Here is a 57,671-nt window from a genome sequence, read left to right as displayed (position 1 = left end):
TGATCACGATCCCCGCCTGCTGTTGCATGCCCAAACTGAGGTAGTAACGGCTCGTTTCGGTTCCTCCCGAAAAGCCCAACGTATGGCGGGTTAAAGGCGCTACCCGCGTGATGGCTTTGTACCAATCGGTGCCTGATTTGTTGGCAGGAATCACCAGATAGATATCGCCATTGGTTGGATTGGTGTTGTATTTGAGCTGCTCATCAGCTAAATCAACAGCCGCAGCTGACACGCCTGCTTTACTGCCGACCAGCAGATAGTCAGGTAGAACCGGCGTTTGGCCTGATCCGTACTGTCCGTTGGCGATGCCCGCAAAACTGTTCGGGCCATTCACTCCGCCCGTTTGGAAAAGGTCATTCCGGCGCGCCTGCCATGTCCAGTCGGCCTGCTCTTGTGGATTGAGAATAGCGGGGCCTTTACCCGGATCGGTCACGCCATACAAGCCATCATAACTAATACTCAGTTTCTGGGCTTTGCGCTGGCCTTTCTTTGTTGTAAGAACAATAACTCCTGCCGCTGCTCGCGCTCCATAGATCGAAGCCGAAGCCGCATCTTTGAGGACGGTCGTGGTCTCGATGTCATTTGGGTTGATGAACTGGATATTCTGTGTAGGCATGCCATCCACGACATACAGAGGCTGGTTGCCGCCAAACGACCCAAACCCCCGAATTCGAATCTGGTTGGACGTACCGGGCTGCCCGTTCGAAATGACGGTAAGTCCGGCAACGCGCCCCTGGAGCTGTTGCTCGACGTTCGCCGATGGAACAATCTGAAGTTGAGCGGGTTTGACGGTGGAAACTGCTCCTGTAACTTCACTTCGGTTTTCGGTTGAATACCCGGTTACGACGACTTCATTGAGCAGTTTTGTGTCTTCTTCCAGATTGACAGCGATAACGGTCTCTTTATCAAAGGAAAACTCCTGCGATACGTAGCCAATGGATGAGATGATCAGACTTCCGGCTTGTGGTGGAATCAATAGACTAAACTCGCCATTGGGAGCGGTTGTGGTGCCCGTAGTCGTATTTTTGAGTAGGACTGTAACGCCGGGCAGTATTTCGCCGGTTGTGGATACTATTTTACCCCGCAGGTGCCATTCAGTTTTTTCTTGTGGAGACGAATTCGGTTTATTAGGCGTCAGCGAAGCCTGCCGATTGCCTGCATTTGTCTGCGGAATTACTGGAGTGTTTTCCTGATAGAGAATATAGATGAATTTACTCCGCTTAAATTTTATGTGATAAGGTGCCAGTAGTTTCTTTAAAATTCGATCCAGATTTTGACCGGGGTTCAGATTTATACCAAGCGTAGTAGCTTTATTGAGTAGTAAATCTGTATCATAATTGAAAATGACATGGTAAGTTTTAGCTAATTCGTTGAGGACGTCTGGTAAATATAGCTTGTCTGAAATGCCTGATTTTGTTGATTGAGAAACGGGTAATTGGCTATCCGTTCGCTGTTGGCATCGCACATTAATTGATGGACTTAGTAGCAGTCCGAGACATAAAAAAGCAGCCAATAAATGCGATCTGTACATGATTTATTCAGGTTGTTTGTACACAACCTTTATGTTGGCCACTCGAATAGGTAAGCCGCTATTCAACCAAATAACCACCTTTTATAGGCTTCACACGTATACTATAAATAGTTTGAAGCTGGTTATAAAAGGTATTGATGGAGTCGGTTGTAACAGAGCCTGTGAAGCGCTTTTTGAGTAAATCAGGTCTCGTTACGGTTGTGCGAATTCCATAACCATCTTCTAATTGCTGAAAAATAGTACTCAATGTTTCTCCGTTAAAAATAAGCATATTTCGTAACCAGGCTGTCTGTATTTCTGGATCAGATTTTTCTTTCACAAGACGATCTGAATTCGCTAAAAGAGTCGCTTTTTCGCCCGGAATTAATAACATATTTTGTGGGTTTTTTGTCGAAATAGCTAATTGAACTTTGCCTTCTTTTAACATAATTTCCGTTTTTCCGCGCCGATCATTTACATTAAAAATAGTGCCTACTACATTGACTGTTACACGACCCGTTTTAACACTGAATTTTACCGGTTCATTTAGTCGATTCTGCTTTTTAACCTGGAAAAATGCCTCGCCTTTTAGCGAAACTTCTCGCGTTGTCCAGCCTCGGGAATAAGCTAATTGGGAATTTCCATTAAGTGTGACAAATGAACTGTCGGGCAAGACGATTGTGCGCTTTTCTCCATAGGTTGTAGCATACAAAATCGGCTGCTGGTACCACCAGATTCCAGCACCGAAAAGAACCAGAACAGTAACGGCAGCAGCAACAGCATACCACCTACGCCAAAGTGGAACGACGATTTCATCTGACTCTTGGCGAGTAAATGGCGAAATTTTCTGGTTAATTCGGGCCCAGTTTTCCTGAATCTCATCCTCAGAAAATACGTTAGGCTGAGATGATAACTCCTTGATAATCTTTATAGCTTCATCTATTTCGGCCTTCTTGTAAGGGTGTTGGTTTACCCACTGATGCCAAAATGAATTAGAGGCTTCGGTAGGTCGAATCACCCAGGCAATGAAGGCATCGTCGGCGACAAAGTCGTGGCTGGAAAAAAGCTCATACGAGCGCATAGACTATCATGCGTAAGTTCTACATATAGAGTGCAGTATTTGGCGGAAATCATCCCTTCGTGTACTGCAAATTCTAGAAAAAAGCAGCGATTCAGTATCGCTTTGCTTAATATCAAAAGCAACTAGTTCATGAATTCTATCCTAAATATAAGCTAAATATTCTGCCAAGTTTCAGAAAATATTGACTCCAATAAGTGCAATTTGACTCGTGAGGCTAGCTTTATTTACCTGAGCGATAAATCGTCTAAAATGAATGATAAAGAATTGTTGTAGAATTAAAATTATTGTGCAATAAATCCGTACTTTAGTGCAACAATAATCGGGGAGATTTTAGTGGGCTTATCAGTATTGATTTTTGCCTATAATCTCTTGCATAACGATCCACCAGATACATAAAGAAAGTAAGCCGGAAGAAGTAGTTGCTTCGATGAAATAATTAGGTTTGGTGACTATGGAACATTTTGATTATCTGCCTAAATCGCCCCAGGAAGCAGTCAGTTTTTCTGAAGACGAACCAAAGGCTGTTCCTGCCTATACAAAAACTCCCGATGATGCGAGAGGAGAACAAGAGCAATGGGGTCTATTGCAAAAAAAGAACGCATCCGCACTCGCCTGGTTTTATCAGCAATACGGTCGTATGCTGCATAATTATGGATACCGGCTTGTGCCTGATAAAGAATTGGTAAAAGATACGATTCAGGATTTATTTGTTCAGCTCTGGAATAACTCCACAAAACTACCCGCCGTTACATCTGTCAAAGCCTACCTTATTGTCGCCTTACGACGGGAACTTCTCCGGCGAATTACTAGGCAGCGTCAATTCACAGATGTCGTCATCGATGCAGCTGAACTATCGGCAGAAGAACAGCTGATTTTGTCGCAAACGGATGACCAGATTTCAGAAGGCTTAGCCCATTTCGTTAGTCAATTGCCCAGCCGCCAGCGGGAAATTATTTTCCTGAAATACTACAGTGCGTTATCAACTGAGGAAATAGCCTCGGTCATGGAGTTGACATCCCCATCCGTTTACAAACTCATCTACAAGGCGCTCAATAATCTCAAGCAACTTTGCGCCGGTTGGGAAGCCATCTGGGTGGTTATTTGCCTTACTTTTTATAGAACATTTTTTTGACAGGATTAACCGGATAAAACAGGATTAGAGATTAAAAGAAATCCTGTCTTATCCGGTTAATCCTGTCAAAAAAACTCACTCATCAAACTGAATCGTAGTCAGCTTCAGAATCTCATCATTGGGCTTCGTTCGTTTGATGGCGAAAAAATAGACGTCGTGACGACCGTTGATTGGCTTGATCAGTTGCCCATTTACTTTTTTCAATGTATCCCAGGAACCGGTTGGATTGTAAGGAGTTGTGCTAACGACAGGGCCCGCCTGTGAATCAATTCGCACCTCAATTTCGCCCGTCTGGTTCGCTGATCCATATTCGTAAACGAACCGCTTGATGCCTGTCAGATCTATGTTTTTCAGGAGAATGTATGATTTGTGCGCTCCCGGCGACAGGTTATCCCGGAACCGGGCGAAACCGACGTGGGCGTCTGCATAAGCGGTTTTTACGTTGGCGTTGCGCAGTGTCACTACATCGGTGTTTGTCAATGGGCCAACCTTGTTGCCGCCTTTGTCGGTGTAGGAAGCCAGAATGGTGTATTGCCCTTTCAGGTCGTCTTTGGGATTATCCTTTAGCGGAAGCGTTCCTTGCAGTGGCACAGCTGTCCGACTTTTTTTTGGATCGGTCAGCGAGTAAATGTAACGGACCATTTCCTGCGCGTCCTGATTTGAAAGCTGTGGGTGGGCGCTCATCACATGATCAGTACCCCAGTTCCCTCCGCCACCATTTATGATTTTTGTCGCCAGTTGTTCCAGTGCGCCAGATTGCCCTTTGTACTTATGGGCAATCGCCAGCAACGACGGCCCAACGGATACTTTATCGATGGTATGGCAGGCTTTACAATCACTACTGGCCATCAGTGTTTTACCCAATGGCGTCGGTTCCTCAATCGCTACTGTTGGTGATTTTGGGCCTACATTTTCCTGATTCGTACTCGGTTGCGGATTGTAGCTATAGAAGACTTTTATTCGGTTGGGATCGATTTTTACGTCCTCTTTGTCCTTCACGTTCACCGCATACGCAAACGGTTTGCCTTCCCAGAAAAAGGATTTATTGGCTGGACTCGTGATCGTTACCACCGGCTTTGTATTGCCAACATTGACAACTAACGTGTCTCGCCCAATCAGGCCTGCCCGATCTTTTACCTGCAAAATGGCTTTGTACGTTCCCGGTTTTCGATAGGTGTAGGTTGCAGTTGGCGTAGTAGCGCCTACAGTTTTCCCATCGAATAGCCACTGGTACGTAACCTGGTCATCATCGTCCAGATCGCGGCTACCCCGGCTGTTGAACGCTACCCGTAGTGGTGGCTGGCCGTCGGCTTCGCGTAAAATGGGGAAGTTTCGACGCTCTGACGTTAGAAAAACGGTTTTGTCGACATGCGCTTCGGTGACCGAATCGGTTATGCTGGCTTGTGCAATGGGTGCCCGATTGCCCGTATTATACTCGATTTTTACCAGTCGGGCATCTTCATTATCAGCGCCATACACTGAGCCGTATTCCAACATATACATCACGCCGTCGGGGCCAAAGGTTAGGTCGATGGGCCGCCGGAAGTCGCCATTGGCCGCCATGAACGGTTCGCTTCGAACATAGTTTTCTTTGTCGTCAAATCGTAATGCCATTACCCAGTTGCGCATCCAGTCGAAGACGAAGAGGGCTCCATCGTAGTAATCCGGGAATTTGTTTTTCGATGTCGCCTTCGGGTTGAACGTATAGAAATCCCCGGCCATCGCACTACGTCCGCCGACGCCCAATTCGGGAAATTTCTCCGACGCTGCGTAAGGGTACCAGATAAAGGCGGGCATGGCAGGAGGCAACTGATTCAGACCGGTATTATTAGGCGATTTGTTGACAGGCGCAGCTGGATCGAATTTGGGCCCGGCGGTTTGGGTTGTAAAATCCCACTTGGCATAGGCTGCGTTGTTGCCCATGAAATACGGCCAGCCAAAATTGCCCGCTTTACGTGCCTGGTTGAACTCATCGTAACCGCGTGGCCCCTGAACGCCATCTTTACCCGCATCCGGGCCAATTTCGCCCCAGTAAAGCACGGATGATTTCGGATTGAGGGCAATCCGATAGGGGTTTCGGCAACCCATAACGTAAATTTCAGGAAGGGTTTTTGGGGTGCCTTTGGGAAATAAATTGCCATCAGGAATGGTATAGGCGCCATCAGCTTCCGGGTGAATTCGCAGAATTTTTCCTTTGAAATCGTTGGTATTCCCCGCCGAACGTTGCGAGTCGAGACTGTAAAATTCCTTTCCGGGTCGTTCGTCTATGGGAGAATAACCGTTTGATGGGAATGGGCTGGAGCTGTCGCCAGTGGACAAGTATAGGTTGCCGTCCTTGTCCCACGCCAGCGATCCACCGTGGTGAGAACCACTGTTTTTCTGCACCGGTACTTTCAATAAGATCTTTTCGGATGTCAGATCCAGCGTATTGTTCGCATTGAGCGTAAAGCGGGAAAGTTGAAACGCCAGGTTGTCTTCGGTTAATCCGGCGGGGGCGTAATAGATGTACAGATTGTGGTTTTGGGCAAACTTTGGGTCTAGCGCCAGACCAATCACACCTGTTCCACCCATGTTTGTGATCGGCAGTTTGTGAATCAACACCGATTTGCCGGTTCTCGGATCGTACATGGACAGATTACCAAAAAGCTCCGTAAAAAACACCCGTCCATCGGGCGCTACGGCCAACTCCATTGGCGAATTCAGGTCATTGACCAGCACGGTTTTCACAAAGCGATTTTGCTCGGGCGTGACTTTGGCGTAAGCTTTTCGATAGTCGAGCGGCTTTGCATCGCCCATTGCGTACTTGATGCCGCCCAGTAAATGACTGAGAAACAAGGGTTCACTGAAGCTTTCGTCGGTATGCCCATTGCCCGTATAAAACGCCCGTCCACCATCGAATTCATGATACCAACTGATGTGGTGATTAGCTCCATTGGTGCCGCCTTCGTAGGTGTTTTCGTCCAGATCGGCCAGCACTTTTATGCCTGAATAAAACGAGCGATAGTTGTACCATTCGTCAGTACGTTCCCACCGATCAGGCAACATGCTGGTTGCGGGATGCGACTTGTCGGTGACCTCAACCGTGGCTTTGCGAACGTTGGGGTTATGTGGATGGCTGGAAAAAAACGCGCCCATCAGTTTGCCATACCAGGGCCAGTCATATTCCGTGTCGGCAGCAGCATGGATACCCACGTAGCCACCACCGGCCTGAATGTAGCGCTCAAAAGCGGCCTGGTGTTCACCATTCAGGACATTGCCGGTCGTGCTCAACCAGACGACGGTTGCGTATTTTTTCAGATTATCGTCGGTGAACAGAGCTGCATTGGTTGTCGTATCGACCATAAATCCGTTTTCACGACCTAGTTTTTGAATAGCGGCAATCCCAAACGGAATGGACGTATGATGCCAGCCTTTCGTTTTCGAAAAAACCAGCACATTCGGTGGCGTAGCCGAATTCCGAACGGTCATGCCTGAGTAAAGGAGAAACGTAATTCCGAGCAGGCTAAGGCAAAAAAGCTTCAGTTTAAAAGACATTCTTCAGGCTGTGAAATAGGGTGTTTAGTGAGATCAGGCAACTGCTCATGGCACTTTCGCGGTCTTTGCTTTGGCATAATCCAGCTTCTCATTTTTGCCGATGGCGTATTGAATACCACCCAGAATATGCTGTTGGAAGAGCGGGTTGTTGTAGGCAGATTCCAGATGCCCGAGGGCGGTGTAAAACGCTCGCCCACCATCGAACGAGTGCTTCCAGGCCAACGGATGATAAGCGCCTTCTGTGCCGCCCTGATACGTACTTTCGTCAGCGGTCATCAGGACATGTACATCGGTCATGCGCTTTTTGAAATTGTACCACTCATCTTTCCATGGCCACCGCTTGGGCAATTGTCTGGTTGATGGGTCTTTATTATCAACCACTTGCACAACACCATCGACAGGATCGGGTGGGTGATTGACAAAAACGGCTCCGGTTAGCTGACCAAACCAATCCCAGTCTTTTTCTGATGCCGACGCCGAGTGGATGCCCACATAGCCACCACCGGCCTGGATGTACCGCTTAAATTCGGCTTCTTGTGTGGGGTTCAGTACATCACCTGTAGTACTGAGCCAGATGACGGCTGCGTATTTTTTGAGGGTATTCTCGGTAAAGAAATCCGCGTTTTTGGTCGTGTCGACATCAAACCCATTGGCCTGCCCCAACTTCATAATGGTAGCGATACCGTTGGGAATCGATTCGTGATAGTACCGAAGGGTTTTGCTGAAAATGAGTACTCTGGGCTTGCTCGTTTGCGCGCTGCAAACTGTTGGTATCCAGAGCGAAACGGCTAGTAAAATTGCCACTGCTTTTCTCATGCACAAGTCAGATTTAAAAATGGTTTTCTGACAGGATTTACAGGATGAACAGGATTGTTAGTGTTCCAGAATCCTGTTCATCCTGTAAATCCTGTCAGAAAAGATTAAACATCGCGTTTGTAAAAAATACGTTCCAGCAATTGCCGGGCTTCGCCGTCGGGGTCATTGCGGACTTCGCTGTTTGTATTGAAGACCATCGTCTCACCTTTGCTGGGTGTGAACGCGGGCCAGTTGGGTAGCCCTTTGTGGTTTGGATTGCCGGTACGCGCAAAACTGAGCCATGCCTGACTGATCTTCGACGCCAGAACGCGGGCTTCTTCGCCACCGCCCGTCATGGTTTCGCAACGGTCGGTGTTGGCGAAGACGAAAGGGATTTCACTGCAATGGAACGACCGGGGCCGACCATCCAGAACGGGTGTTTGCCAGGCAAATAGATACAGGTAAACTGGTGCCGCCTGCTGAGCCGCTTTGCGTTCGGCTTGCAGATAAGCCATCGGATTGTAAGGGGCTACGTAGGAGAGGAGTTCGACGGATTTTGCCTTCGGATGGGCTTTTCGTAACACCTCGTGAAGTTGTCGGCCTTTCTCCCCAAATCGTTCGACAAGGCGTTTCGTCAAACTGGCTTCATCGAGCGATTCCATCTGTGCATTATTGATACTGGCAGAAGCTTCGTTCCGATTCGTACCAATAATCATGGGAATATTTGCCGAATAAGCCGGAACGGTCGGGTCGAAGGGGTGCGCTGGAATGACTTTTCCATCTACGACTGGTTGCCAACCGGCCCGCCCCACATTCGCCGGAAAAGTGGTTCCCATTTTCTTCTCGGCGGCTACACCCGCTTCGGTTAACCGGGCGAATGGCACTTTGTGAATATCGGCAATGGTCGCCTTTGTCAAGCCTAGCTCAGCAACCACGAGGTCGGCAAGTTTGGCTGCGTAGTCGTGTGTAGCCACCTGAATGGTTGAGCTACTTTCTGAAATGCCCTTGTGAAACAGGCCTTTGGCTGAAGGCATAGCCATGAGCGTAGTCACTTTAGCGCCACCACCCGATTGTCCGAAGATGGTTACATTTCCGGCATCGCCCCCAAACTGTGCGATGTTATCGCGAACCCATTCCAACGAAGCAACCAGATCCAGCATACCCACATTACCCGATTGTGCATACTGACTACCATAATCCGACAAGTCCAGATAACCGTACACATTCAGGCGGTGATTGACCGAAACGACCACTACGTCGCCCAGCCGACTCAGGTTTTCACCGTCGTAGGAAGGGTGCTCCTGACTGGAACCAGAGAAAAATGCACCTCCGTGTATCCAGAAGAGAACAGGTCGTTTTTTGCCGTCGTTCACTCCCGGCGACCAGACATTCAACCGCAGACAGTCTTCGCCCTGATACCCATCATTCCACTGGTAGAGAAACGCGTATTCTTCGGCGTTCCAGCCATTGTTGGGTTTCTGCGGACAAACCGGGCCATACACGAGCGAGTTTCGAACGCCCGTCCAGGGTGCGGGTTTTGACGGAGGCATAAATCGAGCTTCTCCGGCTGTGGTGGCTGCGTAAGGGATGCCCTTGAAATTCACAATGCCGTTGTGCGTGTATCCGCGCACTTTGCCCGACGATGTATCGACAACCGCGTTTGACTCGGCAGCCGTAACGCTGTTTTTAGTGCCGGGAGCCGTCGGTTTGGCCATCGCTTCGTGCGAAGGCGACCCTACGCCAAGAACCGTTGCAGCCAGTCCCAGTTTCTGAAGAAACTCTCTACGGTTATTGCTCATTGTCGTATTCGTTTGGTGTGGTGTCAGTTTCTCAAAACTGACACCACCGTGTCAAAATCAATAGCCCGGATTCTGGGTTAGAACGCTTTTGCCTTGATAATCAATCTGTGTTTGCGGGATGGGTACGTATTCATCCCGCCCGGCTGTGAACTTGCCACCACTGTAGGCCACGGGTAATTTGGTGGTTTCGTACGCTAAAAATGCGTTCAGTGCAGCAGGTGCTATGCCCCAACGAACCAGATCAAAAAAGCGATGACCCTCGCCCGATAGCTCCAGTTTGCGCTCAAACTGAACTGCCGTGCGAGCCGCTACTTTATCGCTCCAGGCTGTGGTATACGTATTGATCACATAGTTCGCGGCATTCTTGCCATCGGTCGTTTTTACCCAGGCATCTTTGTTGGCTGCCCGCGTTCGAACCATGTTGACATAAGTACGGGCCGTTTCTAAACTACCGACTTCAATTTCGCACTCGGCCGCCATTAACAGGACATCAGCAAACCGGATAATGTTGTAATTGATCGCCGAATACGTATCTGTGCTGGCCGTAGCATCCGACAGGGTTTTGGCCTGCGATTTATAGTGAATGAATTTCTTGGGCGAATACGGCCCACCGAAACTCTGATCGCGAATCCAGGAGTAGCCTGGGTGTGGGCCCCAGTCCAGATAAGGAATTCCCCGACGCCCTACCGACCAGTCCAGACGGGGATCAACCGGATTGGCATCGGGTGTGAAAGCCTGATCCGAAAAAAGCCCCTGATCCGTTTTCAGTTGATTGGCCGACGAATTGTACGAACCATCGACGAGCGGTAAACCATTCGCATCAACCCGGAACGAGTTGGCCAGTTCGAAACTGGGTTGTAAGTAGCCACAGCAGCCGCCCGGTGCGCTTGAGCCATACGGATAATTCAGACCCAGATCGGTGTTGGCATTGTCGGTGCTGCCGGTATTGGCTGCGGCCTGAATTGCAAAAATTGATTCCGAGTTAGTTTCTTTAGCCGCGTTGAAAATATCGGCGTAGTTCGCAACCAGGCCATATTTTATCCCACCCGGCGTTTTGCCATTGGCAATGACCTGATCGAAGAGCGTTTTTGCATCCGTGTACTTCTTCTGATACAGATAGGTTTTGGCTAAATAAGCTGCCGCAGCCCATTTGTTCGCGCGACCCACCAGCGTTTGCAGCTCGGGCAAGTTGTCTTGTGCGTACTTAAAATCGGCTTCGATCTTCGGCCAGATATCGACGTTGTTTGGCACTTTTTCAATGCCCGTTCCATAGGTTAGCGTTTCATCGACGAAGGGTACCATGTTGAAAAGCCGCTTCAGTTCGAAATAATAGTGCCCACGCAGAAAACGAGCTTCGGCCGAAATGCGCTGTTTATCGGCAGTTGTTACGTCGGCAGTGGCGGCAGGAATCATACGAAGTACAGCATTGGATCGGCTGATGCCTTCGTACATCGCGCTCCATTTTTGCCCGATATCGAACAGGCTTGGGTAAAGCTGATAGGTCATCCAGGGAATAAGGTCGCCATAATCGCCGGAGTTGGAGCCTTTGTTGGCATCCCCCCCGGATATGCTGCCCCGCATCCAGTTGTCGGAGCTGGTTACCCGTCTGAAACCCCGACCATTCATCTCAGCGTAGGCTGCTACCAACAGGCCTTCAAGACCCGCTTTCGAGGTTAACTGATTCGCCGATAGCTGGCCGGTAGCGGGTATTTCGAGGAATTTCTCCTTGCAGGAAAAGGTCGATAGCGAGAGTAGTATTGTGGCTACCAACAATGTAATTGTATGTGTTCTCATTATTTTTCTTTCTGGTTAGAAGCCAAAACTTAAGCCAACATTGTACCCCCGCGTTACGGGATAGTTGCCCACATCGATCCCAAACGTAGCATCGGCCGAACCGCCAACGGCTGGATCTAACCCGCTGTATTTCGTGATCGTAAACAGGTTTGTGGCTGACAGCGATACGCGCAACCGACTTAAGTTCAACTGCTTGAGCATGACCGCCGGAAAGGTATAACCCAGGTTCAGGTACTGCATACGCCCATAAGAACCGTTTTCAACGTAGTACGAATTTGCCTGCGTATTGGTACTGAAATTCGCTGTGCTTTCGAAAATAGGAACGGTCGTATTCGTGTGTGTGGGTAGCCAGGAATCTTTCACCCGCGCACTCACCGCTGCTCCTGTAAAAGACGGATAGAAGTCGGTGAACCAGCGCTGGTTATTAAAGATTTTGTTGCCCAGCGAAGCATACAAATTCGTATTCAGATCGAAACCTTTGTACTTCAATGTCAGCGTAATACTTCCTGTGAATTTAGGAATTGGGCTGCCCAGATACGTGCGGTCGTTGTCATCAATTTTGCCATCGCCATTGATGTCGGCAAAGCGGAAACGACCCGGAGCTGCGCCTGTTTGCGTTGGTGCAGCCGCTACTTCTTCTTTGCTGTTGAACAGACTAACCACTCTATACCCAAAGAACGACGAGAGATCGTGGCCCGCTTCGTTACGCACAACGGGCGTTCCCAAACGCGTACCACCGCCGGTGAAATAAGGAGCCAGTGGCGCAATGGCCGTAATTTTGTTGTCCAGAAAACTACCAATTCCCGTAATCTCGTAATTCAGATCGCCGGTCAGTTTACCACGGGTGGTCAGTAACAGATCGATTCCCTGATTGCGCATGCTTGCCACGTTGACAAAAGGCGCACTGGCCCGCACACCTACTACGCTGGGTAGCGCTAACTGGTAAAGCAGGTCTTTGGTATCCTTGCGCCAGAAGTCCACGACGACCTCCAGTTTGTTATTGAAGAAAGAACCGTCAAGACCAATATTGGACGTAATGCTGGTTTCCCATTTGGCATCGGCGTTACCAATCTGGCTGGTGTAAAAACCCGACGCAATCGAATTGTTACTAGCTCCTAAATCATAGCCATTTGCCGCATTAGAGGTGAACAGGTTGTACTGGTTGGTCGAGCTGAGGTAATTGGAGTTCCCCATCTGACCATACCCACCGCGAATTTTCAGGTCAGATACCCAGGATAGATTCTTCATGAATTCTTCGGACGATAATCGCCAGGCCGCTGAGAAAGCCGGGAAAACTCCGTAGCGATTGCTGAGGCCAAATTGCGACGAGCCATCCCGACGAACCACTGCCGTTACAATGTACTTGTCGTTGTAAGTGTAGCGGGCTTGTCCAAACAAGGAGTAGAAGCTGTTTCCCCGATTATAATTACTGCCTACCTGCCGGGTGGCACCGGCTGTAGTCGTACTCAGTGTAACGTAGTCAGGGTCGGTTGAAAAGGGATTCAGGCCCGAACCGCTGATGTTACGACCAACGCCGGTATTCAGGGCTTCGATGCCTACCAAGGCACTAATGTCGTGTTTACCAAAGGCTTGTTTGTATTGAGCCGTGTTCGTAAACGTCCAGGCCAGACCATACCCCGAACCTTCGCTGTAGGTGTAGTTGGCAATGTTTTCGGAGTTTTCGTAGGTAGACCGCGAATAGCTGTTATTGTAGTTATTGAAATACGTACCGCCGAGGCTACTGCGTAGGGTAAGAGCGGGAATAACGTCATATTCCAGATAGGCATTTCCCGATCCGAAGATCGTGTAGTTAATATTATTCGCAGCCGCCTGCCGATTGGCTACTGGATTTCGGGGATTATTGAAACCCGGTGCCGCTGTGCCTGCATACCCTCCAAATGAATTATAAACCGGGATAATGGGCGCCATCCGAAAAGCGGTCAAAATATCATTTTCATCCGACGCTACACTTGAGTTGTTGTTGGTGCTGTTGCCCAATGAACTGCCCGTACTTCCCTGCAAACCGGTGGCTGATACGTAGGCAAGCTGAATATTCTCGCCAAACCGCAGTTTTTTCGTGATGTCAAACTCGGTATTTGCCCGGAAAGTGTAGCGGGAAAAGTTGTTGTTGAGGACAATGCCCGCCTGTTGCTGCATCCCCAAACTCAGGTAGTAGCGACTCGTTTCCGTTCCACCCGAAAAGCCTAAGGTATGGCGCGTCAGGGGCGCTGTTCGTGTGATGGCCTTGTACCAGTCGGTGCCCGATTTGTTGGCCTGAATAACGTTGTAGATAGCCCCGTTGGCTGGGTTGACGTTGTATTTGAGCTGTTCGGCGGTTAAATCAACGGCAGAAGCGGAGACGCCCGCTTTGCTGCCAACCAACAGATAATCGGGTAAGACCGGTGTTGTGCCTGAGCCGTACTGGCCATTGGCGATACCCGCAAAGCTAGATGCATCGACCGTTTTCCCTGTCTGGAAAAGATCGTTCTTGCGCGCCTGCCAAGTCCAGTCGGCCTGCTCTTGTGGATTGAGAATAGCGGGACCTTTGCCCGGATCAGTCACGCCGTACAAGCCATCGTAGCTGATACTCAGCTTTTGAGCCTTACGTTGCCCTTTCTTGGTGGTCAGAACAATAACCCCCGCTGCTGCCCGTGCTCCATAAATTGACGCCGAAGCCGCATCTTTAAGGACGGTTGTGGTCTCTATATCGTTGGGATTAATGAATTGAATACTCTGAGTCGGCACGCCATCCACGACATACAGAGGCTGGTTTCCGCCAAATGACCCAAATCCCCGAATCCGAATCTGGCTGGACGTACCGGGTTGTCCATTGGAAATAACAGTGAGTCCAGCCACGCGCCCCTGAAGTTGTTGCTCGACGTTCGCCGATGGGACAATCTGAAGTTGAGCAGGTTTGACGGTCGAAACGGCACCGGTTACATCTCGCCGGTTCTCGGTCGAGTAGCCGGTCACGACGACCTCGCTTAATGCAGTGGCTTCATCCTCAAGGGTAATGGTCAACGACGAACGATTGCCAACGGCAACTTCCTGCGTTTTATAACCAATCGACGAAATAACAATTGTGGGCTCAGCACCGCGTATCGCCAGGGTAAAATCGCCATTGGCATCTGAGGAAGTACCTACCTGCGTGCCTTTCAGGACGATGTTGGCACCGGGCACGGCCCCGCTGGCGCTCGTAATTTTACCCGTCAAACGACGGTCCTGAGCAAAAGCAGTTACCCCATACAGCCAGAGGACTGCACTGAGAAAAGCGGTCTGCAGAAGTCTGTAGAACGTTGCTTTCATGAAGAATAAGTGGTTTAGAGATTACCGAATAAGTCTTAATTCGAACGGGTAGCCAGACTGAATCGCCATCACAGAGCCGGTTGTTGGTGGGCTGTCAGGCTGACTATTGCCGTTCTATACCCTTAGTGCAGGGCAATAGAAGGATTATCCCTTTTACGCTCAAAAAAAATTTCTTCGAGAAAACCTATCGGACTATTTATGGCGAACGGGTGCGGGCGAAATTCAACGTTTTAACGCCCAATGAGGTGTATTGAAAATAGGCTGTAAACAGGTACTCGCCTAATTCGTTTAGATTCCAAAGGCTTCCAAATTTGGAAGCTGGCTGATTAGAATCTGTCTGGAATTTACTTACAAACGTGTCGAATTAACCTCAGCCCCTCTCCAATTTTAAGATACTAACTATGACCACGAATCAACAAGTATATCGCGTCGATGCTCCACTGCCTACCCTCACAGAACTACAGATGGGACCGCTAACGGTCAGTTATGAAAATGGCTTCTTTCGGTATTTTCGATGGGGTGGACATGAGATTTTACGGATGATTTATTTCGCGATTCGGGATGAGAACTGGGGAACGTGGTCGCCCATTATCTCAGATGAGCAGTGGACTATTAATCCAGACGGGTTTCGACTAACGTATACATGTCATTACGAGCAGAATGGCAAGACGCCTTTTGTCTGGAAGGTCGTGGCCGAAGGGAATCATACTGGTGAGTTCTCAATAAGCATTGATGGAATCGCTCACCAGACATTCCTGAAAAATCGGGCTGGTTTCTGCATTCTGCATCCTATTGTGGGTACCGCCGGGCAGCCCTGCGAATTGATTCACCCCGATGGAAACCTGGAAACAACCCGATTCCCAGAGACCATCAGCCCGGCGAATCCATTCAAGCAGGTGGCCGGAATGCGCTGGCAACAGGGTGGTGGCCAGTGGTTTAAATTGGAAATGGAGGGCGATGTCTTTGAAACGGAAGACCAGCGTAACTGGACCGACGCGTCGTTCAAAACCTTCTGTACACCACAGGATCGGCCTTTCCCGGTGACGCTTTGGGAAGGTGAGACTGTTCATCAACGAATTCTTTTTCGGCCTGAGCAATCCCTTCCTGCGTTATCGGAGAGTGGGCCGAACACCATTTTTATCCAGTTCGACGAGGAACAGCGAACGGCCTTTTCTGCAATTGGTCTGGGGGCTTCAACCGAAATCCGGGGACTGACAGAACCGCTTGTTCAGGCGTTACAGCCCTATCTATTCGATCATTACCAGATTGAGGTATCGCCCGGAAAATCAGACTGGATACCTGTTTTTTTGCAGGACCTTACCAATGCTCGATTAATAGATTTGCCATTGCTGATAACCCTTCACCTATCGAACAATCACGCTGCTGAACTACGGACCTTTCTGGATGTGGTGCACCAAAATCAGGTGATACCAGCCGAGCTTTTACTCTTCTCAACAGAGGGCCCCACGACCAATGCAGAAGTGCTGCAACTTGCGATTGATACCGTTCGAAGTCAACTGCCAAAAACGCGAATTGGAGCAGGGACGAACTATAATTTCACCGAGTTGAACCGAAACCGTTTTTCGACGCATGGACTCGACTTTATCAGTTATACTGCTCACCCTCAGGTACACGCTTTCGATAATCGATCGATGGTGGAAAATCTTGCCGGGCAAGGCGATTCCGTTCGAACGGCGCTGACGTTTTGTGGACTGGCGTCCGTACAGCTATCGCCCGTTACGCTTCGTCATCGCGTCAATCCCGATGCCCGCAACCCGGCGAACCGTAACCTAAGTAATGCTCAAAAAGCAGACCCGCGTCAACCTTCACTATGGGCGGCTGGCTGGACATTGGGAAGTATTAAGCAACTGGCCGAAGCCGGTGCGCGATCAATAACGTATTACCAGACAGTGGGCAATCAGGGCATTATGTCTTATGATGCACAACGCTATCCGATTGCGGTGCTGTTTTCCCAGGTGCTGGGGTTTCAAGGTGGGCAGGTGATTCGTACGCATACAGATAAACCGCTGGACTGTAGTACGCTGCTTTTGGTTAAGGATGAACGTAGGCGTTGGCTGGTGACGAATCATACCGATCAGCCTTTAGCTGTTCAACTGCCCGAACCGATTCAGGCGGGGTATCGGATTACACCCATGCCTTCGTCAATAGTATCGCTGAAACTGCCTGATTCACAGCAGGTATGGATCGAGCCTTTTGGGACCTGGGTGCTTGATTGTTAAGGTAATCGACACACCAACCTTAATCGGTAATTCACCAGTTACATGAGCTCCCATGAAACTCGAAGCGTGATCAGTACGAGGGAAAGAAAAATCAAAATCCATTTCAAAACGGGCAGAAAGGCCAAGTGTGCCATCAGGAAAAATAGCATTACAGATCCCACACCCAGCAATATTGCCCAACCTATGCCAACAAAAAAGACGAATCCCATAATAACGCCCACATCCCGGATATCATCGTAACTGGCTGATTTAGACAAAAAGCCAACTAGTAAACTGACGCCAATCAGACCAGAAATTACAATTCTAACTAGCCACCACCATTGGTTGCCCGGTGCCCAAAACAATGGAATGAAAGCGAGGATAACCCCGATGGTAGGCAGATACCAGTTCATCCAGATAAGCTTGAAATGCCCTCCGCTCACCACAGGCTGGTTGAACATAACGATAAGGCCAGCAATCGCGAGCATGAGTAGCCAGGCGATTTCGGGACCCAGCAAATAAGCGGCAGTTGTACGATTCATGGGGTAATATACGGGTATTGGCTGATCAAAATGCTTTGTAGTTCTTCACGTTTTCCTGAAGGGCCGCCAGCGTATTTTTGAGTTGTTTATCGAGTTCTGAATAGATCACCTGAAGGTCTTTTTCATTCTTCTGGCAGTAGGTTTCAATCGGACTGGGCCGGGTACTGCCAGTTTCTTCGAGGGTGATTTGCGTGATCGTTGCGCGGTATTTGCGATTGCTGCACTCCACCGAGATACTGTAGCGGAACGTGTATACGCCACCCGCTGAACTCTCCGAACGGGGTAGGGTTACCACCTGCGTGAAGCGCCCAACCAAATCACCGGTTTCCTTATCACTAAGCGTGAAGGTATCGTTAGACGAGTGGAACGACTGGGTTAACCATAACCGAGTTCTGCGGAACAAGTCGGCCTGCGATACGGTACCACAATCGACGACGTCAGTATAGGTTACCATCTGATTTGTAACGGGCAGGATGCCGTGGAGTTTTCCATTCATAAGGGTAGGGGGGCAATCGGCCCGCACTGCGCCAATAATAAATAGATTGGCTAGTAAGGCGGCAAGAAATACACGATTCATAGTTTGTTAACCTGACTAAGGCGTTAAAAGAAAGGGCTTGTTTGTAAACCTGTTCAAAGGTAGGTAGACACACCAGGGCGTATCCAGCCAGAATTGGCAACGGGTGGAATTGGCCGTACAAGTAGCGGGAAAAGCAGAATATGTCGTTACGGCAGTGATGCTGGAAATCCGGCTTTTGAGTTTCAGTCGCTATATTCTCCAGTTCATGTGGCTCATGTTACAACTCATCCGGAATACCATTCGAGCACCTGGTAATGCCGATTAGTTTTGCGGTTGGTAACCAGGTATCTCTGTTCATGAAAGCGTTGTTAATTGCTATTTCGCTGCTAAGCAGCACGGCCTGTCTGGCCCAATATTATCCGGTGGGTGCCCTAACCATGTGGTCAGAAGGGTACGTCGTGACCCTCCAGAACGATACCATTCAGGGGCAGGTACGCGTTGGGTCATTGTTGAATGATTCGCCAGTGAGCGTTATTGTTCGTACTGATGATGGAAATAAAGTTAAGTTAAAAGGTGGTGATTTACAGTTAATTGCTCAGCGATTACCCGATTTTGCCTATTCGACGGGGAGTATCCCAAGAGAGCGGGAAATGGTCATTTTTGAACGTGTTCCCAATCCTCGCCGAAATGAAAAACCTATGTTGCTTGAGCGATTGACTCCCTTCGGTGGTAGCGTTGCGCTTTATTTCGATGTGGCTGGCTGGAAGAAAACGACCGAGTACACATTCGGTAATTTTACTATTGAAACTAGCCGACAGGACCTTAGTTATATTGTCCTGAAAAATGGCCGGGAAGCGCAGGTTGCCAAACGGGGTGAAATGGAAGCCGTCCATGAACGACTATTTGGCGATTGCCCGGCGTTCATCCGTAATTATCCATCGGCCAGCCGCCGGAACTGGAATCAATTCGGCGAAATGGTTGTGGCCTACAATCAGCTTTGTTCCCGGTAACTAAATCAACAATTCTACTATAGGACTTTCGCTCGGAACCGTGCCACGGTTATCCAAGTAGATCAATTGAACCGTGGCACGGCTCCGAGCGAAAATGCCCGAAGGTATGACATGCCTTCAGGCATTTATTGTTTAAGGGCCAATCCAGAACGTTACTTTCGTGGTATATATTTAAACCGTTCTGCGCGTGTTCGCAGTTGCTAACTTCTCCCGATGAAGTTCTCCAAAATGCTACTTCTGCGACTACTCTGGCAGGTGCCCATTGGCCTGATTATATTGGTTATAATCCTGTTTTCGATGAGTGGCTATGCCATTTCCTTCAACAGCCGCCGTACGAAAGATGTGGCGTATGTGCCGGCCACATCGCCCGATTTTAATGCAGAACGTCATTTGCTGGATATCTACACACCACGCTCAAAATCAGCGACAGCCCGACCTGTAGTGGTATTCATTCACGGTGGTGCCTGGAATAGCGGAAGCAAAAATATATACTTTATTATTGGTCGGCGGCTGGCCAAGCAGGGTGTCGTTGCTGTTGTTATCAATTACCGACTTGCCCCCGCCGTGGAGGTACCTGCCATGGCCGACGATTGCGCCCGTGCGGTGCTATGGACCTCACAACACATTGCCGAATATGGTGGCGATCCGAACCGAATTTTCGTAATGGGCCACTCGGCAGGTGGTGGGTTAGCCGCTCTGGTCGCTACCGATGATCAGTTGTTTGCAAAATTTGGTTCGGCAAAAAATCCGATAAAAGGAGCCATTCTCGATGATCCAGGCGGGTTGGATATGTTCGATTATCTTTCCAAAATGCAATACCCCGGCGATGATTCGTACCTGGTACCTTTTGGAAAGAAGCCTGATGTCTGGCACGCTGTATCGCCAATCTATTACCTCCGGACAGATAGCCCGCCCGTACTTATGTATGCTGGCGAAAAGACCTACCCCGGTATTGCCAGTAGTACCCGGCGGTTCAATGAACGGCTTCAGGCGCTGGGCATCAAGCATGAATTTACAGTATTATCAGGCAAAGAGCATATCCCGATGGTGACGCAGTTATTCTGGAAAAACAATATCATCTACCGCGACTTATTGAAATTTGTTGGAGCCAAGTCTTGAGTAAATGGGCAAAATTTCCAGCCACAGATTTTTACCTTTACGGCAGAGCCAACCGAAAGACCCTCCTGACTCATGACCGATATTGACTTGTTGGGGCACGCATTACATGCTTTTGCGGGAATCGATGAAGTCGCGTTTGCGTTGTCGAAACCGTATTGGCAAAAGAAGCACTACCAGAAAGGTGAACTCTACAACGAGTACAAAACTGTTTGCAGACACCTCGGCTTTATTCTGGATGGCGTTTTCAGAGCGTATCATGTGAAAGAAGATACGGGCGAAGAAAAGAATGTGTTTTTCTTCTCTAAACATCAGGTTGTTGTTTCCTATAAGAGCTTTATTGAGCAATCGCCCTGTAATTATTTTACCGAGTCGATGGTTGATTCAACCATTTTGTACATTCATTATGACCATCTGACTCAGCTTTATCAGCAATCACATCAATGGGAGCGTTTTGGCCGGTTGGTGGCCGAGCGAGCCTTTACAGTTGCCATGAGTCGCGCCGAAAGCTTTCTGATTCAAACGCCCGAACAGCGTTATCTGGAGTTGATGAAGGAGCATCCCGATATTTATAATACGATTCCCCTCTATCATATCTCGTCTTATCTCGGTATTCAGGGACCCTCGTTGAGCCGTATCCGAAAAAGAATGGCCAGCCGTTAACCGATTTTAACCTGGGTTAAAATTAATAGCTGATATCCTGCTGACTTTTGTCCTGTTCAACGCACAAGATGAACAGGTTGTAGACGCTTTTCCTTTTATACACTTAAAACTACATAATCATGAAAGCCAGTAAAACGAAAGACGTTGTGTTTGTTACCGGAGCCTTTGTCAGTAATAGCGGATGGGATGAATGGAGAACCTATTTTGAGAGTAAAGGATATAATACAATTGCACCCGCGTGGCCATTCAAAGATGGCACTGCCGCTGAACTACGGGCAAGACAGCCAAACGATACCGATCTAGCCAATTTATCATTAGCCGAACTGGTCGATCATTACGCAAACATTGTGGCGTCTTACGCCGAAAAACCAATCGTGATCGGGCATTCGCTGGGCGGACTTATTACCCAAATTATTGTGAATCGAGATTTAGCCGCAGCTGGCGTTGCCATTCACTCTGTGCCACCACAAGGCGTGTTTCCCTACGAGTTCTCATTTCTGAAAGCAGGCTGGAAGGCGCTTGGCATATTCACCGATCTTGAAGAAACCTATCTGATGTCGTTCGAGGATTGGCAATATGCATTCGTCAATGACATGCCATTGGACGAACAAAAAGCGGCTTATGAGGCCAATACGATTCCCGAATCGAAAAAGGTGGCCCGAGGTGGATTGACCAGTGCCGCTCATGTAGATTTTGATAAACCGCACGCTCCGTTACTACTCACATCGGGTAGCATCGACAACATTATTCCTGCCCACCTCAATAATCGAAATTATGAGGCTTATAAAAAAGACAACGGTTCTGTACTGAATTACAAAGAATTTGAAGGGCGCAACCACTTTGTTGTAGGCCAGCCTACCTGGAAAGAAGATGCCGATTATATTCTGGCCTGGTTAGATAAAAATGCGTAGATAGGTTGATAGTCAGACTTTTCGGAAAAATGCGTCATCTTTACTTAACTGTCGGGATGACGCATTTGTATGGGCGTATTTAACGACAACTCCTTATCGTGATGCGCTACTATTTTATACATTTTTGTCTGATTGCTCAGCTTGCTTTCACTGCGTTGCTGCACGCACAGAATCCGACTTCATATCCCAATAAGCATCCGAGTACAATTGCCTTTCAACTACCAGAAACGGGCCTGATTACCGAAGGAATTGGGTACGATCCAATAACCCAGACGTTTTACATTAGCAGCGTTCATGAACGCAAAATCATTAGCTATACTGCCAAAAACGGGACGACTGATTTCTCGCGGCCAGCCGATAGCCTTTGGGGTATGTTTGGGCTAAAGGTGGACCCCACCCGGCGACTTTTATGGGGATGTAGTTCGGCACTGCCGCAAGCCAAAGGAAATACCCCTGCCAGCGACGGGCATACTGCGCTTGCTGCCTATGATCTGAAAACCAGGCGACTGATAACTACCTATCCAGTACCCGTTGATGGAAAACCGCACTTATTAGGTGATTTGACCCTATCGAAAACCGGAACGGTATATAGTACCGATAGCCGGTCTCCCTGGATTTATCGCCTTGAGGCCGGTTCGAAAGTCGTAACGCCTTTTCTTACCGACAGCTTATTTAGGTCCCTGCAAGGGCTGGCCTTGTCTGACGATGAGAAAACGCTGTACGTAGCTGATTATCGGCGCGGGCTCCTGGCGGTTACTTTATCGACGAAGCAAGTAACTTGCCTTTCATGTGCTCAAACGACCGATTTAAGCGGGATCGATGGCTTATATTATGATCAAAATAGCCTGATTGCCATTCAGAATCGGAAGAAGCCCTACCGCGTCATCCGAATTCAGCTGGCTAAAACTACGTCGGCAATTACGAAGGTTGAAATCCTGGAAACAGATCACCCGCTCAGTAGCGAACCTACACTTGGGGTTGTGGTGGATAAGCAGTTTTATTATATCGCCAATAGTCAGTGGGATGCCTTCGACGATGCGGGAAAGCCCGTTCCTAATTTCCCCGCCCAAAAACCGACTATTCTGGTTGTGCCATTGCATTAGTAGTCTGTTACATTCTTCTTACTTGTCAGGATAAACGCGCCTAGATCTGCCGGTTTATCCCCTCTATAAAAATTATCAACATGCGAATTAAAGGCATGTTAAAATCGTATCGCCTTCTGATACGAAACTAGTGGCTTCTTGACCTATATCGCTGTCTATTTGCATTATTGAAATAAGAAGTTTTGTTCTGCGGGATGAAATTAACATCTCGTCTTTGTGAATTCCCAAAACAAACTGGTTCCGAAACTGAGTGCGATATCCGTATCGCTCAAAAATGCAGTACGTTTTTTCTCCTAAATCAATCCATTATACGATGAATAGTAACCTCTACTTAGCAAGGTTCCTGTTTCGGCTTATTGACCGAAGTACGTTCCCAGCCCTCGTCATAGTTCTGTTTACGAGCGTAGCAACTGCCCGTTCCCCAAAGCTTACTAGTATAGCCTCTGAAGTTTTGGGGAAAAATTATTATGGCGTTAAAAGTCAGGACATTGGCATTAAAGGGAAAGTATCGGATGCCAAAGGAGAGCCACTGACAGGTGTTAGTGTTGTGATTAAAGGGTCAACGACCGGTACGATTACCGACGTAAATGGCAATTATGCCATCAATGTACCAGACGGGAATGTAACGCTGGTCTTTTCGTTCATAGGCTTCACTGCACGGGAAATTCCTCTTAATAATCAGTCGATCCTAAATGTTGTGCTCTCCGACGATGTCAAGGCATTGGAGGAAGTCGTTGTAACAGGTTATTCGTCGCAGCGGAAGAAAGACATTACGGGCTCGGTTGCCATAGTTAAAGTAAGCGATCTCCAGTCGTTGCCCGCGTCGACCGCCGAAAATCAGCTACAAGGACGAGCTGCCGGAGTAACCGTAATCAGTAATAACCAGCCGGGAAGTGTATCGACTGTCAGGATCCGTGGGTTTGCTTCATTTACAGGAAATGACCCTTTGTATATTGTGGATGGCGTTCCAACCAGTTCTCTATTAGGCATTAATCCCAGTGACGTGGAGTCGATGCAGGTGCTGAAAGATGCCGCTTCGGCCTCTATTTATGGCGCTCGTGCTTCGAATGGTGTCATTGTTGTCACGACGAAAAAAGGGAAAACTGGCAGTGCAAAAGTGTCTTACGATGTATCCTATGGCATTCAGGACCCAGGGAAAGGCTGGACCAACATGCTGAATCCACAGGAGTATGCTGATCTGACGTGGCTAGCGTTAAAGAACTCCGGCCAACCCCAGCAAAGTGTCCAGTATGGCAAAGGCGCTACGCCCGTGTTGCCCGATTATCTGCTGGCGGGTACGGCGTCTGGCGTAAAAGAAGGTGATCCAGCCGCAAATCCCGCTCTGTATGATTTGAGCTACGCTAATCTGGCCAATTCGACCTATGCGCCTTACCTCATTGTCAAAGCTAATAAGCAGGGAACGAATTGGTGGAAAGAAATAACCCGTAATGCGCCCATAACCAACCACAATCTCACGGTTTCGGGTGGTGCGCCCGACAAGAGCCGATACTTGTTTAGCCTCAACTATTTTAATCAGAATGGTATTGTCATTGAAAACTTTTATAAGCGCTATTCGGCTCGTATCAACACTGAGTTTACACTAAAAAAGAACATTCGAATTGGCGAAAATCTACAGGTTTTTACCTCACAGGCCAATACCGCAGCGAACAATACCGAAGCCAGTGAATTAGCCCTTGCCCGCTATATTTTGCCGATTGTGCCGCTCTACACGATTCGGGAGGGTGATTTCGCTGGAACAAAAGGCAACGGGTTAGGCACAGCAGATAACCCGGTGGCCGTTCGGGAGCGCACCAAAAACAACCGGGCCAATACGTTTGGAATTTTTGGAAACATGTATCTGGAAGTTGACTTCCTAAAGCACTTTACGGCACGTACTAGCTTCGGCGGTACGTATGGCACGAATGATTACACAAACTACCCGACGATTGAATACGAGGGGGCCGAAAACAATCGTAACCCGACCCTTGCTGTTGGTTTTTTCAAAAATCGGTCATGGACCTGGACCAACCAGCTGACCTATAAAAATACATTTGGTGATCATAGTCTGCAAGTGCTGGCGGGTACCGAAGCGGTAGACGATGCGGGCAATCGCATTGAAGGGTCGCGGAGTAATTATTTTCTATACACGAACATTAATGCCATTACGCTCAGTTCGGGCACATCCAACCAGTTGGTGAGCGGTTTCCCCAATACGCCAGCATCTTTGTTTTCCTTATTTGGCAAGGTCGATTACGAGTTCAAAAACAAGTATATCGCCAGTGTTATTGTCCGGCGGGACGGCTCCTCCCGCTTCGGGGCCGATAATCGGTATGCCGTTTTTCCGGCGGGTTCGTTAGGCTGGCGGATTTCAGAGGAAGCGTTCCTGAAAAACGTGACCTGGTTAACTGATCTGAAACTGCGCGGAAGTTATGGTCTGATGGGCAACCAACGCATCGATCCAGCGAATCAGTATACTCAATTTTCGACTAGTAAAGGGGCTGCTTCCTACGACATTGGCGGAACGAGTACGACTCCTCAATCGGGTTATTACTTATCATTTATTGGCAACAGCTCGGGTAAATGGGAAACCAACGTTTCGACCAACGTGGGCTTCGACGCTACATTCTTCGGTGGTAAAACCGACATCTCGTTTGACTGGTACCAGAAGAAAACGAATAACCTCTTGTACACGGTTGAGCAGTTGGCTACTGCGGGTGGTATTGCCTCTCAAAATCCGCCTTTTTTCAACGTGGGCAGCATGAAAAATACAGGTATTGATCTGGCCATTTCGCAACGGGCAAACCTCCAGAAAGTAAAGCTCGATGCTACGTTGACGCTTACTACGTATAAAAATGAAATCACGAAAATTGCCGACGGTATTTCGTATTTTGATTATAACAGCCCGCTGAATGAACAGAACCGGATTGGGGGCGTGTTCACCCGAAATGCGGTTGGCCATCCGATCAACGCGTACTTTGGCTATGACGTAATTGGGCTATTTCAAAGCGCGGATGACGTTGCCAAATCGCCTACGCAACAGAGCGCAGCCCCCGGTCGGTTTAAATACCGGGACGCCAATGGCGATGGGAAAATCGACGCCAATGATCGGGTCTTCTTCGGGAATCCTAATCCTAAATTCACCTACGGCTTGAACCTGAATCTGTCCTACAAAGGGTTTGATCTGGCGGGATTCTTCTATGGCGTTCAGGGTAGAGATGCGATTAATTATGCCCGGTTCACAACCGATTTTTATTCGCAGGGAATCACCAATAAAAGTAAAGATGCGCTCTACAATTCCTGGCGGCCCGACAACCTAAACGCCAAAGTTCCAATCCAGGAAACAGTAGGGAATTTCAGTACCAACGCGATTCCAAATTCCTACTACAAAGAAGATGCCTCCTATCTGCGGCTGAAAAACCTAAGCCTCGGCTATACGCTTCCTACGTCGTTGTTAAATCAGATCGGGGTTGACCGGCTGCGGGTGTATATACAGGCCACCAATCTGTTTACCATTACTCGCTACACGGGTTTAGAACCCGAAATTATTAGCACCGATGATCGGGCTGCGGGTATCGATGCCGGTGCCTATCCGGCCGTTAAGCAATACCTCGTTGGGGCTAGTATCAACTTTTAATTACCTACTCATATGCGCAAGTTACTATACACCTTTACCATTATTTGCCTGGGAGTCAGTGGGCTAATTAGCTGTGATAAATCGTACCTGGATAAATCTACGTATGGTACACTCGATGCCACGTCTCTGGCGAACAAGAATGGGCTTGAATCACTGTTGATTGGGGCTTATTCCATGCTGGATGGCTATAGCGTTGGCACAACAACGCTGGGTTCCTGGTCAAGCGCGGCCTCCAACTGGATTTACGGCAGTATAGCGGGCGGAGATGCTCACAAAGGCAGTACGGGCACCGATCAGCCAGAAATCAATGCAATAGAAGCCTATATCCCGATTCCCACAAATGGCTTTTTCAACGATAAATGGAAAGTCGTTTATGAAGGGGTAACAAGAGCCAATATTGTGTTGAAAACAATGCCCGGCGCAACGGATATTTCGGCAGACGACCGCAAACGACTCGAAGGAGAAGCTCGGTTTTTACGTGGTCACTATCATTTTGAAGCCAAGAAAATGTGGAATTCGGTTCCGTTTATCGACGAAACGATGACCGATTTCCAAGTTCCTAACGTCAAAGTAAACATACCCAATGACCAGACTATCTGGCCTAAAATTCAGGCAGATTTTCAATTTGCATACGACAATCTACCTGAATTACAGGGATCTATCGGTCGGGCAAACAAATGGTCGGCGGGGGCTATGCTGGGCAAGTGCCTGTTATTTCAGAAAAAATACGCCGAAGCTAAAGCTGTGCTGGAGCAGGTTTACCAACGGGGTGTAAATCCGTCCGGAATTAAATATAGCCTGCTTGATAAGTATCAGGATAATTTTAACGCAGCAACAAAGAACTCCAGCGAGTCCGTATTCGCGTCCCAGAGTTCGGTCAACGATGGGGCTACGGCGGCTAATGCCAATTATGGCGATGTGTTGAATGCGCCCTACGGTGGCCCGTTCGATTGCTGTGGCTTCTTTCAACCGTCGCAGGATCTGGTCAATTCATACAAAGTCAGTGCAACTGGATTGCCCGATTTCGATACGTATAATACGAATCCGGTCACCAGCGATGAAGGAGTGGCAATCACCGATCCGTTTACACCTTATGCGGGAACCGTGGACTCGCGTTTAGACTGGACCGTTGGTCGGCGGGGCATTCCTTACCTCGATTATGGCCCGCATCAGGGCATCAGCTGGCAACGAGATCAGGCCTATGGCGGTCCATACAACACCAAAAAGAGTGTTTATTATAAATCCCAAAAAGGAACGCTAACCGATGGGTCTTTCTGGGCAAGTACCGTTACGGCCATTAATACAAATCTGATCCGTTTTGCCGATGTTATTCTATGGCTTGCCGAATGTGAAGTCGAAGCGGGTGACTTAAGCAAAGCCCGTGCCTATGTCAATGAGGTGCGGGCCCGAGCGGCCAAAACAAGCAGTTGGGTCATGAAAGATGGCACCACAACACCCGCTGCCAATTACAAAGTAGGCTTATACGAGCAAGGATGGGATCAGGCTACTGCCCGAAAGGCAGTTCATTTTGAACGAAAACTTGAACTAGGCATGGAAGGGCATCGCTTTTTCGATCTGGTACGCTGGGGCGAGGCCGAATCGACGCTAACGAAATATCTACAGTATGAAAGTACGCTGCGTACCTATCTCGTTGGCATGAAATTCACCGCCGGGAAGAACGAATATTTTCCTATCCCACAGCGTCAGATAGACTTGAGCAACAATGTACTGAAGCAGAATGCAGGGTATTGATTCTCTAAAAACCCCTAAATCCCCTGAAGGGGACTTTATTTAAGCACGAGCAAAGTCCCCTTCAGGGGATTTAGGGGTTTTTAGGCAGTTTATGAGACTTCATTCCTGCACGTTTTTGTCCCAGAGCTGCTTCCGAAACGTTTGTGGGTTGCTGTTTTTAATGAGCCGAAACTGTCGATTGAAATTGGAGAGGTTCTGAAAACCACAATCGTAACAGATTTCAATGATAGATAGATTGGTGTCTGTCAGTAGTTTACAGGCATGACTGATCCGTAGTTCATTGATCAGACTGACCAGTGTTTTGTGCGTTCGGCGTTTGATAAACCGGCAGACCGACGGAACGGACATATTCATCAGATCGGCGATCTCGCTTAGGGCAATCCGGCGCTGGTAATGTCGAGAAATGTAGTCAAAAACCAGACTTACTTTCTCACTTTCAACCGGGTTGCTCCCTTCAATAATCTGGGTAGACAGTGTGCGTACATGAGGGGATTCAGCTAATGTGGTTAAAATATCCAACAGGGTTATCAATCGGCGCATCCCTTCCTGCTGCGATAATTCCAGCATCTGGGCAATGACGTAATCTTTGGTGGGGCCGAGAATTTCGAGACCTAAAGCAGCCCGCTGAAACAATTGTCGGATGGGTATCATTTCCTGAAGTTCCATAAAGGGCTCGCCCAGAAAGTCTTCCAGGAAATGAACAATAACCGACTCGGCCCGGTGGTCAGTCGAATTTTGATAAAAAACGGAATCGTTTCGGTAGATATGCGGTACGTTGGTGCCGATGAATACCAGATCGCTATCCGTAAAATCGCCGATGCCATTGCCAATAATTCGCTGGCCATAGCTTTTTACGACCAGCACCAACTCATATTCCGGATGAAAATGCCAGGGTGTCGGGAAGTACGGAAAGTTGAAATTGTACAGCTTAAATGAGGATCGTTCAGTGGCTGGAAGTTTCTCTAATAGCGCTTTCATAAACCGTTAAAATAGTACCGCCTTCTGATACAAAACTAGTAGAATCAAGTCGTTTATTCCTGTCAATTTGCACAGTTGAAATACTATTTTAACTAGCAGTAAAGAAATTTAACATCTCATCTTTATGTCAATATATCAGTTGTCTGACGAGCAGATAGCGCAATACCACCGGGATGGCTATCTGATTGTCTCGAAGTTGTTTTCGTCAGAAGAAATAGATAGGCTTTATCAAGTGGCTATTGATGACACGGCCATTTCTCAACACTCATACGACCTGAATGATCAGTCAGGAAAAAAAACTAAACTCGCTCTGTGGTTCACGCCGGGAAACGATATGTACGGCTTATTGACCCGTAGCGAACGCATCGTACAATCGGTGAATAAATTGCTGGATAGCTCATCGCCGGTCTGTCATTTTCATTCGAAACTGATGCAGAAAGAACCGCTCGTGGGTGGTGCCTGGGAGTGGCATCAGGATTATGGCTATTGGTACAAAAACGAATTTCTGTTCCCCGACCAGATGTTTTCGGTTATGGTGGCGATTACGGAAGCGACGAAAGAAAATGGCTGTTTGCAAGTCATTAAAGGCTCCCACAAAATGGGTCGGGTTGAGCATGGTTTTGCGGGCGAACAGGTCGGCGCTTCTCAACGCTATGTCGATCTCGCGCTGAAAACGATGGAGCTTATTTACGTTGAGTTAAAGCCGGGCGATGCCTTGTTTTTTCATAGTAACCTCCTGCACCGATCTGAAGCCAACTTGTCTGAAAATGCCCGATGGTCGCTCATTTCGTGTTACAATCGTCAGGATAATGTGCCTTATAATGAGTCGTCTACGTCCTGCATCACCCCTTTAGAAACTGTACCGGACGAAGCTCTGCTAACCTGGCAAGTTGCTGGAATTACCGATCAAACGGATTTCCTGAATAAGGAAAATGACGTATCCTTGACGTAGTCAGGTGTTCTAAATAAACTCAACCCGCATTGTATGGCAATCGCTATTCCTACCCAACTCGATACCGCAAGCCGTGGTACGCACGTCTACAACCTACAATACATCTATTTGATTAGTATCGTAGCGGCCCTGGGCGGACTATTGTTCGGCTTTGACATGGCTATTATTTCGGGAACCGTGCGCTTTTTTAGTGATTTTTTTCGCCTGACTAACATCGAAACGGGATGGGCTGTTGGCTGTATTAACCTCGGCTCTGCGGTTGGCGCATTGGTCGCGGGGAAGCTTAGTGATACGATAGGGCGCAAAAAAACACTGGTTCTCTGCGCACTTTTGTTTGCCATATCGGGCGTTGGTACGGGCTGGGCAATGGGTTTCACGACGTTTATTTTCTTCCGCTTATTGAGTGGTGTGGCGGTCGGAGCAGCAGCACTGGTTTGCCCCATGTATATTGCCGAAACCGCTCCCGCTCCTTTACGTGGACGGCTGGTCGCTATTTATCAATTAGCCATTACAACAGGAATTTTGCTGGCATACCTCGCCAATTACCTGCTCTTGAATACCGGCGTCAACAACTGGCGCTGGATGTTTTCATCGCAGTCGCTGCCCGCTATATTCTTCTTTTTTAGCCTCTTTCTGGTAGCCGAAAGCCCCCGCTGGCTTATCCGTAAACAACGAAATGAACTCGCCAATGAAGTGCTTGCCAGGATTGGGGGCGTTGGTTACGCCAAACAGGAAAGCGAAACGATTCGGCAAAGTTTCTCACAGGAGATCAAAGAAAATATACGCGACCTGTTCAGCAAAGACCTGTTTGGGATTGTATTGGTGGGTATAGGTATCGCCGTTTTTTCGCAGGCCGACGGGCAGAATTCGTTGTTTTCCTACGCGCCGGCCATTTTCCAACAGGCTGGTATGGCCGAAGACTCGGCTTTTCTGCAATCGGTTATTCTGGGGCTAATCAACTTTGTATTTACCTTTTTCGCCATCGGGGCCATTGATAAAATTGGTCGTCGGTATTTGTTGCTGTACGGTTCGGCGCTGCTTTGTGTCGATGCGCTGGCGTTAGCTGCGGCCTTTTATTTTCAGTGGCCGGGTTACTGGATTCTGACGTTCGTACTGGGATTCATTGCCATCTATGCTGCTACGTTAGGACCTGTCACCTGGGTTGCTCTCTCCGAAATTTTCCCCAACCGGATTCGGGGTAATGCTATGGCGCTGTCAACACTGGCTTTATGGATTGCCAACTTCTTCACGACGGCTTCGTTTCCGGTGATGAAAACGTATCTGGGCCTTCCCGCTACGTTCTGCATTCATGCCGGAATCTGCCTGATTTACTTTGTTTTTGTAAAAGCAAACGTACCTGAAACCAAAGGCAAGTCATTGGAAGAAATTGAATTGTTACTGACGAAACGCTCATGAACGTTCATTTTTTCTGCCCGCGTTGGGGCCAGGAGCACACGCCCTGGAAGGAGTTTCTACAACATGTAAAAGTCGCTGGCTATCAGGGAGTAGAGGCTAGTTTGCCAGTTGAAGACGATGAACGGGATCTACTTTTGAACGAACTCGCTACCCAGGGACTTCAGTTTATTGGTCAGCATTGGGAAACTGTATGTGCTAATTTTGACCAGCATTATTCGGAGTTTGAACACCGACTTCAGGCGCTGGCTGCGGCCCGACCACTGTTTATCAATAGCCAGACTGGGAAGGATTATTACAGCGTTGACCAAAATGAAAAATTGATCGCGCTGGCTGATTCGATAGCTGCCCAAACCAACGTGCCGGTCATTCACGAGACGCATCGGGGGAAGTTCAGTTTTGCTGCGCATACGACCCGAACGTACCTCGACCGGTTGCCAAATCTGCGGATCGCGCTCGACATCTCACATTGGTTCAATACGGCCGAAACGTTTCTTCATGATCAACCCGAAGCGGTGGCGCTTGCCATTTCCCGAACGGATCACATTCACTGTCGGGTCGGGCATACCGAGGGGCCGCAGATTTCAGACCCGCGCGCTCCGGAATGGCAGGAAGCGGTGCAGCAACATCTGGACATCTGGGATCGCGTGGTTGACCTGCATCGGCAGAATGACCGGTCGAGTTGTACATTCACTCCTGAATTTGGAGCGCCACCGTATATGTTTCTCCAACCCTACACGTGCCAACCCGTGGTCAATCAATGGGAGGTAAATAGCTATATGATGGAGCTTCTTCGAAAGCGGTATGATAGCGACTAGACATACTCGATTTTAGTAAAAATAGGTTGGTTATAAGTCAGGGGCTCTTTATTGAAGGGCTCCTGCTTCAGTCAATCAAATGAAAATCATGCCGTATGATAGTTGACCAATTGAAATGAAGTCATCAAGCCAAACTACCTTCTTTGTATGACCCCGATGGGGTCAAATGTTTATAGTAAATGTGATCTCTCTATAAACTTCTGACCCATCGGGGTCATACCAAACCAATAGATAGTTTCATACAATCCTACCAACTACGACGTAACCATTAACCTCACCGAATGAAGGCTTCTTTACTCTCTTACAAAAGCTGGTTATACCTTTTTCTTCTTCTCCTTTCTCTCAACGGATTAGCTGGAAATGTCTTTTCCGTGAAATCTGATGGCTATGAATTTTACTGGGACATGGCCAACGATTCGGCCTTACTCCGCAAAGAGAAAACACGTCAGACGCTCTGGAAAGGGAGCCTTTTGCCTGCATTCTGGCTCCAAACTGAATCGGGTGGGCGACAATATGTTAAGGCGACGCTTTCTGATGTCAGCGGTCTTCAGGAAAATGGGGGAGTGGTTAAGTTGGCCTTTGGTACGTTGGGAAGTGGGAGCCTGGAAATTAACTATGTGCAGGGCATCGTCCGTATTACGAAGTTAACGGTTAACTGGAACGACACTCCCCCCAAACTGATTTCGATGTATTTCGGTACGTCGCTACTAAATGCGGAAGAGAAAGTCCGCGCTCCGACGCAGGAATATCCGTTCTGGCCGGACTGGGAGGCCGCCGGGATTTGCATTCCCAGTGCCAAGGGGAATCCAACACAGAGCTTTTTTCGGATGTGGGATTTGGGGCATGCTACGTTACCACTGGGGAGTTTCGGACCGAGTTTAGGAACTCCCTATGCAGCGGCTTTTCCGCGCCCTTTCTACAGTTGCGCTATGGGGAATCAACCCGGCTGGATTGTGCTTGGGGCCGGTAGCATACCTGATGCAGCGATGGTCTATAAAATTCAATCGTCGAACGGTTGCTTGCAGTATCTGTACCGGGAAGATTTGTGGAATAAGACAACGCCCAACCAGCGTAGTTGGACCGAGCCGTTACGTATCGCCTGGGCTGCAACAGCTTATGATGCCTATAAAGCCTACTTCGATTCGTTTGGATCGTTTAAATCGGCACCCGGAAATCATCAGTTAAATGTCTGGAATACCTGGGGCGACTTCAAAAATGGGGATTTCAATCTGAAGGCGATCACCGACAAAGCGCTGGACTTTAAAGCCGATATACTAGCCATTGACGATTCCTGGGAGAGTTCGCAGGGGAGCGGTATCTGGAATGAGCAACGTTTCCCGAAATACAAAGAAGACCTGGACTACATTCGGTCCAAAGGGTTGAAAACGGGCTACTGGCAAAATATAATCTGGTTAGGCGAACCAGAAAAATTTGGCCTGACGAACGAGGATTTGCTCTGTGGGGCCGATGGTAAACCCGTGAAAACTGCCTGGAATATGAATCCACACGGGAAAGGTTTTTACTGTCTGGATCCTAGTTCGGTCAAGGCGGTGGCGTTGATTCGAAATCGGACGCAAACCATCGTCCGTGAGCTAAAACCCGATTTTCTGAAACTGGATTTCGGCTATGGCATTCCCAGTCCCGATGTGGCTACGGCCCGAAATCCGGCTCTACGGGGAGAGAATCTTGCCTATACACTGCTCAGGCTGGTGTCGGATGCGGCTCGTGAAATCAATCCGAACATCACGATTCAATACTATTCGATTCATCCGCTGTTTCGGCCAATTCAGAATCTATTGGCGCTGGATGACATGGGCGATGCGGGTGGACACGAGGTTGAAGGCCACGGACAATGGAGCATCTGGAGTTCATTGGCCGGGCAGCAGAGCATGGCCATTACGGCGTCGAGTGGTTACGACTGGAACGCAGATGATGAGGTCTTACTGAATACGGCCATTGTTGGTGGGCAGAGTGCGGTGTTACCTCGTAAACTGGACAACGGATCGCCGGTGCCGCTTCAGAAAATCAGCAAACGCATGGCACTGGCGCTATGGCACCGGACAAGTGTAGGCTGGACACCAGTATGGCTGAATAGTCAGAAAGGAAGCTTATCGCAGGAGCCTGCCCCTAATTGCTGGGGACGCCTGGAAAACGACCGGCTGACGGCGTTGGCGTTGCGGGAGAGTCCGGTTTCATTTGATAAATCGGTTATTCGGAATATGATGTGGCAGGGACGCTGGGCCTTAATATCGCAGGATGAACAGAGTATTTTTGAGACAAAGAAACTGGCGATAATTCCGTTTGATAGCGGTTTTGTGGAATTGCCACTGGCAAAGAAGCCAGCCAAAGTCGTTGCCGTTATGAATAAAGCCGAAAAGCCATTCAGCGCATGGGAATGGAAAAACGGTAGACTGACAATTAAGGCCAGAAGTTTACAGGAGAATCCATCAATGAACGGGTTTCTGGTGTATCAATAAGCAACTATGAAGGGATTATTTTTAGCGTGTTGCGTCCTTGTTACGACGTATGCGGCTGGGCAGCAGAAACCAGCACGAACCCGGCTTTTCGATTCGGATTGGCGATTTTTAAAAGACAGTACAGTTCAGGCCGAGCAATCTACCTACAACGATGCCAACTGGCGAAAGCTGGATCTGCCCCATGATTGGAGCATTGAGGATTTGCTGAACCAGACTCCAGACCAAGTAGCTGGGCCGTTTTCACGAGTCAGCGTTGGCGCTACATCCACAGGCTATACAGTGGGTGGAACGGGCTGGTATCGCAAATCTTTTACGCTTAGTCCCTCCGAAAAAGGGAAGATAGTTCTGATTCAGTTCGATGGTGCGTATACCGAAACCGATGTCTGGTTGAATGGGCATCATCTTGGTTATCACCCCTATGGATACACGCCGTTCAGCTATGAACTGACGCCCTATTTAGCTCCGTCGGGGGCTAAGAATGTACTGGCCGTCCGCGTAAAAAATCTGGGCCAAAATAGTCGTTGGTACACCGGATCGGGCATTTATCGGCACGTTTGGTTAACCGTTGCCGATCCTGTGCATATCGCTCCGTTAGGCGTATCAATCACGACATCACAGATTACCGAAAAATCAGCTCAAGTGCAGCTTACTACTACGGTTAATAATGCAGCAGGGAAGCCTGTTTCGGTGGTCGTTCAGACCACATTGATTGATCCGAGCGGTAAATCAACACGTACTACGTCCCGGCAAACTATAACCATATCTGCCAACGGTAAAACCGAGAACAAACAAGCGCTGACGGTAGCGAACCCACAATTATGGTCGACCGAAACACCTCACTTGTATAAAGCACATGTAGTGATCATGGCGGGCAAGAAACGACTGGATAGCCTGGTCACTACGTTTGGCATCCGGTCGATTGAGTTCAGCGCTAACCGGGGTTTTGTACTGAATGGAAAACGCGTTCTGCTGAAAGGTGGTTGCGTTCATCACGACAATGGGCCATTAGGAGCCGCAGCCATCGACCGGGCCGAAGAGCGAAAGGTAGAACTGTTAAAAGCCAATGGGTTTAATGCCATTCGTACCAGCCATAATCCGCCCTCTACTGCTTTACTGGACGCCTGCGACCGATTGGGTATGCTGGTCATCGACGAAGCGTTCGATATGTGGCAGAGGCCCAAAAAGCCACAGGACTATCACCGCTTTTTCGATACGTGGTGGGAACGGGATTTAACTGCTATGATTCAGCGCGACCGGAATCATCCGTCTGTTATTCTGTGGAGCATCGGCAATGAAATCAACGAACGAGCCGATCCTTCAGGACTGGAGATCACTAAAAAACTGGTTGATGAAGCGCATAGGTTAGACCCAACGCGACCAGTTACCGAAGCGCTTTGTGTATTTTGGGAGCATCCCGGCAATGTCTGGGAAGATTCGGACAAGGCTTTTGCGCTGCTGGATGTGGGCGGCTATAACTATGAATGGAAGCACAACGAATCGGATCATCAGCGTCATCCCGAACGGATTATCGTGGGTACCGAAACGTTTGCCAAAGAAGCGTTTGAAAACTGGCAGCAAGTCGAAAAAAAAACCTATGTCATCGGTGATTTCGTCTGGACCGCCATGGATTACATGGGCGAAACGGCCATTGGCCACACAATTGTTCAGCCGAAATCTGATAAAGACAGTACCCGAGCAGTGTTGCCGTGGCCCTGGTTTAATGCCTGGTGCGGTGATCTGGACCTGATTGGTTCTAAAAAGCCACAATCCTTTTATCGGGATGTTGTCTGGCGAAATCGCCCCATTGCCCTAGCCGTTCATGCGCCCATTCCCGACGGCATGAAAGAAACCGTTACCAACTGGGGTTGGCCAGACGAACAGCAAAGTTGGAACTGGTCCGGCCTGGATGGGTCGGGAGCCGAAGGGAAACCACTTCAGGTGCGTGTTTTTTCGCGCAGTTCGTTGGTTCGTCTGGAATTGAATGGCAAACTCATTGGTGAGCAGCACATGCCAGATAGCACGATCACGGCAACATTTACCGTTCCGTATCAGCCGGGCCTTTTAAAAGCAACAAGTTTTGAAAACGGAAAACCGACGGGCACGGTCGAATTGCGTACCGCTGGAAAGCCGCACCGCCTTCGTTTAATCGCCGACCGGGCGACTATTCGTAACGACCGTAATGATCTGTCATACGTAACTGTTGAGGTGCTGGATGAGCAGGGGCAATTAATTCCGACGGCGAACCTTCCTGTCAGCTTTCAATTATCGGGTGTGGGTGAGTTGGCGGGCGTAGCCAATGCAAATCCTACGGACCTGAGCAGTTTTCAACAAGCTCGTAAAACGACGTTTCGGGGTCGGTGTTTAGCTATCGTTCGCCCAAAAGGAGCAATGGGTAGGATTAGGTTAATAGCCAGTTCTCCCAATCTCCAATCGGGGGAATTGATGATTACGATACGGTAACTAGACTATAAAACGGGCTAGATTAAGTCAAAAATCCTTCAGTCAAACATCTATTTTGACTGAAGGATTTTTGACTAGGAGAGGGGCATCGATGGTTTACTAACTGTCAATCCGGATCAGTAGCATACGAGTTGACTCAATGCATCCTCGTCAGGCTACGAGTTTCCAGCCAGTAGCCAACACCCAATAATAAAAACAGAGTCCCGTCCAGGATGAGTTGGGCTGGCCATTGCCCAGGATGGGCAAATTCGGGATCGACCAGTGCCGTACCGGGAAAGAAATAAGCACCTGCCTGACTGAGCCAATACAAGCTCCCAAAAAGTACGGCTAGTTGGAGTGTGGTCCGTTTGTCACCATTCTGAAACCACAAAAACCAGCCCGACAGCAAGCCCAATAGTGCGCCCAGGACCATTGTCTGTGCATTATGAAATTTGGCGTGAGGAGTCCAGTGAGGGTTGAAAATATGCGTCTCATTCCAATCGAAAACGAAGCCACCCAGCATCGTTACCAGCGCTACGATAGTGATCAACAGCTTGCCCATATGGGGTTGGTTTTTCGTTAAATCACACAAAAATAACTTCGTTTAGTTAAAAAAACTTGCAGAAATAAGACATTCGCAAAAAGCCTCAAGTTCCTGCTTATAAAGCAATTATCATAAACCTGAATAGTAACGTTTTGTGATCACTTCTACCCATCGACTCAAATTTAGCAGCTTTTGACTCAAACCTGAAAAAGAGACGACTAGGGAAAACTGACCTTTGATCTGTTCGAAGCCAGTAACCTAAACCACTACCGCCATGTCTCGATTTTCTACTACCGCCCTTGCCTTCGCGCTGACCGCCTTCGTCCTCGCTGCCAGCCTGGCTTTGCTAGTTGCTAGCTGGTTCCTGTTCACTCGCCTGCAGATGCCGACCATTACGATTAATCCTTTCTAAACCCACAGGCAAACAGGGTACCAAATTAGTAATGTTCTGTTTGCCACAGACTAAGGGATAGTCGGCATAAAAAATTTGCCTCCAAATCGTTAAATTACTTAGTGATCAAAAGTGAAAAAGGCCAAAAGATTATGTATTACCCTATTTTGCTTTTGTATGGGGGAGAATACCCATCGTTTTGATCCTCATTCATCCGACAAGTTTCGGGTAAATGGTCTGTTAGCCAATTTTGAGCCATTCTATTGTACCTTGGAGTAGGTCTTTCTGTTATGACCTTCTACTGTCCCAAACGGTATAGCTTTTGTCCCAAACGAAATAGCCTCTCTAGGGATTGGTTGTTTATTTTGGCCTGGCTAATACGCGTTCACCGAATGACTTTCCGCTCTATACATACATTCATGAGTCACCTTCGTTGCTTTTTCATCTTGCTGGTCAACCTTTCGATTCTGTCCAGCGGTTTGGCCCAGCAACTAGACCGACGTCAGAATACTGCATTATCGGTCCAGCAGCCCGCTCGTATCCGGTTCGAGCACCTGACCGTGGCCGATGGGTTGCCCGAAAACTCGGTGAATTGCATGCTGCAGGACCATCTGGGGTTTATCTGGATGGGTACGCAGGGTGGCCTGGTTCGTTACGATGGTACTCAGATGGTTGATTTTCAGTCAGATCTTAAAAATAAATACGCCTTTAAAGGCAGGAATGTCCAGTCCATCTATGAAGATCGCAACGGCGATATCTGGATCGGTTGTGAGCGACTGGTCCGTTTTGAACGGGCCACCGGACGATTTATCGAGTATCCGCAAAAGGCCCCCGAGGGCAGTCGAAATGCGGACTTCATCGCCTTTATCCATGAAGACCAGCGGGGCGACATCTGGACCATTACCGGGAATTATTCAGACTATATCTTCTTGCTGAACCGATTTAACCCAAAAACAGCGACCTGGACTTATTTCCGGCATGACCCTACCAATCCACACAGTCTACTGGCGAATGCGATTTACCTAAGCAATACGAACTGGATTAAAGATTTCGCGTTTTTGGAAGACCGGTCGGGCACCATCTGGGTAACCACCATGGGCGATGGAAACATGCTACATCGCTTCGACCCGAAGACCAATCAGTTCAATCGCTTCCAGCCCAAGACCAGTCCTGGCATTGCCGCTGATTTCGGACTAATCTCGTTGATAGCCGAGGATAAGCAGGGGAATCTTTATCTGTCATCCATTGCGAAAGGACTATTTCGTCTGAACCGGACCGCCGGACCGCCCCAAACGTGGCAGGTGACGCAATTCAAACATGACACCCAAAACCCTTATTCGATTCGGAACGATTCTGTAACGCGTGTGTATCCAGACCGGGATGGGACCGTCTGGGTTCCTACGAACCAGGGTCTGGATCAATTAGACCCGAAAACCGGACGTTTCACGCATTTTATATCGAAGCCGAATGATCCTAACAGCCCCAGCCCGGGCATGCTTCAGTTTTTGGCCGAAACGGCCAAAGGGGATTCATGGTTCGTGACCACCGACGGGCTGGCTATGTATGACCGTCGTCGGCAAGCGTTTGTGCGGTATCAAAAACGAAATGAGCCGGAGGGGCTAAAAGCCGGAGGAAACATCATCTCTTTCCTGGTAGACCGAATCGGAGTCGTTTGGGTAGGAAAGGCTGACGACGGGGTGTACAAACAGAGCCGGGCGGTTAAGTTCTCGGCCATCATGAATAAGCCTGATTTGATTAAACAGGGGTCGTCAGGCTCGGAGAAAGCTTCATTTATTTTCCGGATGTACGAGGCTCCTTCCGAGCCGGGCGTTATCTGGCTGGGTACTGACGTCGGATTAGATCGGCTGGATCGAAAAACCGGACACCGAACGCAGTATCGCCATGAGGATCGAAACAGCCAGTCTATTGGTAAAGGTCAGGTCTTTGAAATGGCTGAAGACAAGCAGGGTCGGTTCTGGGTAGGCGTGCAGGGGGGCGGCCTAAACCTACTCGACAGGAAGCATGGGACGTTTACCCGGTTCATACATGATTCGACCAGGGCCAACAGCCTGATGGATGACAATTTACGAGCGGTTCTTCCGGCTTCGGATGGTACGCTCTGGATTGGAACCTATCTTGGGTTGGATCACTATGACCCAATCCGTCAGACGTTTACCCACTATTATCAATCCGATTCGCTCTACACGCCTGAACTCTACACCCGCATTCAATCGCTGACAACAGCCCGAAAACCCGTGGCGGCTATCCGGCAACCGGGTAATAACGTCAACCAGACAGTGGCGTTCAGCTTAAGTCAGCCGACCGATTTACTGCTGGTCGTTGGTGGTGAATGGGTTTCTGACACGAAGCTCGATTATGGCTGGCTGGAAGACGGAGAGGGGCATCGCATCTGGACCACTACGTATAAGCAGAGCGCGGGTGATGGTCTGACAGGACAGATTCGCAATCAGATAAGCGTGATTCACTTGGAAGCAGGTCGGTATCGACTACGGTATCGGTCGGATGGAACGTATGCCTACGGTCATTGGACATCAGCCTCACCCGCGCATCCCCAATTATGGGGTATCCAATGTGTGGCCCTTTCACCAGAAGAAGGTCAGGTTGTGAGCCAGTTAGCCCGTAAACGGCAGTTCACGGGTTTACACAGCCGATTTGTTTTATCACTAGAAGAAGATAGTCAGAAACGAATCTGGATTGGTATGTCACTAACCGGTGGCGTACAGGTGTTAGATCCTCGCACGGGTAAATTCACGACCATCCTGACCGATGCAGGCGGCCTTTCCAGTGTTCAGTGCCTGTTGCCCGATGCCCGGCCAGGTTGTTTTTGGGTGGGTGATTTTACGAATGGTCTATGGCTCGTTAATGATAAGAAACGGGTACTGAAACATTTCACCCGGGCTAACGGCCTGCCAAACAATACAGTAATTAGTGTCCATCGCGACAAACAAGGCCTCTTGTGGGTTGGCACGGGCAACGGGTTAGTGCGACTCGACCGGAACACCGATCAGATTCGCCACTTTACCAGACGTAACGGGTTACAGGGTTTATTCACGCCCACCTGGTGCGCCAGTAGTGGCGAAATCTATGCGGGCAGTGAGGGAGATGTGATCACCTTGTTTCCGGATCAGGCCCAGGACGATCCGATACGTCCACCTGTGGTGCTAACCGATCTGCTCATTAACGGTCAACCTGCCACCGTTGGCTCTGATGGGCAATTGGCCACGCATATCTCAGTCGCTAAAACCATTACGTTGCCCCACGACCAGAGCGATCTTACCTTCCAATTTGCCGCCCTCAGCTATAATCGGGGTGAGGAGTCGCAATATGCCTTTAAATTAACCCCGACTGATACAGTCTGGGTGCCTTTAGGAGTTACCCGGCAGGCTCGTTTTCTGGATTTACGACCCGGCACTTATACGTTTGAGGTTAAAGCGGCCAATGCCGATGGGGCCTGGAATGAAAAGGGAACAAGTATTCAGCTAACGATACGTCCCCCCTGGTGGCAAACCTGGTGGGCGTATCTCCTATATACATTATTGCTGGGAGGAGCCATCTGGACGTTTGTCCAGTACCGTTCACGGGCACTACGTCGGGAAAATCGCCTTTTAGAAGAAAAAGTCGCCATCCGAACGAAACAGGTTCAACAACAGAACAGCGAAATATTGGAACAGAAGGAGGAAATCGCGGCTCAACGCGACCACCTCGAACAATCCCTGACCGAACTCCAGAGCACCCAGACCCAACTGATCCAGAAAGAAAAACTCGCTAGTCTGGGTGAACTAACGGCAGGCATCGCCCACGAGATTCAGAATCCACTAAACTTCGTCAATAACTTCTCCGAGGTGAGTGCCGAACTAGTAGAAGAACTCAAGGAAGAAGCTCTGGCGGGTAACACCAACGATGTATTGGCCATCGCCGACGACTTGAGTAGCAATCTTAAGAAGATCAATCACCACGGCGGCCGGGCCAGCAGCATCGTCAAAGGCATGTTGGAACATTCCCGCACTGAATCCGGTGAGAAACGGCCAACTGACCTGAATGCGCTGGCTGATGAATACCTTAAAATTGCTTATCACGGGTTAAGAGCCAAAGACAAAACTGGTTTCAACTGCGAGTTAGTCACCGACTTTGATCCAACCTTGGAACTGGTAGAGGTAGCCCCTCAGGAAATTGGTCGAGTTTTGCTGAACCTCTATAACAACGCGTTCTACGCCGTTTTGGAAAAACAGAAAATGACTCCGGCCAATTATCATCCTACCGTCAGCGTCAGTACGCAACGTAGTGAGTCGGGAGTAGAAATTAGGGTACAGGACAATGGCACGGGCATACCCGACGGAGTGAAGGTCAAGATTTTTCAGCCTTTCTTCACCACCAAGCCCACGGGCGAAGGAACGGGATTGGGTCTCTCGCTGAGCTATGACATTATCACCAAAGGACATAACGGGACACTGACGGTGGCGAGTCAACCGGGTCAGGGAACGACGTTTGTCATCAGCTTACCTACTCAAGCTTAATTCCTCTGCCATGAAATCACGTTTACTCTTTTGTTTTCTGTATTTAACTGGGCTGGTTTCCTGGGGGCAATCTGTTTTTCGCATCGATAGTTTACCCACCGACGGTGTGGTGTTGAATAAAACCTGGAAGTGGCAGTTGGGCGATAACCCCGCCTGGGCAAAGCCGGATTTTGATGATTCTCGCTGGGATACGCTCAATCCAACTCAAGGTATCTCAGTGTTAAACAAATTGCCGCAGGAAGGTATTGGCTGGCTTAGACTACGCCTTCAGGTTGCTCCAAAATTGCAGGGACAACTAATTCGCATGTATCTATTTCAGGCAGGAGCTTCAGAGATTTTTCTAGATGGGAGATTATTTCTTCGGAATGGTGAAATAAACTCACAACAGCGGTTAGAAAAAGGAGCTCGTTCGCAGTATTTTCCTTTACTATTCATAGGACCTGATTCAGTTCATACTGTTGCTGTTCGTTTTGCTTTTGAAAAAATAACACTTACGAACGACGCCTACCCATTTTTCTGGATGCGGCTTCTGAAATCAGAAGAAGTAGAAACTAGCCTAAAATGGATAAAGAGAAATATAGCAGCCCAAACGATTTTTTTGGGCGTATTCTTTATTATGGGGATTTTACAACTTTTATTATATGTCACTTATATCTCCCAAAAATCCAGCCTTTACTTTGGGTTATTTTTATTGGCACAGTGCCTGACACACTGTTCAATAATTATTCTCCGGGATTTCGAATCGTTTCCTATCGAACTATCTGTAAGAAACGTACTTGTTCTCATCGATGTTTGTGATAGTATGCTTATTGGCGGAGTTGTGTTATCTGCTTTATTTTACCTGATTGGCATTTACCATTATTTCAACCAGCCTAAAGGGATATTATTTTTTGTAACGGCTGTACTTACTCTATCGGCTTTCCCACTATATTTTATTGCCTCCAACCACCTTGCTTTACTTAAATACATTGTAGCCCAACATGTTTTAGGTTGTCTTGTCCCTTGGGCTGTTATTTTGCGCGTAGGCATTATTGCCATAAAACATAAAAAACAGGGAGCTAAATTATTTACCTGGGCACATAGTATGCTCCTGTTGGTGTTTATTGTGAATTTTATAATAGATGCGGTAGTACCGAATTTATTTCCCTCTTTTTCTCTGCCTGTAGATGGTCATATTTTCTTTTTTCTGGCTTTCCTAAGCCTTGCGCTTACAGTGACACTTTTACTCTCACAGGAAAGAGCAGATGCCAATAAATTGCTTAAAAAGCAGCTTGGCGAATTAGAAGTTCTATCCCAAAAAACGATTGCCCAAGAACAAGAAAAGCAGCAACTGCTGGCTACCCAAAACGAGCGACTCGAACAGCAGGTTGAAGCGCGAACCGCCGAGTTGAAAGCCTCTCAGGCTCAACTCATCCAGAAAGAGAAGCTGGCCAGTTTAGGTGAATTGACTGCTGGCATCGCTCACGAAATTCAGAATCCCTTGAACTTCGTCAACAACTTCTCGGAGATCAGTACCGAGTTGGTCAGTGAACTCCAGGAAGAAGAAGCCAAAACTGACCGTGATGCCGAATTGATTCAGGATCTGCTTAACGATCTAAGTAGCAACCTCCAAAAGATCAACCATCATGGAGGTCGAGCTAGCAATATCGTCAAAGGCATGTTGGAGCACAGTCGCACCGAATCGGGTGAGAAACGACCTACTGACCTCAACGCGCTGACCGAAGAATACCTTAAGATTGCCTACCACGGCATGAGGGCCAAAGACAAGACTGGTTTCAACTGTGAGTTAGTGACTGATTTTGACCCAGACCTGGGTTTAGCGGAAGTGGCTCCTCAGGAGATTGGGCGGGTCTTGCTGAATCTCTACAATAATGCTTTTTATGCAGTACAGGCTCGCCAGCAACAGGCAGGCGTATCTGATTATCAGCCAATCGTGAGCGTCAGGACGCGCCTTACCCCCCATCCCCCTGAAGGGGGACGGGGGGTAAATCAGGTTGAAATTCGTGTGCGGGACAATGGAACAGGTATTCCCGATTCTGTAAAGGCCAAGATCTTCCAGCCCTTTTTTACCACCAAACCCACTGGCGAGGGCACAGGACTAGGGCTTTCGCTGAGCTATGATATTGTCACTAAAGGACATGGTGGTAGCCTGACCGTGGAAAGTCAACCGGATCAGGGAAGTCAATTTACCATCTTGCTACCTCTGGCTATCCATCAGGAAATAATCACCTAACTCAAATTGCTCGGAGCCGTGCCACGGTTATCCAGGCATATCAATGGAACCGTGGCACGGATCTGAGCGGAAGTCCTACCTCAGACAAAGACGAAGAACTTAACGCTTTTTTTGTCAGATTTGACCCAAATTTATCAGCATTTGCCCCAAATCTGACAGAGAAATCGTGGCCAGAAAATGACCTTTGAATAATGAACAGGCAGTGATCTTAACCTAAACGCCTAGTTGATGAAACCATTCCTTGTCGCCAGCCTTTATCTGGGCCTGTCACTCCCGGTTCTTGCTCAATCAGAGCGCCAAATTGCCCGCCCCATTTCGCCTAAACGCCCTGTTGTCGATACCTACTTCGGGAAAGTCGTCACCGATAATTACCGCTGGATGGAGGATATGAACAGCCAGCAAACCAAAGACTGGTTTAAAGCTCAGGGTGATTACAGCAATAGCGTATTGGCGCAGATTCCGGGCCGCGACAGTTTAGTGAATACGTTTGTCCGGTATGATGCCTTGAAGTCAGTCAACTATTCGGATATCAGGCGGAAGGGTAATCGCTACTTTTACCGCAAAACCTTACCCAAAGAGAACGTCAGTAAGCTGTATTATCGGGACGGAAAGATGGGCGCGGAGATGCTCTTATTCGATCCAACCACCTACGACAAAGCAAAAAAATATGCCGTGTCGGGCTACCAGCCCAGTGAAGATGGTCAGAAGCTAACGATTGGGCTGGCCGAAGGCGGAGCCGAAATCTCGATCATGCGGATTATGGATGTGGCCACCAAAACGTTTTATCCCGAAAGTATAACGGCCGTATTTGGCTATGATAATTATGGCTGGTCGCCCGACGGAAAAGGGTTTATCTATAAACAGCTTTCTTCCGATAACCCCCAACTACCAGCCGCTCACCTCGATAATAAATCATTTTACCACCGCATTGGTACGGAGCCTGGTACCGATACGGAACTGTTTTCCCGGAATCGTTACCCAACCTTGGGTATTAAATCCGCTGAACTTCCGCTTGTTTTTTATAGTGATGATTTCAGCATGCTGTTTGGTATACTGGCCACGGCCGATAATCGACTAAACGGGTTCATGGCCCCCGCCAATGAACTGCTTCAGCCAACCATCGGCTGGCAGCGGTTTGTTACTCTGACCGACAGCGTTTATAACCTCGCCACAGTTGGTAATCAGTTGTTTCTTCAAAGCCATAAAGGAGCCTCCAAAGGCCGGGTATTGGTAACAGATGCCCGACATCCCAGCGTGCAGAATGCAACTGTTTTACTTCCCGAAGGCAAGTGGACGATCACGGGTATCTCCGCAGGGAAAAATTTCCTCTTTGTTCAACTGAACGATGGTATCAACGACCATGTCCGACAGTACGATGTTCGGTCGGCGCAGTGGGCGGATGTCTCTTTACCGCTGACGGGTACAGTCCGGTTTAGCCCGTATTCGCCGATTAGCAATGATGGGTTATTGTTGATCAGCTCCTGGAAACAACCCCCTACGGTGTACGACTACGACCCTGCTACCAAACAATTCAGCACCAGTCCATTCAATGTGCCGGTAACATATCCGGGTGTGACTGATCTGATTGTTGAGGAACTGGAAGTTCCAAGCCACGATGGGGTGATGGTGCCCTTATCGCTCATTTACCGGAAAGGACTGAAAAAAGATGGAAGCCAAATCACTTATATGACGGGTTATGGAGCGTATGGGTCTTCGGCAAAGCCCTTTTTTAATCCTCGCTACCTCGCTCTGCTCAATAAGGGTGTCGTAGTGGCGATAACACACCCACGAGGTGGGCGCGAAAAAGGTGAAAGCTGGCATACAGCGGGGTATAAAACTACCAAGCCCAATACCTGGAAGGACTTTATCGCCTGTGGCGAATACCTGATTAATAAAAAATACACCAGTCCTAAACACCTGATTGGCGAAGGTACCAGCGCGGGCGGTATCCTGATTGGGCGGGCCATTACAGAACGGCCTGATTTGTTTGCCGCTGCAATCTGTAATGTGGCCGACTGTAATACGTTGCGCTCAGAATATGGAACCGACGGCCCAGTGAATGCTGCCGAATATGGAACCGTTAAGGACTCCGTCGAATGTATGGCACTCTACGAAATGGATGCCCTGAGCCATGTCAAAGAAGGAGTGAACTATCCGGCGGTGATTGGTGTGGGTGGCATTAACGACCCACGCGTGATGGCATGGCAACCCGGTAAGTTTGCGGCTGCGCTGCAAAACGCTACAGCTTCGGGCAAACCTGTGTTGATGCAGGTTAATTACGACAATGGCCATTTTACCGAAGATAAGGCGGTGACTTTTCGCAACTTCGCTAACATGTATGCCTTTGCGCTCTGGCAGGCGGGGCACCCGGATTTTCAGCCGTCTGATGCCCGGTCGGTACGGGCGAAAGCCACATCGACGGAGAAAAAATAAACATAAATTCATTCGCTCATCTCACTACATTATTGATAGATCAATATTCCAACGGGTCATGTAGGACGGAGCCGACAATTTTTTGAGCAAATCCATTGATTATGTACTGCTTCGTGCTAAACTTGATGAGCAAATCAGCCGAATCGCCACTGAATCTTGACGTGAAGAGGCTGGCTTCCCTTTTTTCCCACCTGAACTCATGAATCAATACCTCAGTGGATACTGCCCCACTGGATACTGCTGCCGGTTGCTTGTTGTTGTCCTGTTTACGATTGTTACTACCCTCACGCATGGGCAGCATCCGCTGGGGCAGTATCCACTGAGGTTCGAGCACCTCAGCACTTCGCAGGGCTTATCCAATAATAGAATTTTCTGTATCTATAAAGATCGGGAAGGCTTTATGTGGTTTGGCACTGACGACGGCCTGAATCGCTACGACGGGTACACGTTTACCGTGTATAAACCCGACCCAGCCGACCCAAACAACCACATGGCCCATAATACGGTCTGGGATATGCTGGAGTCGCGGTCGGGTGAAATCTGGTTTGTTACCCCTGGCGGAGGATTGCACCGACTCAACAAGAAAACAGGCCAGGTCAACTACTTTCGGATAGGACCAGATCGATCGGAGCAATATAAGCCCTATGACATCTGCTATACGATGATTGAAGACGAACAGGGTTTTCTATGGATTGGCTCAGAAGGAGGGCTGGCCCGCTTCGATCCCCGTACGAAACAGTATCGGTTCTACGACATACCTGTTGCGAAGGGAGCCGACGACCGCGTGTGGTCTATTCAGGAAGATAGGTTTGGTACATTGTGGGTGGGTACCTCTACCGGACTGTTCACGATGAACCGGCGCACGGGGCAGTTCAGTCCGTATTATTTTGGGATCAACCCCGCCGAAAAGCAGCCCATTATCGAGTCGATGTACCTCGGTGCCGACAATAGTCTATGGATAGCGACCCAACAAAGAGGGCTTTATCGGTTGCTGCCCGGAAAAACACCATTGCCCGACCTGGGCAATACAGCTACCACCTACATACCAACCGGCCAGGTATACCTAACCGGTATGGAAATATTGCCGCACGGCCTGGCAGAAGACGAACACCATAACCTGATGGCCGGAACATTTGGGGGGCTGATTGAGCTTGACCCCGCAACCGGCAACTACGTCACCTATCAGGCGGACCCGAATGTGGCGGGTGCATTGAGTCATAACGCAGTCTGGGCGTTACTGGCTGATAACCGGGGCACATTCTGGATAGGCACCAGAAACGGCATCGACCGGTATTCCATGCTGATGCCCCGGTTTGCCTTTTATCAACCCATTCCAGACCACAACGCGACGCCCCGGTTCGAAAACTTCATTAGCACCCTAACCGCCGATCGACGGGGAAATATCTGGTTCAGCAATGCCAGGCGCCCTTACTTTGAGGGCATATTTCGATTACATCTGTCGGACAATCGGACTTACGTCAATTATACATCGCAGTTGCTCACGCCTGACCTGCTGATACCGAAAAAACTTACCGAGCATTCACCTGCCGATCTGATTTCGACCATCCATTGCGACCGGAGCGGACGAATCTGGATGGCTACCCCGTCGGGACTACGCACTATGGACGCGAATGGCCAATTTCGGCAGTATCCTGTTGGCTTTACCATCACCAGTATCGAAGAAGACAGGCAAGGGAAGCTGTGGGTGGGCGGTCAGTCGACCCTGGCTCTGTTCGATCCGACCAATGGTCGGTATACGCTTTATCCAATCGATAAGGATGGCCCCATCGGCAAAGGTGGAGGTCAGGTCAATGATATCCTGGTGAGTCGGGCCGGTGACGTTTGGGTAGCCGTGGGGGGCGTAGGCCCTTGCAAACTAGACTTCCGTACGGGTCGGTTTGTGAGTTATCATCCGCAGCATTCTGAAAATCAGAAAATTATGTACAGCCGGGATGTGCCGGCACTCTGCGAAACCCACGACGGAGCAATCTGGGTGTCGACCAATATTGGTGGAGTATTCCGCATTGACCCAAAAACAGCTGCCGTTTCTACCTTCACGATCCACGACGGCCTGCCCGACAATCATGTACTTGCCCTCGTTACCGACCAGGCGGGAATGCTCTGGATGGCTACTGGTGAAAAATTATGCCGACTGGACCCCGTAACGCGCGAACTTCGGGTATTCGATAACAGTGATGGGCTGCTGAGCCGGGAATTCACGGGTGCCTGTACCCGCACGCCAACGGGCGAACTGGCCTTTGGTTGTACGAATGGATTTGTGGTGTTTCGGCCATCGGAAATGGGGGCTAATTCCTATAAACCACCCGTGTACATCACCCAGGTTCGGGTGCTGGATTCGACCCGCCTGTTTCCACTGTCGCCCATGACGTTGGCTTACCACGACAACGTAATTTCGTTCAATTTCGTGGGCCTTAACTATATCGCGCCAGAGAAGAACCGGTACGCCTATCAACTCGAAGGTGCGAACAGCGAATGGGTATACTGCGGAGCACAGCGCACGGCCACCTATTCGTTTCTGGCGCCGGGCGACTATGTTTTTCGGGTAAAAGCGTCGAATAACGACGGGGTCTGGAACGAGAAAGGGGCCGAGATTCGGCTGGTGATTCTACCGCCCTGGTGGCGTACCTGGTGGGCCTACACCCTCTATACCCTGCTGGCAATCCTCAGTATCTGGGCACTGGTTCGTTATCGGTCGCGACAACTGCTCCGGACCAACCAACTGCTGGAACGTAAAGTTGCCCTGCGCACGGAAGAAGTAATTCACCAGAAGCAGGAAATCGAAACCCAGCGCAACCACCTGGCCGACGCTCTGACGGAACTTAAAGGCACGCAGGACCAGCTTATTCAGCGGGAAAAACTCGCCAGTCTGGGTGAACTGACCGCCGGCATCGCTCATGAGATCCAAAACCCATTGAACTTTGTCAATAACTTCTCCGAAGTGAGTGTCGATCTGATTGACGAATTGAAGGAAGGGCCCTTTCAGAAACTATCCGACTCCGAAAAAGGCTACGCAGGCGAAATTCTGGGCGACCTCACCAGTAATCTCAAAAAAATCAAACACCATGGCGAACGAGCCAGTAGCATTGTACGCGGCATGCTCGAACACTCCCGTACCGAAACGGGCGAAAAACGGCTCGTAGACCTCAACGCCTTAGCCGAAGAATACCTCAAAATTGCTTACCAGGGCCTTCGAGCTAAAGACAAGTCGTTTAACTGCGAATTGAAAACAGATTTTGGGGCTGAAATAGGAAAGGTCGGGGTGGTTCCTCAGGAGATTGGCCGAGTGCTCTTGAATCTGTACAACAACGCGTTTTATGCCGTATGGGAAAGACAGAAAGCCGCTCCGACCGGCTATCAACCTACAGTAACTGTAAGGACCACTCAGGTTAATGGGCAGGTTCAGATTCGGATAATTGACAACGGTACGGGTATTTCTGACTCGATCAAAGCCAAAATCTTCCAGCCTTTCTTTACCACCAAGCCCACGGGCGAAGGAACCGGTTTGGGGTTATCACTCTCGTATGATATTATAACCAAGGGGCATCACGGCTCATTGCTGGTGGAAAGTCAGGAAGGAAAGGGTACTGAGTTTATTATTCAGTTGCCGACCACTCATTGACCTAAGAAACTATCCGAATAGTACACCTGGTTGGAAACATATGAATTAATATCTGCTAAAACGTAAGCTGATACTGCCTAAATAGTGCAATTTTACTCCTACAAAAACCTGGCATTGCTGCCATGGCTCATTCGCTATCAACAAGGCGGAAATTATGAGTTATCTGTTCAACGCTCCCCAAACAATTATTCATGGCGCTGGGGCCAGCCGTGAATTGCTTCCCCAACTTACCCGGATCGGCGCCCGGCGGGTCTTCTTCGTAACCGATCCGTTTATCGAGAGTACGGGGTTAGTGCAGGCATTGGCTGCACCGCTTCACCAGGCAGGTCTTGCCGTAGCGGTTTTCAGCGCTGTACAGCCCGATCCAACTGTTCAGACGGTTTTGGACGGCCTGGCTGAGTTGACTAAACACGATGCCGATGTCGTTGTGGCAGTAGGAGGGGGGAGTTCGATTGATGCTGCCAAAGCCATTGCCGTGTTGAGAACGAATGAAGGCCCTTTGCACAAGTATATGGGGTATCATAAAATTCCGAACGCCGGATTGCCTGTAATTGCCATCCCGACCACCGCCGGAACGGGCAGTGAGGCCACTAAAGTAACCGTCATCACCGACACTGAGCTGAATGTGAAGATGATGATTCTGGATGCCCACCTTATGCCTGCCATAGCGCTGGTTGATTACGAACTCACGCTCTCTATGCCCCCGGCTTTGACCGCTCACGTTGGGGTTGATACGCTCACTCATGGTATGGAAGCGTATGTCTCGCAGAAAGCAAATGTCCTGAGCGATCCACTTGCTTTGTCGTGCATCGAGCTAGTTTCCAAACACTTGCAGACGGCCTGGCAGGAGCCCACTCACCGGGAAGCTCGCGAAGGAATGTCACTGGCAGCCTGCCTGGGTGGGCTTGCCTTTACGAATAGTAGCGTATGTTTAGTACATGGCATGAGTCGGCCCCTGGGTGTGCAGTTTCATCTGCCACACGGCTTAAGTAATGCAGTTTTATTGCCGACTGTAACCCAATTTTCGGTCTCTGGTGCGCTAGAGCGATACGCTATGATAGCCCGGGCAATGGACATTGCTCAGGTCGATGAGTCTGATGAAGCTGCTAGTGCTGCTTTAGTAGCTGGTTTGGAACGACAAAATCGGTCGTTAAAAATTCCCCGACTACGGGATTGTGTGGGTGTGGATCAATCCACCTTTGAGCAGGTACTGGAAAAAATGGCTGCCGACGCGCTGGCCTCGGGTAGTCCCCAAAACAACCCGACCGTACCAACGGCCAACCAGATCGTGGCACTCTACCGACAAGCCTGGTAAAGCATCCGCTATGCTTTTGTCGGAATTTAGGACGAGTGGGTGGGCCGAGCCTGTCAACACCCTTGTGCGTTCTACGATAATAAACCTGGACTTGTATTTCCACCCTGACCTGGTCGCCCTTGAGCAGCCCTCCCAGCTATCATGTAGTGCGACCTAATCTAAGACTCAAAATCGTTAGAGCTAACTATTTCATTAGCCCTTGCCGAAGCGGAATTTTAGTCCATCGAACCCAAACCGATTGATGACTATGAAATCCATGACGAATGTACGGCTAATGTTGCTTGCCATAATTCTGCCTCATATCAGCTGGGGCAGTATCTTTACGGGCCGGGTTATTCTGATACGTCCCCTATGTTTGTTCAGATCAGAAAATTAGTGGCTCTTATCAAAAAGAAATAACTGATAGAATACACCGTTTTAAGTCCCGTTGCCGTCGCGTATTCACCGGCAGTAACGGCTTAATAGTTAGCTAAGTAAGCTGCTGACGAATTTACCGGACCGCTCTAGGGGTCCGTTTTTTTTGTTAGATCTTTTTCGGTTTTATGAGCTTTTTTAAACGTTGTGTCTCCTTATTTCGTTATATAGGTAAAAAATATCTTTAAATAATACCGTCATGATCACCGAGGCCAATAATTCCATTCCTACCCTTACCCAAGGGGACGTATTGCAATATGTTGCTACCCATGAGTTTAACGAGATTGGTGACGAGGAGTGGTTTCGACTTATTCCCCATGGCGAGAATCTGTTTCGAACACCCGAGTATGGTTTCTTTTCGGGCACAGAGTTAACTGTAGGCGATATATTATGGATAGCGGTCGGGCTTAGTAGCGGTTATCAGGCAAGACCCTATGCTACTGAAGCTATCGCAGAGCCACGGCTTGCTGCAGTGCATTCGTAAGAATAGGTAGTCAGTTAATTACTATAAATAAACGAGCCCGGTAGTCTAACCGGGCTCGTTTTTATTTGCACTTATCCCTTTGATGTGCATCTTCTTAATGAAGGAAAATTGTAACTGGTCGGATGCGGCTAAATACACCGGCTTCGTCACTGAAAACGCATCACTCTTGAAGGTTTCAAAACAACGGTATTCGGTATTAATCAAGTTGTTGGTACCGTGCCAGGTAAGCTGACTTCCCCTCCTCGATTAAAAAGAGCTTGTCCGAGCAGAAGTATATATGTTCGGCAAAAATAATTTTTCATAAATAGACAGATTTGTCTATTTATGGCTTATCTTTGTGTCATGAAACAGAGAGGACAAGTGGTCGTTGACAAAATACTCGATACCGCCGAGCGACTTTTCTATGCGCAAGGGTATAGCAATACGGGGATTAATCAGGTCATCGAAGAGGCTGATATCGCAAAGGCGTCCTTGTACAAACATTTTGACACAAAGACGGATCTGTTGGTTGCCTATATTCAACGCACCCACGAACGCTGGTTTAACCGGATTGAGAATGCCGTAAATGAGGTGGCCGATCCGAAAGACAAGTTATTGGCGCTTTTTGACCACCATGTAGAGCGTCAGGAAATCCGGCAGTTTGGCGGATGTCCCTTTATAAAGGCAAATGACGAAGCAGGTACGAGTGATCCACGTGTGTTAGCGGAAATTCAGCTGACAAAGCAGCATAGCAAAGACTTCATAAAAACGCTTGTTGTTAACTCGGGCCATAAAAAGCTATTGACCGACCAGGAACTGGCAGAGTTGATATTCATCACGTTAGAAGGGGCAATAGCGGCAGCCTCGGTATTCAAGCAACCCACCGAACTACAATCGGCAAAACAAATCATTCAAAAACTGATCTAAGATGAACGAGGTGAAAAACAAATGGTTGGAGCTGATCATTGTGTTGTCAGCGCCTTTACTGTCGGTAATCGATGTGTTCATTATTAACATAGCGATACCGACTATTAAAAAAGGAGTTCATGCTACAGACGCTGAAATCCAGTTGGTTATAGCAGGTTACCTACTTGGATATGCTGCCTTCCTGATAACGGGCGGGCGGGCTGGTGATCATTTTGGGCGGAAGAAGGTCTTCTTCTGGGGGATGTTTGCGTTCACGGTTGCGTCCTGTTTATGCGGCTTATCGACCTCCGCGCTGCAACTAAACGTAACGAGATTCTTTCAGGGCTTGAGCGCATCCTTTATGGTGCCTCAGACAATTGCGTTTATACAGGTACTTTTCACGGACACCAAAGACCGGGCAAAAGCATTCGGCCTTTATGGAATTACACTCGGTACCGCTGCCGCCATCGGGCAAGTATTAGGCGGTTACCTGTCTGATACGCATTGGGCCATAGAAGGCTGGCGATTGATCTTCTTTATCAACCTGCCTATTGGTATCCTGACACTTTGGGCAACACACAAGTACGTGACTGAAACAAAGAGCGATCAAGGCGCAAAATTTGACTATTCGGGCATCTTGATTCTGACAGTAGCCCTGTTTTGTCTCATTTATCCTTTGATTCAAGGCCGCGAAGCTGGCTGGCCTTTGTGGAGTTTCGGATTGCTGGCTCTGTCGTTCGGTGTTTTCGCCTATTTCATTTCCAATCAAAAACAGAAACTTGCCAATGGCGAGAATCCGTTGATCGATGTGCGGTTGTTTAAAATCAACAGTTTCAACATCGGATTAGTGGCGGTCCTGTTTCATTTCATGCTGCATACCGCTTATCTGCTATTGAGTGCGGTCTATCTTCAAAATGGCCTCGGTGTTTCTGCTTTGTATTGCGGGTTATACTTCATCGTTCCAGGTATCCTGTTTATTGCATCTTCAGTAATGGCGTCCAAACTGATCGTTAGGTTTGGAAAACGCGTTTTGCAAGTCGGTGTTGTTCTTCTGGGCGTCGCGTTCTACTTGCAGATGACGCTTTGGGAACCAGGAATAAGTCCCTGGCTGATTGTCGGATTAATGGGTATATGGGGACTTGGAAACGGGCTTGTGCTGCCATCGCTGTTGAATGTGGCACTCAAAAACGTACCGGCTCAATACGCAGGTGCAGCAGCAGGGATTTATTCAACCTTTCAGCAAACAGCGTCAGCTCTGGGTGTCAGTATCATTGGGGGCGTCTTCTTCTATTTCTCCAAAGACGGCTGGCAAGCTGCTTATCATGCCGGTACAATAGGCTTATTGGTTTGTGTAGTACTGGTAGGAATTATGTTATATCTGCTTCCTGATGGAAAGCAAAGTCAGTTGCAGAACGCAAACTCCTCAGGCACTAATTCTCCATCAGATGCAAAATTTGAAGAGCAGTTTGTGCCCGCAGAGTAACGGAGAAAGCTGACGAAAAACGCCTTGAAAGTAAAAATATGAAAGAACATAAAAGGCTGGTATATAAAGACGTATCGTCGCCGGTAGGTTTTATTCGGCTTGTCGCTACCGATACTGGTCTTGCGGCTATACTATGGGAAGGCGAAGATTATAAACGAACAAAACTACCAACGCCTGAACGAGATGATGAGGCCCCGATACTGGTACAAACCGAGCAACAACTGACCGAATATTTCGAGAAAAAGAGAACGGTTTTCGACATTCCGCTTGATTTCAATGGAACCGAATTCCAGGTTAAGGTTTGGGAAGCACTGCTTGGTATTCCGTATGGCGTAACCAAAACATATGGTGATCTTGCTCGCATGCTTGGCGACATAAAAGCGGTACGTGCAGTTGGTGGTGCTTTAAATAAGAACCCTATATCCATTGTTGTTCCCTGTCACCGAGTGGTGGGCGCATCCGGAAAACTGGTTGGTTTTGCCGGTGGCCTGGGCAACAAATCGACCCTGCTTAATCTGGAGAATAGTCATAGAGCGCCAACGCTTTTTTAATTGAGGTAGGTTTTGATTTTTGAAAATAACCATTTCAATGAGCGTTTTTGTCATTCTGACGAAGGAAGAATCTTAGTGATTCTTTACCCTCAAATAAGGATAGTTTACGATTCTTCCTTCGTCAGAATGACAAAAAATACCGTCAAGTTTCTCTATAAAAAGTACCTCGTGAAAAGCACAACCCTAGCCTCTGAAACAACCCCCATCACCTTCAATCTCGAAAACTACCACGAGCTATGTGAGCACCTGGCTAGTCAGGACGATGATCTAAAAGCGATTCTGGATGCGCACAGCTATCCGCCGATGTGGACACGGGAAAATACGTTTGAGACATTGGTGCACATCATCCTGGAACAACAGGTTTCGCTGGCATCGGCTTTGGCTACTCTGAATAAGCTGAAAGAGAAAACGACAGAGATTACGCCAGACGCCGTGCTTCAGCTTAGCGACGAAGAGATGCGGGCTTGCTTTGTCAGTCGCCAAAAAATGGGTTACCTAAGAGGATTGGCACAGGCCATAACAAACGGAGAGATCAATCTTGAGGAGCTTGCCAAACTGACCAACGATGAGGTGCGCGAACGACTCATCTGGTTGAAAGGTATAGGCAACTGGACCATCGATGTGTATCTGATGTTCACCCTTCAGCGGGCCGATATTTTCCCGATTGGTGATCTGGCTGCCGTCAATGCGTTAAAGCGTCTGAAACAGCTTGCTCCCTCTACGACAAGAGAAGAAATCCTCGAAATCAGTGAACGTTGGGAGCCGTTTCGGTCGGTAGCCTGCATGATGCTTTGGCATTATTACCTGTCGAATACCAAGAGAAAATAGCTCCCATAGGTAGGCGCAAAACACCCTCATTTTGTCTCGATTGCCCCTCATATATGTATCTAATAGGGGTTAACTTTGTGTACACAGTAAACGAAAAACGAACAAAATGAGAACGATCAGAATCGTAGAACACATCTCGCTGGACGGTGTAATGCAGCATGAAAATGACGAAAACTTCACACATGGCGGATGGACGACACCCTATCGAACTCCGGCCGGATTAGAAGCCGTCCGTCAATCATACGGCAGTAACTTTGATCTGCTGCTGGGTCGTCGGACCTACGATAGCTGGTCTGAGTTCTGGCCCAAGGCCGGAGATATTCCAATAGCGAACAGTTTGAATGCTGCAACGAAATACGTTGCTACACACAGGCCGGATAGCCTCGAATGGGGACCTGTCAAAGACTTAGGCACGGACATCGTAGCGGGTATTCGCGATC

Annotated in this window: 37 protein-coding genes and 2 pseudogenes (2 of these 39 only partly in view); 28 read left to right on the top strand and 11 right to left on the bottom strand. The window is 48.6% G+C overall.

Going from position 1 to position 57,671, the window contains the following annotated elements; all coding sequences use genetic code 11:
• Window positions 1-1,531: the start of a SusC/RagA family TonB-linked outer membrane protein gene (locus tag GO755_RS15290; RefSeq protein ID WP_157586049.1), read on the bottom strand. Its footprint begins 2,114 nt before the window's first position; 1,531 of the gene's 3,645 nt are visible here — the first part of the coding sequence; its start codon is at window positions 1,529-1,531; its stop codon lies beyond the left edge, outside the window.
• 58 nt (window positions 1,532-1,589) lie between these two features.
• Window positions 1,590-2,591, bottom strand: a complete 1,002-nt coding sequence (locus GO755_RS15285) for a FecR family protein (protein WP_157586048.1) — start codon at window positions 2,589-2,591, stop codon at window positions 1,590-1,592.
• Window positions 2,592-3,042: 451 nt separating this feature from the next.
• Between GO755_RS15285 and GO755_RS15280 the strand changes: the two genes are divergently transcribed.
• Window positions 3,043-3,723, top strand: a complete 681-nt coding sequence (locus GO755_RS15280) for an RNA polymerase sigma factor (protein WP_157586047.1) — start codon at window positions 3,043-3,045, stop codon at window positions 3,721-3,723.
• A gap of 75 nt (window positions 3,724-3,798) precedes the next feature.
• Here GO755_RS15280 and GO755_RS15275 read toward each other — a convergent pair whose 3' ends face one another.
• The 5 genes from GO755_RS15275 to GO755_RS15255 form a co-directional block, all read right to left on the bottom strand.
• Window positions 3,799-7,191: a ThuA domain-containing protein gene (locus tag GO755_RS15275; protein WP_227686964.1), complete on the bottom strand. Its 3,393-nt coding sequence runs from the start codon at window positions 7,189-7,191 to the stop codon at window positions 3,799-3,801.
• A gap of 111 nt (window positions 7,192-7,302) precedes the next feature.
• The gene (locus tag GO755_RS15270; protein WP_157586045.1) at window positions 7,303-8,073 is read right to left on the bottom strand and encodes a ThuA domain-containing protein; all 771 of its coding nucleotides are present in this window, start codon (window positions 8,071-8,073) and stop codon (window positions 7,303-7,305) included.
• A 104-nt stretch (window positions 8,074-8,177) separates the two neighbouring features.
• Entirely contained in the window at window positions 8,178-9,851 is a 1,674-nt protein-coding gene (locus GO755_RS15265; protein WP_157586044.1) for a carboxylesterase/lipase family protein, read from the bottom strand.
• A gap of 57 nt (window positions 9,852-9,908) precedes the next feature.
• Entirely contained in the window at window positions 9,909-11,645 is a 1,737-nt protein-coding gene (locus GO755_RS15260; RefSeq protein ID WP_157586043.1) for a RagB/SusD family nutrient uptake outer membrane protein, read from the bottom strand.
• Window positions 11,646-11,660: 15 nt separating this feature from the next.
• Window positions 11,661-14,951, bottom strand: coding sequence for a SusC/RagA family TonB-linked outer membrane protein (locus tag GO755_RS15255; RefSeq protein ID WP_157586042.1), 3,291 nt, complete (start codon window positions 14,949-14,951; stop codon window positions 11,661-11,663).
• Between the two features lie 401 nt (window positions 14,952-15,352).
• On the opposite strand from GO755_RS15255, the gene GO755_RS15250 reads away from it, so the two are divergent.
• Window positions 15,353-17,191 (top strand): hypothetical protein, encoded by a 1,839-nt coding sequence (locus tag GO755_RS15250; RefSeq protein ID WP_157586041.1) that lies wholly within the window; start codon window positions 15,353-15,355, stop codon window positions 17,189-17,191.
• A gap of 38 nt (window positions 17,192-17,229) precedes the next feature.
• Here the strand turns inward: GO755_RS15250 and GO755_RS15245 are convergent, their stop codons facing one another.
• Window positions 17,230-17,712, bottom strand: coding sequence for a hypothetical protein (locus GO755_RS15245; protein ID WP_157586040.1), 483 nt, complete (start codon window positions 17,710-17,712; stop codon window positions 17,230-17,232).
• A gap of 25 nt (window positions 17,713-17,737) precedes the next feature.
• Window positions 17,738-18,289: a DUF4468 domain-containing protein gene (locus tag GO755_RS15240; RefSeq protein WP_157586039.1), complete on the bottom strand. Its 552-nt coding sequence runs from the start codon at window positions 18,287-18,289 to the stop codon at window positions 17,738-17,740.
• Window positions 18,290-18,398: 109 nt separating this feature from the next.
• On the opposite strand from GO755_RS15240, the gene GO755_RS15235 reads away from it, so the two are divergent.
• From GO755_RS15235 to GO755_RS15200, 8 genes are all read left to right on the top strand, one after another.
• A complete protein-coding gene (locus GO755_RS15235; protein ID WP_157586038.1) occupies window positions 18,399-18,554 on the top strand; it encodes a hypothetical protein in 156 nt (51 codons plus the stop codon).
• A 31-nt stretch (window positions 18,555-18,585) separates the two neighbouring features.
• Window positions 18,586-19,239 (top strand): hypothetical protein, encoded by a 654-nt coding sequence (locus tag GO755_RS15230; RefSeq protein ID WP_157586037.1) that lies wholly within the window; start codon window positions 18,586-18,588, stop codon window positions 19,237-19,239.
• A 213-nt stretch (window positions 19,240-19,452) separates the two neighbouring features.
• Complete coding sequence (locus GO755_RS15225; protein ID WP_227686963.1) at window positions 19,453-20,358, top strand: alpha/beta hydrolase; 906 nt, start codon at window positions 19,453-19,455, stop codon at window positions 20,356-20,358.
• 72 nt (window positions 20,359-20,430) lie between these two features.
• Window positions 20,431-21,018, top strand: a complete 588-nt coding sequence (locus GO755_RS15220; RefSeq protein WP_157586036.1) for a Crp/Fnr family transcriptional regulator — start codon at window positions 20,431-20,433, stop codon at window positions 21,016-21,018.
• 119 nt (window positions 21,019-21,137) lie between these two features.
• Complete coding sequence (locus GO755_RS15215) at window positions 21,138-21,929, top strand: alpha/beta hydrolase (protein ID WP_157586035.1); 792 nt, start codon at window positions 21,138-21,140, stop codon at window positions 21,927-21,929.
• 101 nt (window positions 21,930-22,030) lie between these two features.
• Window positions 22,031-23,032, top strand: coding sequence for an SMP-30/gluconolactonase/LRE family protein (locus GO755_RS15210; protein WP_157586034.1), 1,002 nt, complete (start codon window positions 22,031-22,033; stop codon window positions 23,030-23,032).
• A 313-nt stretch (window positions 23,033-23,345) separates the two neighbouring features.
• Window positions 23,346-26,666 carry a SusC/RagA family TonB-linked outer membrane protein gene (locus GO755_RS15205; protein WP_198174843.1) on the top strand — a complete coding sequence of 1,107 codons (3,321 nt, stop codon included), beginning with the start codon at window positions 23,346-23,348 and terminating at the stop codon, window positions 26,664-26,666.
• Between the two features lie 12 nt (window positions 26,667-26,678).
• On the top strand, window positions 26,679-28,418 hold the full coding sequence (locus tag GO755_RS15200; protein WP_157586032.1) for a RagB/SusD family nutrient uptake outer membrane protein: 1,740 nt from the start codon (window positions 26,679-26,681) through the stop codon (window positions 28,416-28,418).
• 99 nt (window positions 28,419-28,517) lie between these two features.
• On the opposite strand, the gene GO755_RS15195 is transcribed toward GO755_RS15200, so the two are convergent.
• On the bottom strand, window positions 28,518-29,396 hold the full coding sequence (locus GO755_RS15195; protein ID WP_157586031.1) for an AraC family transcriptional regulator: 879 nt from the start codon (window positions 29,394-29,396) through the stop codon (window positions 28,518-28,520).
• Between the two features lie 124 nt (window positions 29,397-29,520).
• Here GO755_RS15195 and GO755_RS15190 point away from each other — a divergent pair, with 124 nt between their 5' ends.
• The 5 genes from GO755_RS15190 to GO755_RS15170 all read left to right on the top strand — a co-directional run bounded on the left by GO755_RS15190 (window position 29,521) and on the right by GO755_RS15170 (window position 37,516).
• The gene (locus GO755_RS15190; RefSeq protein ID WP_157586030.1) at window positions 29,521-30,348 is read left to right on the top strand and encodes a phytanoyl-CoA dioxygenase family protein; all 828 of its coding nucleotides are present in this window, start codon (window positions 29,521-29,523) and stop codon (window positions 30,346-30,348) included.
• Window positions 30,349-30,381: 33 nt separating this feature from the next.
• Window positions 30,382-31,764 (top strand): sugar porter family MFS transporter, encoded by a 1,383-nt coding sequence (locus GO755_RS15185; protein WP_157586029.1) that lies wholly within the window; start codon window positions 30,382-30,384, stop codon window positions 31,762-31,764.
• Window positions 31,761-32,579 (top strand): sugar phosphate isomerase/epimerase family protein, encoded by an 819-nt coding sequence (locus tag GO755_RS15180; RefSeq protein WP_157586028.1) that lies wholly within the window; start codon window positions 31,761-31,763, stop codon window positions 32,577-32,579. Before GO755_RS15185 ends, GO755_RS15180 begins: the two co-directional genes overlap by 4 nt.
• A gap of 281 nt (window positions 32,580-32,860) precedes the next feature.
• Window positions 32,861-35,056 carry an alpha-amylase family protein gene (locus tag GO755_RS15175; protein ID WP_157586027.1) on the top strand — a complete coding sequence of 732 codons (2,196 nt, stop codon included), beginning with the start codon at window positions 32,861-32,863 and terminating at the stop codon, window positions 35,054-35,056.
• 6 nt (window positions 35,057-35,062) lie between these two features.
• The gene (locus GO755_RS15170) at window positions 35,063-37,516 is read left to right on the top strand and encodes a glycoside hydrolase family 2 TIM barrel-domain containing protein (RefSeq protein WP_157586026.1); all 2,454 of its coding nucleotides are present in this window, start codon (window positions 35,063-35,065) and stop codon (window positions 37,514-37,516) included.
• Window positions 37,517-37,652: 136 nt separating this feature from the next.
• On the opposite strand, the gene GO755_RS15165 is transcribed toward GO755_RS15170, so the two are convergent.
• A complete protein-coding gene (locus GO755_RS15165) occupies window positions 37,653-38,057 on the bottom strand; it encodes a DUF6640 family protein (protein WP_157586025.1) in 405 nt (134 codons plus the stop codon).
• 256 nt (window positions 38,058-38,313) lie between these two features.
• Between GO755_RS15165 and GO755_RS15160 the strand changes: the two genes are divergently transcribed.
• From GO755_RS15160 to GO755_RS15105, 13 genes and pseudogenes are all read left to right on the top strand, one after another.
• Window positions 38,314-38,451, top strand: coding sequence for a hypothetical protein (locus GO755_RS15160; protein ID WP_157586024.1), 138 nt, complete (start codon window positions 38,314-38,316; stop codon window positions 38,449-38,451).
• Window positions 38,452-38,720: 269 nt separating this feature from the next.
• Window positions 38,721-41,927: pseudogene (locus GO755_RS15155) on the top strand (ligand-binding sensor domain-containing protein); the annotation flags it as partial.
• A gap of 120 nt (window positions 41,928-42,047) precedes the next feature.
• Window positions 42,048-42,965, top strand: a pseudogene (locus GO755_RS42325) (sensor histidine kinase); the annotation flags it as partial.
• Window positions 42,966-42,975: 10 nt separating this feature from the next.
• Window positions 42,976-45,198 (top strand): ATP-binding protein, encoded by a 2,223-nt coding sequence (locus GO755_RS15150; RefSeq protein WP_157586022.1) that lies wholly within the window; start codon window positions 42,976-42,978, stop codon window positions 45,196-45,198.
• A gap of 228 nt (window positions 45,199-45,426) precedes the next feature.
• On the top strand, window positions 45,427-47,631 hold the full coding sequence (locus GO755_RS15145) for a prolyl oligopeptidase family serine peptidase (RefSeq protein ID WP_157586021.1): 2,205 nt from the start codon (window positions 45,427-45,429) through the stop codon (window positions 47,629-47,631).
• Between the two features lie 199 nt (window positions 47,632-47,830).
• Complete coding sequence (locus tag GO755_RS15140) at window positions 47,831-51,271, top strand: sensor histidine kinase (RefSeq protein ID WP_157586020.1); 3,441 nt, start codon at window positions 47,831-47,833, stop codon at window positions 51,269-51,271.
• Between the two features lie 154 nt (window positions 51,272-51,425).
• On the top strand, window positions 51,426-52,586 hold the full coding sequence (locus GO755_RS15135) for an iron-containing alcohol dehydrogenase (RefSeq protein WP_157586019.1): 1,161 nt from the start codon (window positions 51,426-51,428) through the stop codon (window positions 52,584-52,586).
• Between the two features lie 613 nt (window positions 52,587-53,199).
• Window positions 53,200-53,484 (top strand): hypothetical protein, encoded by a 285-nt coding sequence (locus GO755_RS15130; RefSeq protein ID WP_157586018.1) that lies wholly within the window; start codon window positions 53,200-53,202, stop codon window positions 53,482-53,484.
• Window positions 53,485-53,826: 342 nt separating this feature from the next.
• Window positions 53,827-54,390, top strand: coding sequence for a TetR/AcrR family transcriptional regulator (locus GO755_RS15125; protein ID WP_198174841.1), 564 nt, complete (start codon window positions 53,827-53,829; stop codon window positions 54,388-54,390).
• Window position 54,391: 1 nt separating this feature from the next.
• On the top strand, window positions 54,392-55,852 hold the full coding sequence (locus GO755_RS15120; RefSeq protein ID WP_157586016.1) for an MFS transporter: 1,461 nt from the start codon (window positions 54,392-54,394) through the stop codon (window positions 55,850-55,852).
• Window positions 55,853-55,890: 38 nt separating this feature from the next.
• Window positions 55,891-56,403, top strand: a complete 513-nt coding sequence (locus GO755_RS15115) for a methylated-DNA--[protein]-cysteine S-methyltransferase (RefSeq protein ID WP_157586015.1) — start codon at window positions 55,891-55,893, stop codon at window positions 56,401-56,403.
• Between the two features lie 126 nt (window positions 56,404-56,529).
• A complete protein-coding gene (locus GO755_RS15110) occupies window positions 56,530-57,231 on the top strand; it encodes a DNA-3-methyladenine glycosylase family protein (RefSeq protein ID WP_157586014.1) in 702 nt (233 codons plus the stop codon).
• A 106-nt stretch (window positions 57,232-57,337) separates the two neighbouring features.
• A protein-coding gene (locus GO755_RS15105) for a dihydrofolate reductase family protein (protein WP_157586013.1) crosses the window boundary here: on the top strand, window positions 57,338-57,671 show its 5' portion. 242 nt of this gene lie beyond the right edge of the window; the window shows 334 of its 576 coding nt (coding positions 1-334); it begins with the start codon at window positions 57,338-57,340; the stop codon falls past the right edge of the window.

Source organism: Spirosoma arboris (assembly GCF_009754945.1).
In the GTDB taxonomy this organism is placed as follows: domain Bacteria; phylum Bacteroidota; class Bacteroidia; order Cytophagales; family Spirosomataceae; genus Spirosoma; species Spirosoma arboris.
Note: the sequence above shows the minus strand (reverse complement) of the source record. Positions and strands in the feature narration are given on the sequence as shown.

Bases quoted from the DNA above. Each gene is read 5' to 3' on its own strand.
- GO755_RS15165 (WP_157586025.1), bottom strand. From the start codon at position 38,057: ATGGGCAAGCTGTTGATCACTATCGTAGCGCTGGTAACGATGCTGGGT.
- GO755_RS15145 (WP_157586021.1), top strand. From the start codon at position 45,427: ATGAAACCATTCCTTGTCGCCAGCCTTTATCTGGGCCTGTCACTCCCG.
- GO755_RS15225 (WP_227686963.1), top strand. From the start codon at position 19,453: ATGAAGTTCTCCAAAATGCTACTTCTGCGACTACTCTGGCAGGTGCCC.
- GO755_RS15140 (WP_157586020.1), top strand. From the start codon at position 47,831: ATGAATCAATACCTCAGTGGATACTGCCCCACTGGATACTGCTGCCGG.
- GO755_RS15150 (WP_157586022.1), top strand. From the start codon at position 42,976: ATGAAATCACGTTTACTCTTTTGTTTTCTGTATTTAACTGGGCTGGTT.
- GO755_RS15170 (WP_157586026.1), top strand. From the start codon at position 35,063: ATGAAGGGATTATTTTTAGCGTGTTGCGTCCTTGTTACGACGTATGCG.
- GO755_RS15260 (WP_157586043.1), bottom strand. From the start codon at position 11,645: ATGAGAACACATACAATTACATTGTTGGTAGCCACAATACTACTCTCG.
- GO755_RS15270 (WP_157586045.1), bottom strand. From the start codon at position 8,073: ATGAGAAAAGCAGTGGCAATTTTACTAGCCGTTTCGCTCTGGATACCA.
- GO755_RS15125 (WP_198174841.1), top strand. From the start codon at position 53,827: ATGAAACAGAGAGGACAAGTGGTCGTTGACAAAATACTCGATACCGCC.
- GO755_RS15285 (WP_157586048.1), bottom strand. From the start codon at position 2,591: ATGCGCTCGTATGAGCTTTTTTCCAGCCACGACTTTGTCGCCGACGAT.
- GO755_RS15185 (WP_157586029.1), top strand. From the start codon at position 30,382: ATGGCAATCGCTATTCCTACCCAACTCGATACCGCAAGCCGTGGTACG.
- GO755_RS15240 (WP_157586039.1), bottom strand. From the start codon at position 18,289: ATGAATCGTGTATTTCTTGCCGCCTTACTAGCCAATCTATTTATTATT.
- GO755_RS15205 (WP_198174843.1), top strand. From the start codon at position 23,346: ATGAATAGTAACCTCTACTTAGCAAGGTTCCTGTTTCGGCTTATTGAC.
- GO755_RS15220 (WP_157586036.1), top strand. From the start codon at position 20,431: ATGACCGATATTGACTTGTTGGGGCACGCATTACATGCTTTTGCGGGA.
- GO755_RS15130 (WP_157586018.1), top strand. From the start codon at position 53,200: ATGATCACCGAGGCCAATAATTCCATTCCTACCCTTACCCAAGGGGAC.
- GO755_RS15135 (WP_157586019.1), top strand. From the start codon at position 51,426: ATGAGTTATCTGTTCAACGCTCCCCAAACAATTATTCATGGCGCTGGG.
- GO755_RS15110 (WP_157586014.1), top strand. From the start codon at position 56,530: ATGACAAAAAATACCGTCAAGTTTCTCTATAAAAAGTACCTCGTGAAA.
- GO755_RS15255 (WP_157586042.1), bottom strand. From the start codon at position 14,951: ATGAAAGCAACGTTCTACAGACTTCTGCAGACCGCTTTTCTCAGTGCA.
- GO755_RS15200 (WP_157586032.1), top strand. From the start codon at position 26,679: ATGCGCAAGTTACTATACACCTTTACCATTATTTGCCTGGGAGTCAGT.
- GO755_RS15180 (WP_157586028.1), top strand. From the start codon at position 31,761: ATGAACGTTCATTTTTTCTGCCCGCGTTGGGGCCAGGAGCACACGCCC.
- GO755_RS15190 (WP_157586030.1), top strand. From the start codon at position 29,521: ATGTCAATATATCAGTTGTCTGACGAGCAGATAGCGCAATACCACCGG.
- GO755_RS15120 (WP_157586016.1), top strand. From the start codon at position 54,392: ATGAACGAGGTGAAAAACAAATGGTTGGAGCTGATCATTGTGTTGTCA.
- GO755_RS15210 (WP_157586034.1), top strand. From the start codon at position 22,031: ATGCGCTACTATTTTATACATTTTTGTCTGATTGCTCAGCTTGCTTTC.
- GO755_RS15280 (WP_157586047.1), top strand. From the start codon at position 3,043: ATGGAACATTTTGATTATCTGCCTAAATCGCCCCAGGAAGCAGTCAGT.
- GO755_RS15265 (WP_157586044.1), bottom strand. From the start codon at position 9,851: ATGAGCAATAACCGTAGAGAGTTTCTTCAGAAACTGGGACTGGCTGCA.
- GO755_RS15195 (WP_157586031.1), bottom strand. From the start codon at position 29,396: ATGAAAGCGCTATTAGAGAAACTTCCAGCCACTGAACGATCCTCATTT.
- GO755_RS15250 (WP_157586041.1), top strand. From the start codon at position 15,353: ATGACCACGAATCAACAAGTATATCGCGTCGATGCTCCACTGCCTACC.
- GO755_RS15175 (WP_157586027.1), top strand. From the start codon at position 32,861: ATGAAGGCTTCTTTACTCTCTTACAAAAGCTGGTTATACCTTTTTCTT.
- GO755_RS15230 (WP_157586037.1), top strand. From the start codon at position 18,586: ATGAAAGCGTTGTTAATTGCTATTTCGCTGCTAAGCAGCACGGCCTGT.
- GO755_RS15115 (WP_157586015.1), top strand. From the start codon at position 55,891: ATGAAAGAACATAAAAGGCTGGTATATAAAGACGTATCGTCGCCGGTA.
- GO755_RS15160 (WP_157586024.1), top strand. From the start codon at position 38,314: ATGTCTCGATTTTCTACTACCGCCCTTGCCTTCGCGCTGACCGCCTTC.
- GO755_RS15245 (WP_157586040.1), bottom strand. From the start codon at position 17,712: ATGAATCGTACAACTGCCGCTTATTTGCTGGGTCCCGAAATCGCCTGG.
- GO755_RS15275 (WP_227686964.1), bottom strand. From the start codon at position 7,191: ATGACCGTTCGGAATTCGGCTACGCCACCGAATGTGCTGGTTTTTTCG.
- GO755_RS15215 (WP_157586035.1), top strand. From the start codon at position 21,138: ATGAAAGCCAGTAAAACGAAAGACGTTGTGTTTGTTACCGGAGCCTTT.